The 54,288-nt window shown below is 45.8% G+C and carries 55 protein-coding genes and 7 tRNA genes; 18 read left to right on the top strand and 44 right to left on the bottom strand.

The window, feature by feature from the left end; all coding sequences use genetic code 11:
• Positions 1-108: 108 nt before the first annotated feature.
• The 6 genes from KO533_RS20535 to KO533_RS20510 all read right to left on the bottom strand — a co-directional run bounded on the left by KO533_RS20535 (position 109) and on the right by KO533_RS20510 (position 3,084).
• Entirely contained in the window at positions 109-384 is a 276-nt protein-coding gene (locus KO533_RS20535; protein ID WP_028760233.1) for a hypothetical protein, read from the bottom strand.
• Positions 385-502: 118 nt separating this feature from the next.
• On the bottom strand, positions 503-1,012 hold the full coding sequence (locus KO533_RS20530; RefSeq protein WP_028760234.1) for a hypothetical protein: 510 nt from the start codon (positions 1,010-1,012) through the stop codon (positions 503-505).
• Positions 1,013-1,104: 92 nt separating this feature from the next.
• Entirely contained in the window at positions 1,105-1,377 is a 273-nt protein-coding gene (locus tag KO533_RS20525; protein ID WP_219255924.1) for a hypothetical protein, read from the bottom strand.
• Positions 1,378-1,469: 92 nt separating this feature from the next.
• Positions 1,470-2,027 carry a hypothetical protein gene (locus KO533_RS20520; RefSeq protein ID WP_028760236.1) on the bottom strand — a complete coding sequence of 186 codons (558 nt, stop codon included), beginning with the start codon at positions 2,025-2,027 and terminating at the stop codon, positions 1,470-1,472.
• 203 nt (positions 2,028-2,230) lie between these two features.
• Positions 2,231-2,554, bottom strand: a complete 324-nt coding sequence (locus tag KO533_RS20515; RefSeq protein ID WP_049821718.1) for a hypothetical protein — start codon at positions 2,552-2,554, stop codon at positions 2,231-2,233.
• 98 nt (positions 2,555-2,652) lie between these two features.
• Positions 2,653-3,084, bottom strand: coding sequence for a DUF6678 family protein (locus KO533_RS20510; RefSeq protein ID WP_028760237.1), 432 nt, complete (start codon positions 3,082-3,084; stop codon positions 2,653-2,655).
• Positions 3,085-3,389: 305 nt separating this feature from the next.
• On the opposite strand from KO533_RS20510, the gene KO533_RS20505 reads away from it, so the two are divergent.
• Positions 3,390-4,349 (top strand): integron integrase, encoded by a 960-nt coding sequence (locus tag KO533_RS20505; protein ID WP_028760238.1) that lies wholly within the window; start codon positions 3,390-3,392, stop codon positions 4,347-4,349.
• Between the two features lie 368 nt (positions 4,350-4,717).
• Here KO533_RS20505 and KO533_RS20500 read toward each other — a convergent pair whose 3' ends face one another.
• From KO533_RS20500 to KO533_RS20455, 10 genes are all read right to left on the bottom strand, one after another.
• Entirely contained in the window at positions 4,718-5,077 is a 360-nt protein-coding gene (locus tag KO533_RS20500; RefSeq protein WP_012089980.1) for a hypothetical protein, read from the bottom strand.
• Positions 5,067-5,282, bottom strand: a complete 216-nt coding sequence (locus KO533_RS20495; protein WP_006082023.1) for a helix-turn-helix transcriptional regulator — start codon at positions 5,280-5,282, stop codon at positions 5,067-5,069. Before KO533_RS20495 ends, KO533_RS20500 begins: the two co-directional genes overlap by 11 nt.
• A gap of 54 nt (positions 5,283-5,336) precedes the next feature.
• Positions 5,337-6,605 carry a tyrosine-type recombinase/integrase gene (locus KO533_RS20490; protein WP_219255922.1) on the bottom strand — a complete coding sequence of 423 codons (1,269 nt, stop codon included), beginning with the start codon at positions 6,603-6,605 and terminating at the stop codon, positions 5,337-5,339.
• The gene (locus KO533_RS20485) at positions 6,606-6,830 is read right to left on the bottom strand and encodes a hypothetical protein (protein ID WP_106650792.1); all 225 of its coding nucleotides are present in this window, start codon (positions 6,828-6,830) and stop codon (positions 6,606-6,608) included. It lies immediately after the preceding gene.
• Positions 6,820-7,503: a replication protein P gene (locus KO533_RS20480; protein WP_219255920.1), complete on the bottom strand. Its 684-nt coding sequence runs from the start codon at positions 7,501-7,503 to the stop codon at positions 6,820-6,822. The genes KO533_RS20485 and KO533_RS20480 overlap by 11 nt, the downstream gene beginning before the upstream one ends.
• Positions 7,500-8,336 carry a helix-turn-helix domain-containing protein gene (locus KO533_RS20475; RefSeq protein ID WP_219255918.1) on the bottom strand — a complete coding sequence of 279 codons (837 nt, stop codon included), beginning with the start codon at positions 8,334-8,336 and terminating at the stop codon, positions 7,500-7,502. The genes KO533_RS20480 and KO533_RS20475 overlap by 4 nt, the downstream gene beginning before the upstream one ends.
• Positions 8,337-8,479: 143 nt before the next feature.
• Positions 8,480-9,217 (bottom strand): hypothetical protein, encoded by a 738-nt coding sequence (locus KO533_RS20470; protein WP_219255916.1) that lies wholly within the window; start codon positions 9,215-9,217, stop codon positions 8,480-8,482.
• A gap of 163 nt (positions 9,218-9,380) precedes the next feature.
• On the bottom strand, positions 9,381-9,707 hold the full coding sequence (locus tag KO533_RS20465) for a hypothetical protein (protein ID WP_219255914.1): 327 nt from the start codon (positions 9,705-9,707) through the stop codon (positions 9,381-9,383).
• Positions 9,708-9,712: 5 nt separating this feature from the next.
• Positions 9,713-10,336 (bottom strand): hypothetical protein, encoded by a 624-nt coding sequence (locus KO533_RS20460; protein WP_219255912.1) that lies wholly within the window; start codon positions 10,334-10,336, stop codon positions 9,713-9,715.
• A gap of 43 nt (positions 10,337-10,379) precedes the next feature.
• On the bottom strand, positions 10,380-10,574 hold the full coding sequence (locus tag KO533_RS20455; protein ID WP_219255910.1) for a Cro/CI family transcriptional regulator: 195 nt from the start codon (positions 10,572-10,574) through the stop codon (positions 10,380-10,382).
• Positions 10,575-10,679: 105 nt separating this feature from the next.
• On the opposite strand from KO533_RS20455, the gene KO533_RS20450 reads away from it, so the two are divergent.
• Positions 10,680-11,390, top strand: coding sequence for a helix-turn-helix transcriptional regulator (locus tag KO533_RS20450; protein WP_219255908.1), 711 nt, complete (start codon positions 10,680-10,682; stop codon positions 11,388-11,390).
• Between the two features lie 208 nt (positions 11,391-11,598).
• Here KO533_RS20450 and KO533_RS20445 read toward each other — a convergent pair whose 3' ends face one another.
• From KO533_RS20445 to KO533_RS20430, 4 genes are all read right to left on the bottom strand, one after another.
• On the bottom strand, positions 11,599-11,991 hold the full coding sequence (locus KO533_RS20445) for a VOC family protein (RefSeq protein WP_219255906.1): 393 nt from the start codon (positions 11,989-11,991) through the stop codon (positions 11,599-11,601).
• 84 nt (positions 11,992-12,075) lie between these two features.
• Positions 12,076-13,233 (bottom strand): hypothetical protein, encoded by a 1,158-nt coding sequence (locus KO533_RS20440; RefSeq protein ID WP_219255905.1) that lies wholly within the window; start codon positions 13,231-13,233, stop codon positions 12,076-12,078.
• A gap of 109 nt (positions 13,234-13,342) precedes the next feature.
• On the bottom strand, positions 13,343-14,173 hold the full coding sequence (locus KO533_RS20435; RefSeq protein ID WP_219255904.1) for a hypothetical protein: 831 nt from the start codon (positions 14,171-14,173) through the stop codon (positions 13,343-13,345).
• Between the two features lie 434 nt (positions 14,174-14,607).
• Positions 14,608-15,327 (bottom strand): hypothetical protein, encoded by a 720-nt coding sequence (locus KO533_RS20430; RefSeq protein WP_219255902.1) that lies wholly within the window; start codon positions 15,325-15,327, stop codon positions 14,608-14,610.
• Between the two features lie 881 nt (positions 15,328-16,208).
• Here KO533_RS20430 and KO533_RS20425 point away from each other — a divergent pair.
• From KO533_RS20425 to KO533_RS20380, 10 genes are all read left to right on the top strand, one after another.
• Positions 16,209-16,571 carry a hypothetical protein gene (locus tag KO533_RS20425; protein WP_219255900.1) on the top strand — a complete coding sequence of 121 codons (363 nt, stop codon included), beginning with the start codon at positions 16,209-16,211 and terminating at the stop codon, positions 16,569-16,571.
• A gap of 125 nt (positions 16,572-16,696) precedes the next feature.
• Positions 16,697-17,044: a hypothetical protein gene (locus KO533_RS20420; RefSeq protein ID WP_219255898.1), complete on the top strand. Its 348-nt coding sequence runs from the start codon at positions 16,697-16,699 to the stop codon at positions 17,042-17,044.
• A gap of 30 nt (positions 17,045-17,074) precedes the next feature.
• Positions 17,075-17,704, top strand: coding sequence for a hypothetical protein (locus KO533_RS20415; RefSeq protein ID WP_219255896.1), 630 nt, complete (start codon positions 17,075-17,077; stop codon positions 17,702-17,704).
• Entirely contained in the window at positions 17,701-18,765 is a 1,065-nt protein-coding gene (locus tag KO533_RS20410) for a DGQHR domain-containing protein (protein WP_219255894.1), read from the top strand. Before KO533_RS20415 ends, KO533_RS20410 begins: the two co-directional genes overlap by 4 nt.
• Positions 18,762-19,070 carry a hypothetical protein gene (locus tag KO533_RS20405; protein WP_219255892.1) on the top strand — a complete coding sequence of 103 codons (309 nt, stop codon included), beginning with the start codon at positions 18,762-18,764 and terminating at the stop codon, positions 19,068-19,070. Before KO533_RS20410 ends, KO533_RS20405 begins: the two co-directional genes overlap by 4 nt.
• Positions 19,071-19,349, top strand: a complete 279-nt coding sequence (locus KO533_RS20400; protein WP_168825293.1) for a hypothetical protein — start codon at positions 19,071-19,073, stop codon at positions 19,347-19,349.
• A complete protein-coding gene (locus KO533_RS20395; RefSeq protein ID WP_011847800.1) occupies positions 19,346-19,576 on the top strand; it encodes a hypothetical protein in 231 nt (76 codons plus the stop codon). The genes KO533_RS20400 and KO533_RS20395 overlap by 4 nt, the downstream gene beginning before the upstream one ends.
• On the top strand, positions 19,573-19,905 hold the full coding sequence (locus KO533_RS20390; RefSeq protein ID WP_219255890.1) for a hypothetical protein: 333 nt from the start codon (positions 19,573-19,575) through the stop codon (positions 19,903-19,905). The genes KO533_RS20395 and KO533_RS20390 overlap by 4 nt, the downstream gene beginning before the upstream one ends.
• A gap of 134 nt (positions 19,906-20,039) precedes the next feature.
• Positions 20,040-20,261, top strand: coding sequence for a hypothetical protein (locus KO533_RS20385; protein ID WP_012089465.1), 222 nt, complete (start codon positions 20,040-20,042; stop codon positions 20,259-20,261).
• A 5-nt stretch (positions 20,262-20,266) separates the two neighbouring features.
• Positions 20,267-21,451: a recombinase gene (locus tag KO533_RS20380; protein ID WP_012089466.1), complete on the top strand. Its 1,185-nt coding sequence runs from the start codon at positions 20,267-20,269 to the stop codon at positions 21,449-21,451.
• A 163-nt stretch (positions 21,452-21,614) separates the two neighbouring features.
• Here KO533_RS20380 and KO533_RS20375 read toward each other — a convergent pair.
• Positions 21,615-21,691: transfer RNA gene (locus tag KO533_RS20375), tRNA-Pro, on the bottom strand.
• A gap of 311 nt (positions 21,692-22,002) precedes the next feature.
• Complete coding sequence (locus tag KO533_RS20370; protein ID WP_219255888.1) at positions 22,003-23,532, bottom strand: alpha/beta fold hydrolase; 1,530 nt, start codon at positions 23,530-23,532, stop codon at positions 22,003-22,005.
• A 235-nt stretch (positions 23,533-23,767) separates the two neighbouring features.
• On the opposite strand from KO533_RS20370, the gene KO533_RS20365 reads away from it, so the two are divergent.
• Complete coding sequence (locus KO533_RS20365) at positions 23,768-24,268, top strand: hypothetical protein (protein ID WP_219255886.1); 501 nt, start codon at positions 23,768-23,770, stop codon at positions 24,266-24,268.
• 117 nt (positions 24,269-24,385) lie between these two features.
• Here KO533_RS20365 and nadE read toward each other — a convergent pair whose 3' ends face one another.
• From nadE to dapA, 10 genes are all read right to left on the bottom strand, one after another.
• A complete protein-coding gene (gene nadE, locus KO533_RS20360) occupies positions 24,386-25,216 on the bottom strand; it encodes an ammonia-dependent NAD(+) synthetase (protein ID WP_219255884.1) in 831 nt (276 codons plus the stop codon).
• A gap of 201 nt (positions 25,217-25,417) precedes the next feature.
• Positions 25,418-26,722, bottom strand: a complete 1,305-nt coding sequence (locus KO533_RS20355; protein WP_028759658.1) for an inosine/guanosine kinase — start codon at positions 26,720-26,722, stop codon at positions 25,418-25,420.
• 411 nt (positions 26,723-27,133) lie between these two features.
• Entirely contained in the window at positions 27,134-28,153 is a 1,020-nt protein-coding gene (gene hemH, locus KO533_RS20350) for a ferrochelatase (RefSeq protein ID WP_219255882.1), read from the bottom strand.
• Between the two features lie 112 nt (positions 28,154-28,265).
• A complete protein-coding gene (gene adk, locus KO533_RS20345; protein ID WP_028759655.1) occupies positions 28,266-28,910 on the bottom strand; it encodes an adenylate kinase in 645 nt (214 codons plus the stop codon).
• Between the two features lie 140 nt (positions 28,911-29,050).
• Positions 29,051-29,914 (bottom strand): tetratricopeptide repeat protein, encoded by an 864-nt coding sequence (locus tag KO533_RS20340; RefSeq protein ID WP_219255880.1) that lies wholly within the window; start codon positions 29,912-29,914, stop codon positions 29,051-29,053.
• Between the two features lie 211 nt (positions 29,915-30,125).
• Positions 30,126-32,039, bottom strand: a complete 1,914-nt coding sequence (gene htpG, locus KO533_RS20335; RefSeq protein ID WP_212600168.1) for a molecular chaperone HtpG — start codon at positions 32,037-32,039, stop codon at positions 30,126-30,128.
• Between the two features lie 193 nt (positions 32,040-32,232).
• Entirely contained in the window at positions 32,233-35,328 is a 3,096-nt protein-coding gene (locus KO533_RS20330; protein WP_131523289.1) for an efflux RND transporter permease subunit, read from the bottom strand.
• A complete protein-coding gene (locus tag KO533_RS20325; protein WP_219255878.1) occupies positions 35,325-36,407 on the bottom strand; it encodes an efflux RND transporter periplasmic adaptor subunit in 1,083 nt (360 codons plus the stop codon). Before KO533_RS20325 ends, KO533_RS20330 begins: the two co-directional genes overlap by 4 nt.
• Positions 36,408-36,775: 368 nt before the next feature.
• A complete protein-coding gene (bamC, locus tag KO533_RS20320; RefSeq protein WP_219255876.1) occupies positions 36,776-37,873 on the bottom strand; it encodes an outer membrane protein assembly factor BamC in 1,098 nt (365 codons plus the stop codon).
• 3 nt (positions 37,874-37,876) lie between these two features.
• Positions 37,877-38,761, bottom strand: coding sequence for a 4-hydroxy-tetrahydrodipicolinate synthase (gene dapA / locus KO533_RS20315; protein WP_131523286.1), 885 nt, complete (start codon positions 38,759-38,761; stop codon positions 37,877-37,879).
• Between the two features lie 172 nt (positions 38,762-38,933).
• Here dapA and KO533_RS20310 point away from each other — a divergent pair, with 172 nt between their 5' ends.
• Together KO533_RS20310 and bcp are read left to right on the top strand one after the other, a co-directional pair.
• Complete coding sequence (locus KO533_RS20310) at positions 38,934-39,485, top strand: ACT domain-containing protein (protein WP_028759648.1); 552 nt, start codon at positions 38,934-38,936, stop codon at positions 39,483-39,485.
• A gap of 3 nt (positions 39,486-39,488) precedes the next feature.
• Positions 39,489-39,956 carry a thioredoxin-dependent thiol peroxidase gene (gene bcp / locus KO533_RS20305; protein ID WP_219255874.1) on the top strand — a complete coding sequence of 156 codons (468 nt, stop codon included), beginning with the start codon at positions 39,489-39,491 and terminating at the stop codon, positions 39,954-39,956.
• Positions 39,957-40,201: 245 nt separating this feature from the next.
• Here bcp and KO533_RS20300 read toward each other — a convergent pair whose 3' ends face one another.
• A complete protein-coding gene (locus KO533_RS20300; protein WP_028759646.1) occupies positions 40,202-40,819 on the bottom strand; it encodes a LysE/ArgO family amino acid transporter in 618 nt (205 codons plus the stop codon).
• Positions 40,820-40,944: 125 nt separating this feature from the next.
• Here KO533_RS20300 and KO533_RS20295 point away from each other — a divergent pair, with 125 nt between their 5' ends.
• Positions 40,945-41,898: a LysR family transcriptional regulator ArgP gene (locus KO533_RS20295; RefSeq protein ID WP_219255872.1), complete on the top strand. Its 954-nt coding sequence runs from the start codon at positions 40,945-40,947 to the stop codon at positions 41,896-41,898.
• Between the two features lie 109 nt (positions 41,899-42,007).
• Here the strand turns inward: KO533_RS20295 and htpX are convergent, their stop codons facing one another.
• Positions 42,008-42,871: a protease HtpX gene (htpX, locus tag KO533_RS20290; RefSeq protein ID WP_006082065.1), complete on the bottom strand. Its 864-nt coding sequence runs from the start codon at positions 42,869-42,871 to the stop codon at positions 42,008-42,010.
• A gap of 435 nt (positions 42,872-43,306) precedes the next feature.
• Here htpX and pepE point away from each other — a divergent pair, with 435 nt between their 5' ends.
• Both pepE and KO533_RS20280 read left to right on the top strand, forming a co-directional pair.
• A complete protein-coding gene (gene pepE / locus KO533_RS20285) occupies positions 43,307-44,020 on the top strand; it encodes a dipeptidase PepE (protein ID WP_219235326.1) in 714 nt (237 codons plus the stop codon).
• Positions 44,021-44,472: 452 nt separating this feature from the next.
• Positions 44,473-46,056, top strand: coding sequence for a glucan biosynthesis protein G (locus tag KO533_RS20280; RefSeq protein ID WP_251073506.1), 1,584 nt, complete (start codon positions 44,473-44,475; stop codon positions 46,054-46,056).
• 465 nt (positions 46,057-46,521) lie between these two features.
• Here KO533_RS20280 and KO533_RS20275 read toward each other — a convergent pair.
• The 10 genes from KO533_RS20275 to KO533_RS20230 form a co-directional block, all read right to left on the bottom strand.
• Positions 46,522-46,608: transfer RNA gene (locus tag KO533_RS20275), tRNA-Leu, on the bottom strand.
• 137 nt (positions 46,609-46,745) lie between these two features.
• A tRNA-Leu gene (locus KO533_RS20270) sits at positions 46,746-46,832 on the bottom strand.
• A 49-nt stretch (positions 46,833-46,881) separates the two neighbouring features.
• Positions 46,882-46,955, bottom strand: a tRNA-Cys gene (locus KO533_RS20265).
• Between the two features lie 43 nt (positions 46,956-46,998).
• Positions 46,999-47,074, bottom strand: a tRNA-Gly gene (locus tag KO533_RS20260).
• Positions 47,075-47,288: 214 nt separating this feature from the next.
• Positions 47,289-47,837 (bottom strand): CDP-diacylglycerol--glycerol-3-phosphate 3-phosphatidyltransferase, encoded by a 549-nt coding sequence (gene pgsA, locus KO533_RS20255; RefSeq protein WP_028759642.1) that lies wholly within the window; start codon positions 47,835-47,837, stop codon positions 47,289-47,291.
• A 47-nt stretch (positions 47,838-47,884) separates the two neighbouring features.
• A complete protein-coding gene (gene uvrC, locus KO533_RS20250; RefSeq protein WP_219255868.1) occupies positions 47,885-49,714 on the bottom strand; it encodes an excinuclease ABC subunit UvrC in 1,830 nt (609 codons plus the stop codon).
• Positions 49,715-49,817: 103 nt separating this feature from the next.
• Positions 49,818-50,462, bottom strand: a complete 645-nt coding sequence (gene uvrY / locus KO533_RS20245; RefSeq protein WP_006082070.1) for a UvrY/SirA/GacA family response regulator transcription factor — start codon at positions 50,460-50,462, stop codon at positions 49,818-49,820.
• 479 nt (positions 50,463-50,941) lie between these two features.
• Positions 50,942-51,032, bottom strand: a tRNA-Ser gene (locus tag KO533_RS20240).
• A gap of 285 nt (positions 51,033-51,317) precedes the next feature.
• Positions 51,318-51,408, bottom strand: a tRNA-Ser gene (locus tag KO533_RS20235).
• A gap of 178 nt (positions 51,409-51,586) precedes the next feature.
• Complete coding sequence (locus tag KO533_RS20230; RefSeq protein WP_219255866.1) at positions 51,587-53,584, bottom strand: methyl-accepting chemotaxis protein; 1,998 nt, start codon at positions 53,582-53,584, stop codon at positions 51,587-51,589.
• Positions 53,585-54,288: the final 704 nt, after the last annotated feature.

The following is a 54,288-nucleotide window of genomic DNA, read 5'->3' as shown; positions in this document are numbered from 1 at the left end:
CCTTCAAATTCTCAATCCGCTATTTGCATAATAAAGTGTCAACAACCAGCATCGGGCTTGTTCAACACTGAGATAAGGTCGCGGCTACGCGCGGCCTATCCTTATTTGTTATATGCCACTTTTACCCCAGTCATCTAGCACTTCTTGAAAGCTTTCAGCTACATCATTGGCATTAATATCAAAACAAGAATATCCGTATCCCAAAGCTACAATATCTTCTCTTACGTCTTTAATAGTATTCGCATTTTTAACGATTAGCATGCCTTTACGTGCACCATAACCTTCAATTAAGGCATCAATGACATATTTTTCGCCATTAACGCTTAAATGAAACGGCGCAAGGATAGTAAGTTGGTAACGTTCAGTTAGAAGTTTAATCGACAAGCCTAATCTCCCTGTGGCATATAACGCCCCGCTAAACGGAGAGCGTCAGCGAGTCCGGTGGAGGCCACGCTTTTTGTGGCCGGAACGAATTTAAGCGGTTTGTTAGGCGATTCTGAGGTTACTGGCATAGTTGCTCAATTATTTTTTCGAAATCAGGGTATTCGGATTTTGCCCTTCCAATAATTTCAGAAGCTGTGCTTTCGTGTTGTGGAGCAAACTTCTTAGCAAATGCCAGAAACTCTTCGTTCTTTGGCCTGTCTAGGCCGGGATAAGCTACGGCCTCATATGGGCCAATGCCATTAGCGAATAACCAAACATAGTCTCTAAAGTTTCGGGCGATTACTCCAACTTCACCCTCAGAGCCAAAAAATACGATTGGCTGCTGAAGCAAATCGCTATCATTTCTCACAAGCCAAATTGCAACATAACCCCCAGTTCCATCTTGGCCAAATATCAAATATTCACTACCATCAAGCGAACTGTTTCCAGTCCATGCCTTAATCCAATCAGAAGCATCCTCTTCAGAATAGAACTCATCAAATGGCTCGAAGTCTATTCCATCTCCATCAGCATAATCTATTTCAATTGCATGCAATTTTTTTAAGACATCTGGAAATTCTCTTTCCATGTTAAATCTCCGATTCTGATTTGACCGCCTAACGCCGCCAGCAGGGGCAGACAAAGCGCGTCGCGGTTTGGCAGTCCCTCTGGCTGGCCTTGTTAACTGTGGGATTGAATAAGCTCATCGACCCACGCTTTAAGTTTTGGGATTACCTCATTGATTTCAGACTCAAAGCCCTCTTTGTCGAAGTATTCCTCAGTTTCAATTTTGTACTGCCAATCCCTACCTTGCTGATGAACTGAATAGGGTATCCCCTCCAGGGCTTCGATTGACTCATAAACTATTTGTGCAAAAGCATCACGATCATTACGATTTTTATCGTATTTCTCTATTTCGTTTAAAAGTCTTTCTAATACGGTTTTATTCGACATTACCAACTCGATACTTTCGTACAGTTAACGTTTGGTTAAGGGGCGGGCTTTAGCCCGTCCCAGTGAGCGAAGCGAGCGATTTGAACCTATTGTTATGTTCTTGTTGGCTCAAAAAATAAACCTTTCAATTTTTCGCGTTGAATCAGCGCGATGAAGCGCTCGCTTGCAATTAAAAGCGGTGATTTAGAGTTGCCTGAGCCAAAGGCCACATCCGTGCGAGATAAATCATGGCGTGGAGGCTCCTTTAAGAATGCTGGTATTGCCCCAACAACTGACTCGTAGTTACCGCATGCCGAGCAGTATTTGTCTGCTTTCGATTTTCGCTTCTCAGTGTCAAAAGGCACTATGTTAGTTACAAGCATAACAAAATATAGTGGCTCTCTATTAATTGCCAAAAAATGTATGCCTGTTAAGCCTTCTCTAGAAATGGCTTCTTTGAATTTCAGCGAGGCTATATAGTAACCGTCATAGGTGGCTGATAAATCGTATGTTTTTCTTTTTATTCTAAAATTATCACTAATAAAATCAAAATTAGTTCTGATATTGCATTCTGGGCAGACCTTTACACCAATCACATTCTCAAAGACTCTATCTGTGCACGCGCACATATATGAGTCATTGTCATTCACGCTGACTGAGTAATTTTGCACGGTCTCTCCGTTTCTGCGAGAACATAACGTATGGTTAAGGGGCGGGCTTTAGCCCGTCCCAGTGAGCGAAGCGAACGATTTGAACCAATTGTTAGACGCTCGAATGTACGCTTTTTTAAAGATACTGCGATTCTGCTTTTAACGTGATGCGCGCTGAGCCTGCAAACGATGTGCGGATTTCCCGGTGCAGCCGCTTGATTAGTTTACTCCTCGGTTTGCTCAGGAGTTCGAGCAATAGTCCATGTATCTCCGATTTTGTTTCGCCAAGCATGGTAGCCTGGTTCAATTTTAGCGACCTCGAAAACTGTCGGATCTATTTTAGTAATTTCTTCTAGTCCAATCAATTTAGCATCTTTCATTGTGTATTCAATGTTCCCCACAAACTGCCAGCCATGATCTTCTAAGTCGTGATAGACAACTTGAATTTGGCACTCGCCCTCAATGACTTGTCGAATAGTAAATACCGCGCAATTTTTCGGCTGATCGAATGGCCATTCAACTTCTTTTTTCTTGAATATTCCGAACATTGCACGATCCTAATTGTGGAGTCTAACGCCGCCCACAGCGGTGAGCGTAGCGAGTCCGGCAGCCACAGGCTGCGGAATGCTGGGCCTTGTTAGGTATTTTACCCGTTAAACTTTTGATAACACTTTGGTGCATAACCCCAGACCCTAACAAAATCAGATGCGACTTCAAACTCTACACCAATATCACTAAGACAATTTAGAATCTCATCTTTCAAGTTTGTTTCTTCCTCAAACCTGCCGCCATCTCTGATGATAAAAATTGTTTTTACGAATTTAATGTCAAACCACTCAACACCGACAAATGGAAATGGGAGGTGATAAAACCAATCATTTTCCCAGTCCGATATAAAACCGTTTATCCATTTAGAACGATTACATACAGTCCATTCATTCGCTCTAAACGCAGTTAATAGCTCATCCCATTTCGTGTTGTTGCAAAGTCCAGCCAAGTTCTTTGATTTTATTTCTTTTTTTAACTTATCCAAATCCACAGTGGTAGGACAAGATTCTGACATTGGTAGAACGCTCATGGATACCTAACATTTTATTAGTGCGCATGCGCGTTTACCTCATTAGACCAGTAAAAACGCGCACTGTTAATTACTTGTAATAAAAGGAACTTATCAGCTTTTTTTCAAATACACCATCTGGAAAAACGCGCATGCGCGTTTCCCAAACCTATTAACTCGAACCGTCAAAGGATAAGCTATTGATAATTAATAAAATGCATGGGGATTCATAAGTGTAAACGCGCAAAAAATTTTACAATCTTCCTTGATTTCAGCGATTATCAAATAATACTGTACATATAAACAGTGTCGCAAGGATTGCTATCATGAGTATAAAAAGCCCTTTTTTAAGCGGTGTTCAAGAAGAAATGCGCATGCGTGGTTACAGTATCAGAACAGAAAAATCCTACCTGTATTGGATCAAGGCGTTCATTAACTTTCACCACAAGCGTCATCCTGAAACGATGGGAACAGAGGAGGTCGCACAATTCTTAACCTTCCTTGCCAATCAACGGAATGTGGCTATCAACACTCAAAAAATTGCACTAAACGCGTTAGCCTATTTGTACCAGAAACATTTGCATCATGAGCTTGGAAATTTAGGTTTTTGCTATGCCACTAAACAACGTTATTTACCTACAGTGTTATCCCCATCAGAAATCTCACTAATACTAAATGAGCTTGATGGCCGCGATAGGCTAATAATAGAACTACTCTATGGTAGTGGACTGAGAGTTTCAGAATGCCTCAGGTTACGTATCCAAGATATTGATATTGAAAAAGCTTCGTTGACTGTGAGGGATGGTAAAGGTCATAAAGATAGACAAACAATCCTCAGCCATAAATGTGCCATTAAACTCACAGCATATATTAATAAGGCAATGGAGATTCAACACCGTGACAACCAACAAGGGATCGGCCCTTCCCTACCCAATGCGTTAGAGCGTAAGTATCCAAATGCCTTTAAGCAACACGGATGGATGTTCATTTTCCCTTCAACCACAACCTGCATTAATCCTTATACAGGAACGCTTTGCAGGCATCATCTTCATCAGAGTGTTATTCGTAAAGCGCTCGGCAATGCGGTGCGTAACATCAAAATAACTAAGCGTGTTACCTGTCATACATTTAGACATAGCTTTGCAACCCATCTACTTCAATCGGGCAGTGATATCAGAAGTGTTCAGGAGCTACTTGGCCATAATGACGTTAGTACAACACAAATCTACACCCATGTGCTTGGCCAACATTACGCAGGGACAACGAGTCCATTAGATAAGTTATAAATTCTAAGTAATAAAGCAATCTCGATTGCCTCTAGTCGTATTACTAATTCAGGTAAACTAACACTTAACTTACAGAGTGTTTGGGTTGCCCCGTAAAACACTTGGAGGTAACTGGCGTTAGCCCAAACAAATGCATAAAGGCGTATTGTGGCAAGAGCACCAGAACGATAAATCCACAAAACAATCATTTGTAAAAGCCTAGTTTCATTGTGATCAATCTAGAGATCACACCTAAGCTCAGTGCATCATTTAATAGCGAATGAGTTTGCATAGGTATCTGTCCGAACCTTTGATAAAATCCAGTCAACGGGTTAGCAGTCTTGGTGGACAACCTCTAACCCGCCAGCCCTCGTAAGAGGGCGTTCCTTCTAATTCATTCTATCTAGCAGTGCCATTTCGGCTTTTCTTAGCCAGAAGATATAAGACTTTTTGCTGTCAAATCCCATTAAGGCCCACTGCTCTTTGCAGAGGTAATGGGCGCGAATGGCACGTTTACAGTTAAGGGATAACTGCTCAACGAGCTGGTCAAAATGGGCGACATGGGCAGGCACGTTAAGTTCGTGCTTTAAGTTGCCGCCGCCCAGTGCTTCACCTAAACGGTCGCAGGCGCTGCGGTTCGAAAACCCCTTGCCCAACTCTTGGTACACCCAATAACGGCCCCAGCGATACAGCCCTAACCGCAACGCCTTAATGTTCATCCTCTGCTCGGGTTCATCGCTAAAGCCCATTGGCCACCTCATTTATCTTCTCAATCGAAAGCTTAAACACATCAAGGCATATCGATGTCACATCGTCATAGGGCGCAGTAGTACGGCCATTTTCCCAACGTTGGTAAGTGTTGCGGCTAATGCCGTAAATCTCAGCCACTTCGTCTTGGGTCATGCCCCGTAAACGGCGCCCTACTTTCAATACATCCGCGGCGCGATTAGCCATAAATCCTCCTGCGTGAAGTCCATAACCCAGTTGTGCTATTTGTTATTGTCATCGTCATAACCACCCCACTAACATTGGCTCGTCTGGCTCGCTCGTCTCAGTGGTCGATTGGCGCATAATCTCGGGCGCCACATCATCAAACCCCAGTGTGATTAAGTGCGCATGGTAGGCATCCAACGCCATCAACATGCCCTTACCTAAGGTGCTGTTGACGTAAGTGCGCAGTAATAATGGCAAGGTGTGATTCAATATCCGCTCCCCCACCATAGTATCTACGCCCATGTCGGCAATAATGGTGCGGCATAGTTTGCGCAGCGCATGGGAGGTAAACGCCTTAAACCGAATCGTCTCACTCCAATATTGCCCGGTCCGAATGCTCACCGGCCCTACTTCACCAGGGAACAAAAACGCCCGCTTGCCCACATGCGTGTATTGCCACTGGGCGTAATGGGTTATCAGCTTCTTAGCTGTCGGCGTCATAGGTAAGCGATGCTCTTGGCGGTTCTTGGCATTCTCTGCGGGAATAAACCAGTAATCGCCGGCGAAGTGGTCCCATCTGGCTAAGCGGGTTTCACCTATGCGGGTACCGAACATCAGCATCAGCACAAACAGCATCGCCACCGGTCTTGCTGCATTTCGCAATGCGCTGAATAACGGCCCCACGTCCGACTCGCTTAACTGCGTGCCCACCAATGGCGGCATCTTCAAACTCATTTGCACCCGATACCCCGCCAAGCTATTGGTGTCTAACACCCGTAAATCGGCCGCAACCGATAGCGCCCGCTTTAACACTTTCACCGCGGCCTTGATGTAATTGGCCGAGTAGCCCTGCGCCAACATGGGTTTGATTAAATAACTGTCCACTGCGATAAAGTTCAGCTCATTGAGCGGTAACTCGGCAAAGCAGCCGCTGAGATGTTTACTCACTAACGATTTACAGTTACTGCGCCAGCTGTTGCTTAAGGTGCGGTTGCACTCCACATGGGTGACAAACCACGCCAGCAATTGCGCTACCGTGACAAACTCGTTGCTGATGACCGTTTGGCCCATGCTGCGTTTGGCTAACAGGCTGGGTAATTCCGCTAGAAAAGTCTTCAAGCACATCACTGGCCACACGCCCTGCTTTTGCCACACGGTTTTGCCTGCCTCGTTCATCACTAAATACACTGAGGCTTGGCGTCTATCGGTCGAGGCCCGTAACCGCACCGCCGGAAACTGCGTGTCCCGAAAGTCCCGTGTTATTCCTGCCCGCAACCAACGGCGCAATACCGCATCGTTTAACTTGCCTTGCTCTACGCCTGTTGCTGTCATCACCTGCGCCATCTAGCCCTCCAACCGATATTCAAAGGTGTGATGGGTACCCGAGCGAATGCGTTTTACCCGCTGGTTAATCGGCATATCCCGAAACCGTGCACTTAAGGCCGTCTCGCTGTCGTGAACTCCAAAGCGGTTAAAGCTTTCTTGCTGGATTTCAAACAGGGTCCAAAATCGTTTCCCTGTGATGATGCGCATTAAGCGTTCGCGCTGTGTCAGTGGTTTAGTTGCCATCGTTTGCCCCCTTAAGCCCAAGGTTGGTTCGTAAATTGGCAATAATTGATTTGGCCTTTGCCGCCTCTGTGGGCCGTGTCACCGTTTCGGGCAATGCCTTTGGCAATTCAACATCGGTCAACTCGCCACGGCTAAAGCGTCTGCATAACACTGTGTAATTGCGCTCAAAGGTCATTAATACGTCTTTTTCAAGCCCGGTCGCAAACATCCAACTACCCGTCTCGCGCACCGCCAAGCGCACCACATCATGGCTCCACGTATGCTTATCAGGGTGATGGTAATGGCGCGTTGCCTCCTTAAACGCCGCCTGTGATTTGGGCAGCCCTAAATCACAGGCCGTAGGTTGGCACCACAAAGCAAACTGGCGTGGTGTCGGCCAAAACTGCCTATCGCCCTGCTCGCGTCTGGCGCGATTCAGCCCCGCTTGCACTTGCTCGCGGCTGGCAATCCCCTGCGCCGCCAAGGTTTTAAGCCACTCGGCTTTGTGGATCGCTTCGTCCTCAGGCCGCGGCGCACTCACCGGGAACAACACCCGCAACTTGCTAAACACGCTGTCCACAATCGCCATGTCCATTGCCGTGGGCTCAGGTTGACTCACACGCCCCTGCCCAACCAACGGCTGGCGGATTAAGGTCTGCAGTGATTTCATGCTCGCATTTTGATTAGCCGTCATATCAAGGGGTCCTCTGGGTCATACACCGCGTAGCTCCAATCCACTTGCCCAACTGCAGCGGCCATCGGTCTTGGCAACGGCGTTAACCAGTGGCGTTCACGGATAAACTTGGTAATACCGAGCACAAACTGGCCGTTAGCACTAAAACCCCAACTCGCATCCAGCGCCGCAGCGTCCTTCAACCAGCTCACCGCCAACACGCAATCGGCATCGGTCAACTTTTCGGCCTTCCACGCTTTCCACGCAGCCGAATCCGAGCCGCCTTTGCGATGGGCTGGATACGCTTTAAAAAACGCATTGAAAACCGACTTAGCACTCGTTGCTGGACAAGAGTCTTTTAAAGATTCATTGATAGATTCAAGATTGATAGATTCTGGGTGAACCAGATTCACTAGGGGGGGTGAACCACGTTCACTAGCTGGTGAACCATATTCACTAGGGGGTGAATTTGCTTCACTAGGGGGTAGTGAACCAGATTCACTAGGGGGCAAATCTGCGTCATTGGGGGATAGTGAATTTGGTTCACCCCCTAATACAGCGGCGTCTCCCTTACATTTTAGCGCCATCGGCTCAAAACGAATGTGGAAAATATTGGTGGAATTCCCCTTCTCACCCTTGCGATATTCGCGCCGTAAAAAGCCGTCGTCCTCCAACGTTTTTACGTGGTTCATCACACTGCGGCGAGTGATCTCACACTGCTCTGCAATGTTCTGGTAACTCGGCCAGCATTCGCCTTGGTCATTGGCGTTATCGGCAAGCTTGATCAACACCAGCTTACGCAGTGGATTACCCACCTTGGCCTTCATCGCTTTTACCATCAATTCCATACTCATAAGTCACCCCCAAACGGAGCAACCCACAAACTCGAATTGACGCAAACCCCATGCTTCAGTAACATGCTATTGCCTCACTTAGGTATTAAGCCCGCATTCGTCGCCAAAACTTTAGCGGGCTTTCTTATGTCTACAGCAACGGGTCAACTGCAATGCGCCCCGTTGCCCTCCGCTCGCTCGCCTTCACTGCTAAGCAAGTAAACCTTGTGCGCCAAGTTACTGCGCAACTGGCTAAAAAAATCACGCCGTTTAATGTGCGCGTTGCGGCTTGTCACGATGGCATTCACATTAGCTGCACTCATATCAGCCCCGCCCACATCACACGCGCCTACATCCGCCGCCAATAGCGCAATAGAACGTTCCGCGCGTTGTTCTTCCATCAACAGATAATTCATAATCCAATCGATGCTCACCGTCGGCAGCAACAACTGCTTGCTACTACCCAGCAACGCCTTATCCACGATGTCGGTCGCGATAACCGCCCAACGCTCGGGGCGACTATGCTGCAATTCATCGCAGCTCCTTAACACCTCAACCATTCGGCCCACCTGCGTTCGCCTAAACAACTCCGCCGTGGTATGCCCATGAAAACAGGCAATGTCTTTGCCCATGTTCACGCCACTTAACGCTGCCCGTTCAGTGGTCCCCGCGCTAAGCTCAGCCACATTAGGCTCAGTGCTATTAGGCATGTTCGACTTAGATTTAAGCGCCATCGCCTTAAGCATTAACTGCCTTGCTTGCATCACGAGTAACGTCACTTGCGCGGTTTCCATCTCGGTTAGCGCGACCACGGCGGGTCCATCAGCACTGCTAACTTGCCCATGCACCGAACACGCGGCGCCGCCCTCCAAACAACAAATTAAACATTCAGGATCAAACATCGTTTATCCTCCTCACTGCCACTTAGGTATCAAGCCCGCATTCGTCGCCAAACTGTGGCGGGCATCGGGATAACGGCGTTTTTTACGCGCCCAGTTATCACTTAACTGATTTGTGAACATGTCATTCACTCCTTCTTTCATTCCAACAAGTCGTTTCAACAACTCATTTCAACAACTGCCACTTATGACCATTGGCACACACAGCGCGTTTCGAGCCCGACTTGGTTTGCTTTAAAGCCAAACCGCACTGGCCACACGGCACATCAGCCACCCGCTTAAGCATCACCGCATTAATCTGTGCGCTGTGATCCGCCCGTTTAGGCCGATAACCTAACGCCCGCGCCACTTTCACATACTCTTTCGCAATCCATTTGCCATCGGGTTCTAAATGCAAACCGTCGCCGATCATGTCGCCCAAGCGGATCAACTGCTGATGCAGCTCAGGCTTAGCGCAGGCGATAACATTGATGTTAAGGTTCGATTGCTGCATAGCTATCACTTCTCGGCCGCGTATTGCGTGGCCTTGCCGCCGTGACTCGCTAAATACGGGTACGCCAGCTCTAACGCCGCCATACTCGCTTGCGTAGTCGCCGCCGACTCTTTTAACTCGCGGTGCGCCGCCACTAACTGCTCGCGCTTGGGCTCACGGCCCAAATGGATCACCGCCACTTGCGCCTCGGCGTTCTCTTTGGTGAGCGATGCCGCCATATCGGCCACATGCAACACATGGCCATCATTCATACGATCAGCAATGACCGTCACCCCAGTGCAACCAAACACATCGTTGAGATACTGCACCCGCAAATGCTCGGGCAGTGCCGCCACCAGTGCTTGCTCAACATGAAACAAGCGATCCGCCTGCGGGTGTTGGCCCTCGTACTGGCCGAGCCAACGGAACAGCTTTTGGGCATTTATCCGCGCATCGTTGTGCACGTCTTGCGTGCTCGCAAAGCTAATGCCCTCCGCCGCCAACACCTCACTTAGCCCAAGGCGCTCAACTGCCGCAACAAAATCTATCGCCAGCGCAAAGCGTGTCATCTTGGGTAACTCCAACACCCGATGAATCGTTTTCATCAACAAATTCAAACGGCTATCTTTTTTACGTGAATTGGTTTTCATGCTAATAAGCCTCTCTCTGTTAACGTGTTAGAACGGTTCATTATTAAGCGGCATGCTCAGGGCTCATTAACGGCAAATCTGTCGCCCTGAGTTCACCACCAGTTAACCGTTCGATTTGATAAGCGCGGAGTTCGGGAACGTCTACAGGCCACTTCGAAATGGCGGCTTGAGACACGCCAATAGCGGCCGCGAGCTTTGCTTGTGAACCAAAGTGATCTATGGCTGCGGCTTTTTTCATAATGACTCCAAAGTGAATGAAACACAGCAACAATATAACTATGGTTAATTCAAGTCAATAACTTTGGTTAGTTGTCATATATAACCTAGGTAATATACTTAACCAATGAAAACACTTGCCCAAAACATACGTGACAGAATGGAAGCCATCGGCATGACTCAAAAAGAGTTAGCCGAACGAGCGGACATTTCTCAAGTCATGGTACATAAACTAGTCTCCGGTAAAGTTAAAACGACTGGAAAGCTGCTAAACATAGCGGCTGCTTTGCGTTGCACCGCCGAAGAGCTTCAATATGGCGAAGAAGGCGCAAAAGCTAAGGCAGCCAACAGAATTGAATCCAATGCTGAATGGGCTGGCGGTTTTGAGATATGGGACAGTGATACCCCATTAGGGGAAGATGAAGTTGAAATACCGTTTTACATGGAAGTAGAGCTAGCCGCAGGGGATGGCATTCTCGATTGCCGCGAATTTAAAGGGCCAAAACTGCGCTTCACTAAGAGCACCCTTAAGCGTCAAGGTGTGAATAGCGACTATGCAGCCTGTGTCAAAGTGAACGGCAACAGCATGGAGCCCATATTACCCCACGGCTCGACAGTGGGCGTTGATACCTCAGCCACCGATGTGATCGACGGCAAAATGTACGCAGTAAACCACGATGGCATGCTACGTATCAAAGTGCTGTATAAATTACCCGGTGGTGGCTTACGCCTTCGCAGTTACAACACGGACGAATATCCAGACGAACGCCTTGATGCCGACCAAGTCAAACAGATCAAAGTGATCGGCAAAGTGTTTTGGTATTCAGTACTGTTGTAAAAACAATTTAATCCCCAAAATGGCACTTCTGCCGTATTTTGGGGCATAACCTTGTTAGACAATTTGCTCGCATTAGCCTGATTCGGCTTAACAATTCTATTAGCAACTAAAGTATGTAACGCCCATTTAAGGGGCTGAAAACAGTTTGCTAAAATGTGTAGCGAAGCGAAACCGAGCAAACTGTTAGCAGTCCCGCTTTAAATTCTTGTTAGAATTCACTGGCTCGAATTTGGAAAATATTGCCCTCTGGATCATGAGCATCACACACTCTATTGCCTTCAAATAGCCATTCACGTTCTGGCTCATTTAATTTGCCACCTAACTGCTCAGCTATTTTTCGGGTAGTTACAAGATTTTTAACGGGAAAACAAATTTTAATCGCTGTGTTTTCTCTGCGTTCTGGTGGTGATGAGATTGCAATTTTAGCTGCGATTGCGGGTGCTAGAGCTACCACCGTTAATTGAAAGCTTGGTGACTCAAGTAGCACATAGTCAGGTTCTTTATGAGTTACTGGTAGACCAGCAAGCTCAGAATAAAACTGGCTCACTCGCTGAATGTCTTTTGCGTAGATAACTGCTCCCGCGACGAATTGTCCTTTCATTCGATCCTCCTTGAAGCCGCTGGGGCAACTGTGTGAGCTCTAACGCCCAAAGCAGCGGTGCGAAGCATCCGCTGCCTTTGCTTGTTAACTCTGCTGTAGTTGATTGATTGAAAATAGCTTATATGCCGCCAACGCTTCTGATACCTTTACACAACGAACTAAATACTCTTGGTACGAAATTGAGCAGCTATTTCTATCGTTCTTTGTATAAGTAATCTTTGATTTTTTTGGATTAAATTTCATGTGATTATGAAACGAAGCATTCCTGAGATTGTTGTCATAGCAAGATGCAACAATATTAAGCTCATTACTGTTTTCTAAGCATCTGAGTTTATCACCATTTCCAGTAGCCAAATATGCACCTAATGATGTAAGTCTCTGAAATGAATTTGCATCGCCTCGCTCATTTAGATTATTTATCCCTGCAGGGATATAAAGTCTTTTTGCTAACGCCTCGTAAGCAGAGCTGTAGTATTTTTTTGTTTTATTGAAATCAGTGGATGATGATTTACGTTTTTTATCAATTTCAATGCCGCTATTTAAATACAGAAATACTTGTGAAAATTCGCTAAAGTGATCAAAGAACTCTTCAAAAATATCGAACTCATCATAATCTTGGGCCGCGTGAAAATCAGTCAAGGTAGATCCATCTGATACTTTTGACCATTCTTGTTCAAGTGCAGTGTAAATAGAAAGACCATATTCACCGAGAAAATGCTGAAGAAAGTCAACTATGTATAAATTTTCATTATCTCTTATTTCTGCTTTTACGGTTTCGGCATTTTCAACTGCATATGAACGAGCAATATCGTTTTTTTCATTTCTCAATAGAGACCAAATTTTCAAGTAGAAGCGCAGTTTTTCTGACCCGAAGTTTTGAAATTTTTCTCTGTGGACGACTACTTTTTCCGATGTACTCTGATTTCCCATCCTGGCCATTTCTTCGACGTTGAGTCTAACCGCAGTCGTAATATCACCTGCCTGAACTACTCTATTCCCAACAGCTAAATCAGGGTGAAGTAAAATCTGAATTGCTTCATCATAACCAAAATGAAGGTATTCGCAGTTTTTCAGATATTTATACTCCCCTTTATTCGGCAGCCCTTCTAACCCAAACTTAATCTCTTCATCACAATGAGTGCAAGGAAATGCATGGTGCTGATTTTTTTCACGCCCCAATGTAATCTTGAGAAGATGCTTAGTCTTACATGTTGAGCATATGATGGTATGCGTAATTACCATTTAAAGTATCCTGAGTATGATCGAAGCAATTAGAAGTTAGCGCATAAATCAGTTGCGCCGTAGGCGTCACCTGGATTTACTTGTTAGCATCTCGTTAACTACTGACTATTTATTTAAAGTGTGTATTTGCATCCATTACTTTTTCAAGCCTATCATAGAGCTTATTTAGAAGCACCTTGCTTGAAAGTTCATTGCTATTTATATCAAGCAACTTTCTTTTTGTCTCATCTGAGAGTGAACTGTCAGCCTTTAATATTTCAACCAACGACTCGAATTTTGATGTAAGATCTATGAGCATATTTGCTGCATTACGCTGGATCACTCCAGAACCTAAATCCATCCCATTAGAATCCAGTGTTGTATCAAAAAGCCTAAAGATATGTTTAAAATATGTGGTTTCATTCTCATCATGCACAGACCAAAACATTTGGCTACCAAACCTCATTTCAAAAGGTTTCTCGTCAACTCCAACTCTGCGAACTTCTAAACATTTCACAGGTAACAGTTCTCTGAATTTCTCAAACTGATCTTTTGTCAGCTTTACAACACCTTGTCTAGATACAGTATTCGATGTGATACTTTCCTCATAGGATAAGATGCTAAAACAAACACCATTAAATTCAATTTCTTCAAAATATGGTATTTGATCAATCTCTTTCACAGTAAGCTCATAGGATTTCACTTCGCGTCCTACAGTAAAGCTATTCGATTTCTGAGTTATTGTGCCTTTATATTTTCGTGCAGAAAAAGGGTCGTAGATATCGATCTCTTTTTCTTTTAAGAGGTTTTCAATTCTTTCTTGATTATATTTGTCAATGTTTTCAAGTTTAAGGTTAATACCAGAGAGAGCTTTATTTGAGAATACACCTTCAAAGGTAAACCCTTCTCCAGCTCGGCTATGAATTTCAATTTCACCAATTTGGATTTTTCTATTTCCCACGATTTCACTCCTTTGTTTAGGTAGATGTGCTAACGTCTTAGTATTTATGCGCTGCGCGGTTTGCAGGGCATAAATCGCTTGTTGGACTTGGCCGATGCCTTATCCAAATTAATTGGTATGCTTCATGCTATAGGAATTTGCTTTTTTGAGGCAAGGTCGGAGCTGCAGAGCTGTTTTGAGCAAATAATATTGCGTGGTTTCTGCGTATTTCATTGAAAATCCTTTGTCATTGTTGTGTTCCATCGCATCATATTTTAAGCCTAGCTGATTCGAGCAGGCTTAATCATTCCACTAAATCGCAATTAAGTTCCGCGCAGCAGCTTAGTTCAACGCCTACAACAACGGGTTGGGTTAGATGGCAGCATTTTTGCGAATCTTTGCAAAAAAGGTGATAGCTCGCCCAAGTCCGATTGCGCTTGTTAAGCGAATTTGCACTAGAGTTTCGCAAGTTCATCAACCAACTGAGGATTACGTGACATGAAAGAAACGTATGAGCTACCCAATGTGGTGAGTTTATACCCATCATCTTCATCACTTAACAGTCCATTACTAACTGGATACGATACGTATTTAATCCAGTCCCAATCAAGGAATGCCTCGCCAGCTAAATTTTTGATGGTTAAGAAATGATGCTGAATATCATCTTTGGATACGTAGTCCGAATTATTGCTCATAGTAGAAAATAGATTGAATTGTGAGCGGAATAATACTTTATTTATATCAAAGTAACGTATCGCACTTTGTAATAGAGATGCCTCTCTAGCCAATATTTCAACTTCTTCATCAGGTGACAAATTTATAGCTGATAAATGCATTTTTATTGCTTTGTAGAGTACCTCGCTAAAATCTGTCCTATTTTGCTCATGCCTTTTTTTAATTGCTTCAGCACTCATGTTTTCGGGCAAACTTACTGCACTAGTGCCCGCAGACTCTTTGGCTTCGGAAGACTGTTTGGCAGCTACAAACTTGGCTGATAAACCAGAGGCTGTGGCGGAAACCTCAGAAACAGTATTTCTTGAGAAGAAATTTCGAATGGACTCATATATCCCTGAGCGAAATTTTAACCCGAAAAGTAATAGAGTAAGCGGCCAAACAAGTGCTTTAACCAGCTCTACTATCAGTTGTGGTGTCCAATTACAGATAAGTTCTTCCATTTAATCTCCTATCGCCTAACGTCTTAGTATTTATGCGCTGCGCTGTTTGCAGGGCATAAATCGCTTGTTGGACTTGGCCGATGCCTTATCCAGATTAATTGGTATGCTTCATGCTATAGGAATTTGCTTTTTTTGAGGCAAGGTCTGAGCTGCAGAGCTGTTTTGAGCAAATAATATTGCGTGGTTTCTGCGTATTTCATTGAAAATCCTTTGTCATGGTTGTGTTCCATCGCATCTCTTTAAGTCTAGCTGATTCGAGCAGGCTTAATCATTCCACTAAATCGCAGTTAAGCTCCGCGCAGCGGCTTAGTTCAACATTTTATTAGTGCGCATTCGCGTTTACCTCATTTAGACCAGTGAATACGCGCACTGTTAATTACTTGTAATAAAAGGAACTTATCAGCTTTTGTCCAAATACACCATGCGGAAAAATGCGCATGCAAGTTCCCCTAACTCTATTACCTACCCCCATCTTGTATAAGATATTAATTTTAAGAGATTTTATCCATTTAAAACTGGGATAACGCGCACACAAATTAACTTAAAAGAGCTTAAAAATAGATAAGTATTTATACAACTATACCTATCCAGTTTTAGTCACTTGTTATGAAAGTTTGAAGAACAACTCGTTCGTATGATTACGATTAATTGGCCACGTACTAGCAAGTTTTCGGGCATAACAGCTCAATCAACCTCCCCCTTGTAAAGTTGACCTGACCTAGCACCAGCATAACCCTCATTATATCAATCTCTTAATTCAGTATTACAGGTCGCACATGAAATCATATAACTAAAATCAACCAAATTAATTAACCATAGTTATTGACCAATTAATTAACCAAGGTTATATTTTGCTTGTACCCACTACCGAGGACAAGGAAATGATTCTAGCGAAAGTTCACACCACACCTAAGCAACGCGATGAGTTTCGTCTACTGGTTGCAATACGTTTTGCCTGCTTGATGGCGCTGGCCAAGGGCCACACCGATCCGATGGATTGCCCACGGGTGCAAGCCCGCTGCGCCGAACTGGTCAAGCATTTTGCTTATCACCACCCTAGCCCTGCGTTTTACCGCCAGTTCATTCGCCACACGGGCGAACTCGGGCTCAATTTCTGCCTGCGCTTCACTGAGCCCCTACAAGGTTTGTACGGCAAGGTGATGGTGTGGCGTAACGATTCGCAAGCCGTCACTAATGTGCATCCGCTGCACACGATGACGACAACCACGCCCGTCGGCCCCTAAGCAGTAGAGCCGCTAAGCCGCCGCGAACATTCACGAGCTAGGCTATCTAGGCAAAGCAGCCAAGGGGTGATGGTCCATATCCCGATAACGATTACGGCGACAGTTTCATCTTGTTGGAGGCAATTATGTTTTTTGTTTACGGCGTGTCCATGACCTTAGCGAAAAATCAAGCGGCCAAAAAGTGCAGCACCTCTGTAGGCGGGCACCCTAACCGCCGTCAACTAAGCCCCGACGAGTACCAAGCAAAGTTGGATGATATGGCGCAGCACTTGTTTGAAACCATGAAGCCACAACGCCTGTCGCATTCGTTATCGACGCCCGCGCTGTGCCAGCAATATATCGTGTTAGCTATGACCCAAGAAGCCCACCGCGATGTGCATATTCGCTATCACAAGCTGTCGGACAAGGTGAACCCAAAAACCAAGAAACCCATCATCAATCTGGTGGTGTTTAACGGCGAAGCAGCAGCTTAGAACTGCTGATTCAAAAGGAAGGAATAGCGTATGAACCACCCAACGAGAACATCATTTTTAAACGATGTGGCCGAACATCAACTCACCATTCTTAAAGATGATGGGGTGTTCCGTCACATGGTACTCAGCCAAGGCAGCTTTGAGCATCGCTTTGAGATCACCACATGGCCGCAGCATCTGTGCATCAGTGGCGATATGGGCTGTTACGTATTTTCTCGGGTTCAGGACATGTTTAGCTTCTTTCGCCAAAGCGGTGATGACTGGGGCGTGAATGCGAGTTACTGGGAAGAAAAGGTACTGGCTGAGTGTAAAACCGATAGCACTCGCGAGTTTGATGCCAAAGAAGCCGATCAACGCCTTGAGCAGTTTTTGCAATGGTTTGTCGAAGGGCTGGATCCAACGAATGAAGAAGAGGCTGAGGCGATTAGCAGCGCGACTAATGCCGTTAAGGAGTTTACCCAAAACCGCGAAAACTCCGAGTGGGATGTGGTTTATCGCCTCAATAATTGGGATGAAGAAGATGCAGGCGGCATGACGTTAGATGATTTTTGGGATGGCTGGAAAGACCCCTTCACCTATCGCTTTATCTGGTGCTGTTACGCGATTGTGTTTGCCATCCGCCAATACGACGAAGCCACCCAAAGCAAGGAGGCAGCATGATGGAAATGTGTTACTCAATGCCCGCGGTGATGGGCGTACAAGGCGGTAAAGTGTTTTACACCGTGATCATGTCGATGCGTGTGCTGGTTCGTATGTTACGCATTGACGATGCCGGCAGTGTGCTCGACCGTAGCCAACGCAAAGTTAACCCTGCCCGTGCTAAATCCATTGGCAATTACATGGTGGCGAATCCAACGGGGTATTTTCTGCCAGGCATTATCGGCGTGGTTGAAGTGCCCACTGGTGGCGACGCGCCAAAGTTCGAAGCGTCCGAAATCAGCGGCGTGGTTGGTGTATTAAAAATCGGCCTTGATTCGATTATCAAGTTGTTCGATGGCCAGCACCGCGCCACCGGTATCGCAAAAGCACTGGAAAAATCACCAGAGATTGCACAAGACTCAATCTCTATCACCCTATACATGAATTTATCGCTGCAAGAACGCCAGCAAGCGTTTACCGATATCAACCAAAATGCCAGCAAGCCGCCTCAAGGTTTATCAGATACCTACAACCACAGGGATGAGCTATCAAAGCTCACCATGGATTTAGTGAACCAAATCGACTGGATGCAAGGCCGTGTTGATTTTGCGACAAACAAACCGACTGCACAGAGCGAATTTTATTGGTCCTTTAAACAAATTAAAGACGCTACGGCCATCATGCTCGGCACCAAGAAAAATTTTGAGCCCTATCACGCCACCCTTGCCTATGACTTTTGGAACACCATGGGCGCAGCAATGGAGCTCCAATCCCTTGGCAGTAAAGAGCGCGAAACCAGCTTATTTACCACCACGGTAATGCTTAAAGCGCTGGCGAGCGCCGCAAGCGAGGCTGAGTCCATCGGCCAACGCCACTGGCGCCACGCTTACCAAAACCTCGTTTGGAGTCGCAACAGCCAAGACTTTACAGGCCGCTGCATTTGCCCCAAAACAGGCAAGTTACTCGCGAACGCCGATGCCGTGACACTGACATCAAACCTCATTCTTAAAACGATGCAGCAAAAGCTCGACCCCGTTCGCGCCAGCGTTGAAAGAACGTTTTTCTCTGAGGTGGCGGCATGAACCACTTACTCCCAGGCTTTGAATCACAAGAGCGCGTTGCGTTATTGCTTTCGCTTACCCGCATTAGTTCGCCCGAGGTGATCGCCGCGTTAACGCTGCATTACACCAGTGCCCTGCCCGCCGAACGCGCGGCGGCTCGCCACGGGATTGAACTGTCTAACTTTATGCGCGGGCAAAAGAAGCTAGAGCAAATCGCCGCCACGGTCGAGGCCATTAAAGCCATCGACTGGGCCAAGCTGCAATTAACTCATTTGCAATCAAGCGATTTGCTAACAACTCCTTTGCAACCGAAGCAGGTGGCCTAAATGACTCAATCAGCGGCGTTTCGCCATCTGTTAAATCATTACCGCAGCCATAAGTTGAGCCTGTTACTCAAGGCCACAACGGGCGACAGCATCAAAATCGCGCTGGCACTGGGCGCGCTAGATTGCCTGTACTGGCAAGCATTGGGCAACGGCTTAACCAACTTAGCCAAGGGCATTAGCCGCACCATAGTGTATTCGTACCGATATCACCCAATGCGCCTGCCCTGCCATCCGCCAGTCAGCCAAACAAGCGACAACCAAAACAAGGAGGCGGCATGAATACGTTTAGCACTAAAGCGGGCGTGGTCACGTTATCTAAGCCCTACTTCACTTTGATGTGCGATCAGCAACAAATCGAAGTGAAATACACCCCCAACAATTACCACGGCTGGGGCATTTGTAAGTCGTTTAATGCCATCGAGTGCAGCGACTTCGGCCAAGCCGACGCCGAAGTATTCGCACTCAACGCAGAATCAAAACTCAGGATAAAAGGAGAAGCAGCATGAACCCGATACAAGCAGCAACTGTAGAACGTGAAGAAGGTTATTGGACCCATCCCGATATGCCCGAGTGGGATGAAGGTGTGACCCGTGTGGAGTGTGAAGCATGGGCGGCACGCCAAGGCGGCGAGTTTGTGGCGATTTGGTTTGAACTCGATGCCCCTGAAAACCTGATCGAGCGCTACTTTGACGAGGGCGATAACGATATCAGCGATTGGAACCCCGTTTGCGACAAGGCCGGCTCATTCTTGCTGAGTATTCACGACACCGAAGATGGCCCCGTCGCGCTGTTTTTCGCACCTAAGGACAAGGAATTGGCAACGGTAGGTAAATGACCTGACAGCAAAGAGAGGAGTTAGAAGGTAATTGCACCACAAAAATCAACGCTGAAGGCATTTATGTTCCTGCGATGGAATCGGCCTAAGGCCAAGTAAACATACAAACGTCATAGCAAATAAGAGAGGCTATTATGAAAAACACAGCAAAGTTAATGAAGGCACGCGAATGGGCTAGCCGCGAGTTCACTAAAGGGTCAATGCCGCAAAATAGAACGATTTCTACGTGGATATTGAAAGGTAAAATTCGTGGTGCCGTCATTAGTGGCACTGTCTATGTGTATGAGGATCAGTATTTTGGCGTTCCGCAGGTTGTCAGTAATGCGGTTATGCATCTGGTCGCGGAATCGGTGTAAGTATCATGGTGCGCCCAAAAATGCCGGTAAATAAGAATCTTCCTTCATATCTAAGATATGAGATCGACTCTGGCGTTTACCGCTTTACCCTGATTAACGGTATTAGGAAATCACTGGGTAAAGATAAAATCCAAGCAATACAGATAGCAAATGAATATAACCGGATCATGCGCCCAAGTTCTGGGTTGATTGTAGATGACCTGATAAAGGCTTCGGGCGGTATTGAATCTGAGCAGCAACTTCCTTTTGCTGATCATGTTGACCGTTTGATGGAGATCATTTTCAAAGAGGAGTCACCCAGTAAGCAATTCGCTAGCACTATGCTAAACGATGCGTCGAGAGTGAAGGAGTACTTCAAGGCTATACCAAGCCAGGATATTGGCCTTGAGCATATTAATGGATTTCTTAACCAGTACCATCCTAACGCGAGTGCGAATGTGCATAATCGCAAACTGGGTTTCATTGAAAAGTTGATTAATTACGCCATTGATCAATCGCTGATGGTTGATAACCCTGCCGCCAAAAAGATGAAAAAGCGTAAAACCAAAGGCAAAGAACGCCAACGCTTAAGTTTAGATGCTTTCAAACTTATCCACGCTGCGGCGCCACTTTGGTTACAAACAGCAATGGAGTTAGCGCTTCAAGCATCACAGGCAAGGTTAGAAATTTCTCGAATTAAGTACAGCATTAAAAAACCTAAGGATGGGCAATGCGGCTGTATTTGGTTTGAGGCTCCGGTTGATGGGATTTATGGAACGCTGTTTATCCATAGGCAAAAAGTTGAGGAAAAGGAAGCTAGCCATGTCGCTATCCCTATTGGTCAGGAGATTAAAGGGATTATAGATAGAAGCCGTGATGGGATTTTATGCCCGTATGTTGTTCATCGGGTTCCTGAGCGAAATACTAGGCAAAGCGCTGAAACAAACCATCGTTATCAGCTTGATCCAAACTACCTTAGCAGAGCATTTTCTGCGGTAAGGGATGACATTGGATTATTTAGTCACCTTGAAGTTAATCAGCGGCCGACTTTTCATGAAATCCGCGCCCTATCTGCAAGACTGTTTTCGGATATGGGGATTGATCCTCAAGGCCGCATGGCGCATACCGATTCGAAGTCTACCAAGGTCTATGTTCGTGATCATTTGGAATGGACTGAGGTACCACATGCAGAGATTAACATGGCAAATTAGCCTAGAAAAACTAAGGCAAACGGGCCTGAATGGCCTCGGTTATTGAAAGCCTGTTTGACCTGAGTTCGACCATAGTTTGACCGCTTAAAAATGAATATTAAAATCGGATTAAAATAAAAAAGCCTGCAAACTATTAAGTTTACAGGCTTTTTTATTTTGAATTTGGTCGGTATGAGAGGATTCGAACCTCCGACCCCTGACACCCCATGACAGTGCGCTACCGGGCTGCGCTACATACCGAATTTTTAAGTATATTGCATACCTGTGCTGACTTAGCTAAATATAGTTTAGCGATAATCTTTACGGCTTTTGCTTAATTACTTATCACCTAAGATACTGTTTATGGGGTTTATCTTAAGCGAGCCAGAACTGTAGCAATTGCCTCGCAACTGCGCAAGGGCTTCATTACATCTCTTTGATCAACTGCTTAGTTTATGTTCTGAATGACACTATTTTCGTCGATAATGATTGCTCGATACTGATTACGACCATACTCAAACAGGATTTAGCTGCAGAACAGACATAATGACACCTGTTTACTCAATCATCATTCAATGCGAGTGCATATGGGCGAGTAGATACTCATCCATGCGCTCGAGTAGATACGGGAAAAAGGGATTCCATTTCTGTCGTAACATTTCAGATGCTGACACGCTATACAAGCCGCGCTCTCCCCGCGAAGCTGAGGCTCCGATTTGGATCCTATGTAAATCAGGCTGGATCACGGCGCCATAAAGCCCATCATCTATGCCAAAAGGTAGCGCAACATGGGATAAAGAATACACGCCTGCAGGCCAATATAAATCTAATATCCGCACGTTTTCACTGACCTGAGTGAGCACTTTACCCTGTGTGTCTATATCCTGTGTATCTAAATTCTGTTCATCTAAACCCAGTTCATCTAAACCAAAGTATCGCGCCTGAACCTGCGTGGTTTCATTACTGATATTTTCCACCACAGTGCCGCGATAATGTAACTCAGGGTTATTAATGTTCGCCAACAAGCCCGCAAGCGGATCATTGGACACCATCTTGGCATTTACATCGAGTCGGTTCATATCAAACAGCACTAGCTCATGGCCTTTTTCAGGCAACGTTTGATACAGATTATTCACCACCGCCGCGGTTGAAACCGTTGCGTCCACCACTGACTGAAAGGTGAGTATCGACGGAACTTGCGCCCGTTGCTGCGGCGTTAATCCTGCCAATAAACCTTGGTTACGCAGGGCTAATTGATAAACTACATCGCCCGCATTAACCGCAAAAGAGGTGTATTTAAAGGGATCGTATTCCACTTGAATACTGTTCCATTGCAGTTTATCCAGCTCCAACAATCGTCCTATCCAACTCTGCCAGCGTGCGGCCGCCGCAGATGGCGCTAGCCCTATCGCGGGAGAGATAAAAATCATTCCATCATAATCTGGGGTTTTATTATGGCTGATACGTTCTAACTCATGGTTCAGCGCGACGGCGGCACCCGTCGAAAAAGCCACCACAAATAATGGTTTATCTTTCAGAGTTTGCCGCATATGCGCTGTGGCTAAATTCACCGCTGCGGCCAGATCTTGCCAATAAAGCTCAGTCAATCCACTTGGAATCGTGCCATGCCCTGGCAATCTTAAACCGAGTACATGGGCTTTACCTTTAAAGTGCGCCGCCACATTGGATAGAGCATAGGGCGAATCCGACATACCGTGGAGCAGTAATACTCCAAATTCGGCATTAGCCACAGGCCATTCATAACTGCGATTCCAATTTTGTGGCCAATGGGCAGGATCAGATAAGCTATTTTTGACATAGCGGTTCACTGGAGAAAATTCATTGGCGGGAATCTTTTTGACAACTTTGCGCTCAACTTCGGCGAATAGGCGCTCTTCTAGCGCTAAGTATTCATTAAAATTAGCGAGTTTAGTATTATAATGGAACTCATTTTCTAGCTCGACCGTATGCCAAAGTGACAGCTCAGGGCGCGCATTAAGAAAATAGATCCCTGTCGCGAGTAACGCCACCACTATGCCAGTACTCGCATACACTGCAGCTAAAAATAGGTGTTTTGTCGAACCTATGATGATGGCCTTCATCGCTGTTCCTACATGTAGATAAAATGTGCAACTAGATTATACGGGTAGATAAAAACATCCTTCAAACGTTTTACCGCGATAAAAACCACTTAAGCAGTACAATTTAATCACTCCAATTTAGTCACTTCAATTTAGTCACCCCAATTTACTCATCTCGCAATTTTATTAGCCGCATAGGCCTTAATCGGGTTAGGATCGAAAATAGTCTTATTCCAACGAAACTTATACACTCTCGATGATAATCGGTAATCCACACGCTAGGTTCGCCTACTATCTTCCTACCGCGCCGCTGATACCTGAGAGCTGGCATTACACTCAGCCAGACGCTGTCGGGGCTCTCATCGCTCTAAATGGCAATCATTGGCGTAAGATCTTCACTATTATGGCAAAAATCAGCGCGGTTGGAGAAGATTGGCGCAGCTATCGTGACCAAGTGTTACTCAAGCAAAATGAAATGATCTGCATAGGCGCTATAGAGCTGATGGCAAACGCTAAGATTCATCTCATTGCGGGGCAAGTGGCCGCAAATGCTTTAGGGCTCACCATGTCCGTGAACGATTCCAGTGCGCAGCATTTAACTGCCCAAAATAAATCCATAACCGTACTTAAGCTGCCATCTTCGCTAGGACAGCATTGTTTACTCACGCCCTATTTGGATTATCGCCAATACCCAAACCAACTGATCGCCCTGACACGCCAACACTTAGCAACGCCAGAGCCCCACCACAGTGAATAATCCCATTATGATTGTGGTAACGGCTGTCACCACAGCATTAGTCACCAAATAACAAAGGCATAAAAAAGCACTCGTGAACAGAGTTCAAACGAGTGCATATTCAAGGACGATTCAGGGTTAGTCGTAAATAGTTGGAATAGGCTGACGTTTATGCTGCGTCGCCTTATAAATACCAATTAACTTGTCTTCAACCGCCTTGCCAACGTCTTTACCCTCAAGGAAATCATCGATTTGCGCATAGGTTAGGCCAAGCGCGACTTCATCTTCGAGTAACGGTTTATTGTCTTCTAAATCCGCGGTCGGCGCTTTATAGACTAACGATTCTGGCGCGCCAAGATACGCGGCGAGTTGGCGAACTTGGCGTTTGTTAAGACCAAATAATGGCGCTAAATCGCAGGCACCATCGCCCCATTTAGTGTAAAAACCTGTGATATTTTCGGCGCTGTGATCTGTCCCCACCACAAGCCCGCCTACGAGTCCGGCGAGTTCATACTGGGCGATCATCCGCATACGGGCTTTAACGTTACCCTTCACAAAATCCACTTTCGCCACATCGGGCAAAGGCAATCCGGCTTCGGCTAACGCGGCAACGGTAGCGCTGTGCACGCCATCAACACCTTGATGCACATTCACAGTGACCAACTTAGAGGGCTGAATAAACTGACAGGCTAATTGCGCCTCATGCTCATCTTTTTGGATCTGATAGGGTAAGCGCACGGCGATAAACTGGTAACCACCTTGGCTATTTTCGTGGTTTAAACTGTCCACCGCCAACTGACACAAACGCCCAGCAGTAGAAGAATCCACCCCACCGCTGATCCCTAATACCAATGCCTTGCTACGCGCTTCTTTTAGTTTGGTTTTAATAAACGCGACACGACGTTGCACTTCGAACTCAGGCTCTATGGCCGTGAGTACCTTCATTTCTCTTAAGATTTGCGCTTTCACCGAAAATTCCACCTTAAATCATCGCTGTATTTGGACTACCTGAACCCGACTAACGTTAACATTTATTCGCAACTGCCTGTAGTTAAAATTAATGCTTAGTTAATTGATTATTGATAAACGCCATAAAAATAAGGGCAACAACGGTTTGCCGTTATTGCCCTAGCGTAAATCAGTCAGCTTAATCCCAATACAGCTACCGACTTATCTTTCCCAGTAGGATTCTTCTAAGCTGTCTTCGCGCTCAGGTAAACCGCGGGATAAACGCGGGCTATGCTGAGCTAAGACTTCATAGGCGACGCGGTTAGCGTACTTACACACTTGAGAGAACGAAGAATAACACAGGCCATCGCGCTTATGTTTACTTGAGCCTGGCACGTTAGTCTTGTGGAAAGTATTGGCCGCCAGATCGTGCAATAACGCCGATAATGCGCCATCGCCAGCGCCATTAGTGTTACCGATTTTTTCAGGGCCGCCCATGTAAGGTGAAATGTGGGCAAAGACTTTGATTGGTGTTTCACAGTCACTTTTAAGCTTTGGACGAGAAAATTCATAACGATTAAATTCAGGGATAGCACCCGGCAACAGCGTGTGAGTCGTTTCGCGTTTTTCTGAGTCCTCGGTATAACCCGCAGTATAAAGCCCGATTGGACCCGCTGTAGTTAATACCATGTCGCACCATTCCAAGGCTTTTTCACTGGCAAGCAGAGGATCCCGTGAACCCGTTAAAGCTTCACCTTCGTCTTCATTCATCGCCAAAATGGTGACATGTTCTTTGATAAAGTTTTGCCACCATTGTGGATCTTCTTCAATCAAGAAACGCGTGCCTAAGGTTAATACCACGGGAACTTCGGCGGCTTTTGCATATTCGATAGCGCACATGGCCGCATCGGTAATACGGTCGCCATCACTAGCGCGCATCAAATACGCGGTCAACACTAAGGCTGAACTGCCCTGCACCACGTCTTTATCGATAAATTCAGGTGTGAGTTTATCCATAGCGCCTTTGCTGATCGCAAATGTTCGCTCGCCGCACTCAGAAATCAGGGTAAAACAGCGACCGATAGGACCATCTACAGGTTGTAGAAAGTTAAGGTCGACTTTAGAAGAGGTATTACATAAATAGCGGTAGGCGTAACTGCCCACTTCGATATTTTGACTCATTACTCCAAACAGCACTGAACGGTCATCGGCCAGAATAGAATAGTTGTGCACTGTGTTACCAATAGTGCCACCAGCAAATTCATCGCTAATCAAACCATGAATTTTTAACTCAGTGTAGAGTCTGTGGGCCTGTTCATCATTGATCAAGGTAGAATTGCCTTTGGGCAAGCCATAACGGCTCAGCAATTCGTCTTCCACTTTCGCTTCGATATCCACTAAGGTTTGATCAATACCGCTGATATAGGTCGCAAACGGCTGAGGCTGTTGAGTCAGCTGTTCAAGCAGCGGATCTCGGGTTTTAACCGGAAAATAATGTTTAGATTTACGCTGACCGGGAAACTTCATAGTGGCTCTCTTTTCCTGGCATCCATGCTAATTGGCGTCTGCCGAGGCGGTCAAGCCAAGCAGCATCCTAAAAATATTGAGTCTAGGCTAGCGAGACAAAAAAACCACCCCTTAGCCGGAAGGGCGCAGATTCTATCACAAAATCAGTTCGAAGCCAGTGCTCCTATACCCAAACAACCTGAAGATGCAGGATTCAGCGGGAATTTAACGCACTTTAGGCAAGGCGGCTATTTGCAGACCTAGTGGGCTAAGTTAAAAATAGTCAACACAGTATAAAGTGCGTTAAAAAACGCCGGGACGGAGCGCCTAGGGCACTTCACTTCCGTGTTGCATCAATTCAAAAGGTGGCCGACATTCTGTCATTGATGCGCCTTGAATTGAATCACCCTAGGCGCTCTGAAACTCGTATCTTCAGGTGGCTTGGGTATGGGCCCAAGATACCGCTTGTTCTTGGATTAATTGCCGTAATAATTCAATGTGTAACTCATCGTCGTTCAAACAAGGGATAAACCGATAGTCGCTGCCACCCGCATGCAAAAAGGTTTCCTTAGCACCAATGGAGATCTCTTCTAAGGTTTCGAGGCAATCGGTCGCAAACGCAGGGCAAATCACATCGACACTTTTGATCCCTTGCGCAGGTAACTCGGCCAGTAATTTATCGGCGTAGGGCGTTAACCATTCTTCGCGGCCAAAGCGCGATTGGAAGCACACTTGCCATTGCGACTCACTCAGCTCAAGTTTTTGCGCCAACAGTTTAGCCGTGACAAAACACTGCTCGCGGTATGGATCGCCCTCTTTCACATAACGCAGTGGAATACCATGAAATGACAAGAGCAACTTGTCGGCCTGCCCATGGGTTTTCCAGTGGCGCGTCACACTGTGTGCCAGCGCAGCAATATAAGCGCTATGGTCAAAATAGTCTTTATTAAAGCGAACCTGCGGTATGTCACGCACGGTTTTAAGATAACGGGCAACGGCATCGAACACACTTGCCACCGTCGAGCAGGAATATTGGGGATACAAAGGCAGCACAATAATACGCTCTGCTCCTTGATCTTTCAGGCGTTCAAATCCCGCATCGATGGAGGGATTACCGTAACTCATGCCCAGTTCAACCGGAATGGTCTGGTTAAAGGTTACGCTTAAGTCCACCGCCAACTTTTGTGCTTGGCGTGCACTTATCACCATCAAGGGCGAGCCTTCCGGCGTCCACACGCTTTGATAGAGTTTGGCGACTTTCGTCGGACGGGTGTTGAGGATAATGCCGTTCAACAGCGGTTGCCAAATCCACGGCGATAAATCGACGACACGCGGATCACTTAAAAACTGCCTTAAAAAGCGTTTAACGGCCTTAGGACTAGGTTGATCAGGCGTGCCGAGGTTAACCAATAACACACCAAAAGCAGGGGAAGGATTCAACGTTAGGCTCATGGTTAATGAAGTTCACTTGGAGGCTAACATTGCGATACCCATAAAAAAAGCCTGCATCGGCAGGCTTTTTCTTAATATGAGAACTTGTTCTCGTAAATTAACCTTTATTCGGTTATTTCAACACCCTAGCTAACTGCTCACTCACGGCCGCAACCGATTGAGTACCGTCAAACTTGTTGTATTGAGTTTGGCCAGCGGCAGCCACTTTACCGTAGTATTCAACCAGCGGCTTAGTTTGCTCGTGATAAATCGCGAGGCGTTTACGCACTGTGCTTTCTTCATCATCTGGACGAATAGCTAAATCTTCGCCCGTCACGTCGTCTTTACCTTCCACTTTAGGTGGATTGAAAACCACATGGTAAACACGGCCAGAACCTGGGTGAACACGGCGACCGCTCATGCGCTTAACGATTTCTTCGTCTGGCACGTCGATTTCAATCACGTGATCAATGCTAATACCGTTTGCCGCCATCGCATCCGCCTGTGGGATGGTACGTGGGAAACCGTCTAACAAGAAACCTTTAACACAGTCTTCCTGTGCGATACGCTCTTTAACCAGACCGATGATCAGATCATCAGAAACCAGTTGACCAGCATCCATCACTTTTTTCGCTTCCAAACCCAGTGGAGTACCCGCTTTTACCGCGGCACGTAACATATCACCAGTGGAAATTTGTGGGATACCATACTGTTCCATAATGAACTGGGCCTGGGTACCTTTACCGGCACCTGGGGCGCCCAATAGGATAATGCGCATCTCAAGAGTCCTCTTTTCGCATTGATATTCTTCTTAGGGCGGCGATCTTCGCACATCTGGCCGCCATTGAGAAGGGTTTTAGCTTCGACTTTAGCCTCAGAAACCGCAAATAAACTGCGGTTACTAAGCGATTTTTTTCATTAATAGAGCAAAGTATAGAGCTTACGGCGGTATTGATTGGCTATGGGATTACCTTGGCCAAGTGCCGTTAATACTTCCATAAACACTTGTTTTACTGTGCCATTTTCAGCACCTAAATCTTTACTGAGCACACCGAATAACAGTTCTAATGCTTCATCATCGCGGTGAGCAGCATGCAATGCCTTACTCAGCTCGAGTAATAACACTAAATCTGTTGGATTTTGCTCAAACTTTTGCTGCAAATCGCGAATTTCAGGGGTATCCGCCGCATCTAAGGCAAGTGCGAGCTTAGCTTTTAAACTCTGGTAGTAACCATCTTGGTCAGCAAGCCCTACCTTCTCAAGCATGGCTTGTGCTAACACTAATTCGCCCTGCATAAGATACACATCGGCAAGCACTAGACTCACCTCACCCGCTTGATTTGACCCCGCATGCGCGTCTTTAAGCAACACGGCGGCAGTGGCAAGATCCTCTGCGCTAACTTGACTCAGGGCGAGTAATGCTTTGGCCTGTGCTAACTGTAACTGCCACATAGGTGGTAAATATTTATCCAGCATAGCCGTGACTTGCGCCGCATCTTGCAGGCCAGCAAAACCATCTACAGGCTGACCTTTATCCAATACTAACGTAGTCGGTAGACTTTGAATGCGAAAGTAATTGGCGATTTCTAATTCGGCTTCACAGTCAACTTTTGCGAGCACAAATCGACCCGCATTTTGCGCGGCAATTTTCTCTAAGGTGTGCAGCATAGCCACACTTTGTTCCTGTGGCTGTGCCCAAAATGCTAACACCACGATCTGTTGCATCGAGGCGTCAACCACTTGCTGAATATTGTCTTTAGTCAGGCTGAGGATATTATCCATAGTATTCCCTTAACGTTTAAGGCCTCAATCATGGGAGGCCTTATTCTTTTAAAACTAAGCGTTAGCACTCAGTTTCAACGCGCTATTTTAAAATCGTTGTCTTAACAGCTTGTATTATCGCTAATGAATTGAGTGACAGGCTAGGCGCAAACCACTCTTCCTGCACTAGAAACAATATCGGGGCCGTTCAAAGAAGGGCCCCGATAGTCATTTACTTCATGTTAGCCAGTAACATTTGGTTCATCAGCTTGATAAAGGCCGATGGGTCCGCAAGGCTACCTTTTTCAGATAATTGCGCCTGTTGCAGCAGCAGATTTGACCAATCCGCGAAGACGGCTTCATCTTGAAGATCATTTAAGCGCGATACTAATGGGTGCGCTGGGTTGATCTCAAATGTCGGCTTCACTTCTGGCACAGGTTGACCCGCAGCTTGCATCAGCTTGATCATCTGAGTCGACATTTCGCCTTCACCCGCCACCACACAGGCAGGAGTGTCGGTTAAGCGTGACGTGACTTTCACATCCGCAACGGTTGAGCCTAATGCCGTTTTAATGCGTTCAACTAAAGCTACCGATTCTTGCTCAAGCTTTTCTTGCGCTTCTTTTTCAGATGCATCTTCCAGCTCGCCAAGTTCTAAATCACCACGGGTCACTGAGTGCAATTGTTTCTCTTTGTACTCAGTTAAGTGGTTGATTAGCCACTCGTCGATACGCTCTGACATCAGTAAGACTTCAATGCCTTTCTTACGTAGCAACTCTAAATGTGGGCTGTTAGCGGCGGCTTCATGGCTGTCGGCAACAATGTAATAAATCTTAGTTTGGCCTTCTTTCATGCGGCTGATGTAGTCATCAAGTGACACAGTCGGCGCAGCACTGCCCGTGTGGGTCGAGGCAAAACGTAATAAGCCCGCGATACGCTCACGGTTGGCGAAATCTTCCGCAGGCCCTTCTTTCAGCACTTGACCAAATTCAGCCCAGAACTGTTGATATTTTTCCGCATCGTCTTTCGCCAGTTTTTCCAGCATGCCAAGCACACGTTTGGTGATACCAGTACGCATCGCTTTGGTCACGTGGTTATCCTGCAGAATTTCGCGGGATACGTTCAGCGGCAGATCGTTTGAGTCAATTAAGCCCTGCACGAAGCGCAGATAAGATGGCATAAATTGCTCAGCGTCATCCATGATGAACACACGTTGCACAAACAGTTTTAGGCCGTGTTTACGGTCGCGATTCCACATATCCCAAGGCGCTTTTGCAGGAATATACAATAGGTTAGTGTATTCTTGCTTACCTTCTACCCGATTATGACTCCACAGTAGTGCATCGGTATAATCGTGGGAAATGTGTTTGTAAAACTCTTGATACTCTTCGTCACTGATGTCAGCTTTATTGCGCATCCACAAAGCCGTGGCTTTGTTCATGACTTTCCATTGACCTTCGGTCGCAGGAATTTTTTCGCCATCAGGACCATCACGCTCTGGCGAGCCTTCTTGCCACATTTCGACTGGCACAGAGATATGATCTGAGTATTTAGTGATGATCGAACGCAGGCGCCAATCATCGGCAAATTCTTTTTCTTCGTCACGCAGGTGCAGCGTAATTTCAGTACCACGGCTCGCCTTAGTGATGGTATCAACGGTGAAGTTACCCTCGCCTTCTGATTCCCACAATACGGCTTCATCGGCCTTATGACCGGCAGCACGGGTGCGAACGGTGACTTTTTTCGCCACGATAAAAGCCGAATAGAAACCGACACCGAACTGACCGATTAGCTGGGAATCCTTTGAGGATTCGCCCGATAGATTCTTAAAGAAATCAGCGGTGCCTGATTTTGCGATTGTGCCTAAATGCTCAATCACGCCGTCGCGGGTCATACCCACGCCGTTATCTTCGATGGTCACAGTGCCTTTTTCTTTATCGGCACTGATACGGACTCGCAGTTCACCGTCGCCTTCATAGAGTGCGTCATTGGTCAACGCCAGGTAACGCAGCTTGTCCGCCGCATCCGCAGCGTTGGAGACCAGTTCACGCAAGAAAATTTCTTTGTTGGAATACAAAGAATGGATCATCAAATGCAACAGCTGTTTGACTTCTGTTTGAAAACCATGAGTTTCTTGTTGTGACATGAAATTTTCCTTTATTTGTTACGCAATTTGGTAAAAGTAACGCTTAGTGTTTACTAAATGGGGCTCCAAATTTGCTTTTCAAGGGCAAGGGCTAAAACGAGGTTCGAATGGCGAAAAATAAGGCGCTTGATGAATACCAAGCGCCTATATATGTGGACTTTCGTGTGCTTTCAACATCAGCCGGTGTTAGGCGCTAGTCTTGGGCTAATTCTTTTTCTAACTGTTGGGCGATGGCTTCGGGCGATCCGCTGTTGCGGGCAAAGAGTCCATAAGCGGCTGGGATCACGAAAATAGTGAATAGGGTTGCCAGTAAAATCCCCGACAACACCACTACACCAATCACAAAACGAGTTTCAGCACCCGCGCCTACCGCCAACACCAATGGCACGGCGCCAGCGGCAGTGGTGATCCCTGTCATTAAGATAGGTCGTAACCGCTGCGCTGACGCTTGAATAATGGCCTTATCAAAATCAACGCCTTTATCCCGCAATTGATTAGCAAACTCGACAATCAAGATGCCATTTTTCGCGGCTAACCCGACCAGCATAATAATGCCTATCTGACTGTAAATATTGAGACTCTGCCCCGTGAGCCACAAACCAATTAAGGCACCGACGGTGGCGAGCGGCACAGTAAGCATGATCACCACAGGGTGGATATAACTCTCAAACTGCGCCGCGAGCACGAGGAATACAATCCCCAGTGCGAGGATGAATACGAAGTACATAGAGCTACCCGACTCTTGATAATCGAGGGATTGGCCCTTGTAGCTAATCACCGCTTCCGCTGGCAAATAGGTACGCGCCAATTGATTCATATAATCAAGGGCTTCACCTAGACTATAACCATCTTCCAAACTGGCTTCTATGGTGATCGCGCGCATACGATTGTAACGGTTCAGCGAACTGGCGTCGGCAAACTCCTCCACAGTCACTAAGTTAGACAGCGGAATAAGCTCCTGACTGCGCTCGGAACGAACATAGATATTTTGCAGATCCGCCGCCGTATTTTGATTATCGCGCTCGCCTTCAACGATCACATCGTATTCTTCACCGTCACGCATAAACGTCGTCACTAAGCGTGAGCCCAGCATGGATTCCAACGTACGGCCAATGTTTGAAATCGACACTCCAAGGCTCGCGGCTCTGTCTCTGTCGATGACGACTCGAAGTTGAGGCTTAGTCTCTTTATAATCGTGATCTAATCCCAATAATTTGGGATTCTGTGCCGCCTTTTGCATCATGATATCGCGCCAGCGGGCAAGCTCTTCGTAGCTAGGTCCACCAATCACAAATTGCACAGGTTTACCTACACCGCGACCAAAGGCTTGGCGCATCACAGGGAACGCTTGCACCCCTGCGAGATTAGCAAGACGTTTATTAATGTCGACGATAACTTCCTTTACTGGACGACGTTTGCCCCAGTCTTCCAGTACTATGATTGCCATACCGTTAGAGAAATCCGCCGCGCGGCCAAAACCACGGGGGGCACGAATGAGCAGACGTTTGATATCACCCGTTTCGACCAATGGCATCAAGCGGTTTTCCACTTCATTCATATAGGATTCTATGTATTCATAACTCGCGCCCTGTGGCCCGTTGACCATCAAGAATAACGAACCACGGTCTTCCTGTGGCGCAAATTCTTGCGGTACTTTTTGGACTAAATAGACACTAGAACCTAATGCGACTAACACCAGAATCGACACCAATATCGGGTGAGCCATGGCGGATTTTAAGGACAATTGATACCGGTTTGACACTTTTGTCATTATGCCGTCGACCTTACGTACCAACCAAGAATCCTGCGAGCTCGGCTTAAGCAACTTAGAGCACATCATGGGCGTGAGTGTGAGCGCCACTAGGCTAGAGAACAGCACGGCCGCACTCATGGTCACGGCAAACTCTTTAAAGAGTTTACCTAAGTCACCCTCAAGGAAAGTGATTGGCATAAATACCGCGACCAATACGAGTGTGGTCGCGATAACAGCAAAAGCCACTTCACGCGCACCGAGAAAAGCAGCTTTGAGTGGTGAATCTCCTTCTTCGATACGTCTATGGATGTTTTCCAGCATCACAATCGCATCATCCACCACCATACCAATGGCGAGGATCATTGCCAATAAGGTCAAGAGGTTAATGGTATAACCTAGTGCATACAGCACAATAAAGGTGCCGAGCAGAGACACTGGCACAGTGATCGCGGGGATCAACATAGCACGCACACTGCCAAGGAACAGATAAATCACGATAATCACTAAAATCATCGCTGTGAACAGGGTTTGATACACTTCTTTAATCGAGGCTTCGATAAACACTGAGCTATCGTAGCTGCGTTTAATCGACATCCCCGCTGGCAAGGTCGGGTTGATTTTGTCAACCAGCGCGTTCACTGCGCGCGCCACTTCCAACGTATTGGCGGTTGATTGTTTAGACACGCCTAAACCTATCATTGCCTCTTTGTTGCCACGGAACATAATCCGCTCTTCATCAGAGCCAATTTCCACCCGTGCGACATCGCTCAGTTTGACTAAATAACCGTCTTCCCCTTGGGTGATCACTAAGTTTGCGAAATCTTCGGCAGTGCGATAACCCCGCTCCAGTCGCACAGTAAAGTGCCGCTCCTTCGACTCTATCGAACCTGCAGGTAACTCGACGTTCTCAGCTCTGAGCGCGGCCTCAACATCGGCAACCGTTAAACTACGAGAGGCCAAGGCTTGTCTGTCAAGCCAAACGCGCATGGCGTAAACCTTACCACCACCAATACGCATCCGCGCCACACCATCGACCACCGAAAAGCGGTCCGACAAATAACGGTTGGTGTAATCGGTCAATTCTAGGGTCGTCATTTGATCCGACACGAGATTGAGCCACATGATCACTTCATCACTGCCATTGGCCTTTTGTACTTCTGGGGGATCAGCTTCATCGGGTAAATTGTCGAGTAAACCTGAGATCCTGTCGCGCACATCGTTAGCTGCATCTTCAATATTACGACTAATATCAAACTCTAAGGTAACCGATGAGCGGCCATCACTGCTCGATGAACTCACGTGACGAATGCCTTCGACGCCACTGATCCTGTCTTCAATCAATTGGGTAATGCGGCTTTCCACCACGGCAGCACTGGCACCGCGGTAATTCGTGTCGATAGATACCACTGGCGGATCTATATTCGGGTATTCGCGCAGGGGCAATTTATCAAAGGAGACAAGCCCGAAAGCGACCAGCAACAAGCTGATCACTGAGGCAAATACGGGACGTTTGACCGAGAGATCAGTAAGGATCATACACTTGGCTCCGCGTTCGTATCGGCAAGATAACTAAACTTTTCCGCGAACTCAGTTTGCACTTTATCCCCAGGATGAACTTTCAGTAAGCCGCGGATCACCACGTTTTCGCCTAAGGCTAAACCGTCTAAGATCTCCACCCAGCCACGAGTGCGAATACCAATAGTGACTTGTTTACGTTCAATCACCTTGTCAGCATTGACGCTGTAAACATAATGGCTGTTTTGGATCGGGATAATGGCAGATTCAGGCAACATCAAGGCCTCGCGGCTACGCTTGATGAGTTTGACCTTCATCAACATGCCCGGTAATAAACGCAGCTCAGGATTGGGGATTTCGGCGCGAACGATCACTGTGCGCGTGGTTGGATTCACGCGGCTATCAATCGATGTCACCACACCTTTGAAAGTCACATCAGGGAAAGCGACCGCTTTGGCTTCCACCTTTTTACCTGGCTCTAAATCTTGAATAAAGCGCTCTGGCACTGAAAAATCGAGCTTAATGGTAGAAATATCATCCAATGTCGTAATCACAGTGCCGGGCGACACTAAGCTGCCCACACTGATTTGACGTAAGCCTAAACGGCCATTAAAAGGCGCCAGAATACTGCGATCATTGAGTGATGATTGCGCCTGTTCGAGCTCGGCACGGGTGGTATCAATAAGGGTTTGTAATCTGTCGCGTTCTAACTCGGCCACAGTGCGGCTAGTCACCAACGAACTGATCCGAGCTAATTCACGTTGATTATCACTGACTTTGACTTGCGCGGCTTTAACCTTAGCGATCTGCTCAGCATTTTGCAGTTGGACTAATAACTCGCCCTTTTTAACGATATCGCCGTCGTCAAATTTAAGCGCTATCACCATGTCGGTGACTTTAGGCGTTATCGTTACAGATTCTGCGGCTTTATTGCTACCAATAGCTTCAACTTCATCGCGAATGGGCGCAATAGCGGCAGTGGCAATCACTACATTAGGTATGAGTTTAATCTGGGCTGCAGTAATCTCTTGCGGTTGCATGGCTTGGTATCCAAACCATGCCGCGGCCAATATGGCGATTATTAGAATAATTTTTTTCATCGGGCTTCCAAGGAATGACTCGCATTAATGACGGCTAGTTTACTCACTCACATCATCGCATCAATATGTTTTACTTTTTCTTACAAATTACGCTGATAGCGCAAAATATGTATGATTAAGTGTCCTTGGCGATATCAATGGCAGAGTTGCCAGAATGCAGTACGATAACAAGGTTGTTAAGTGATTAATTTTACTTATTGCCACTAAATCAACATTTATCACTAAAACCATTTGAAAAAGATTGGTATATAGATAATTAAATCCTGAAACACAGATCGCCTAGATAATCGACAACTCCCTGCTTAAAACTCAAATCGCAGCCAATAAAAAAGGGCGATAATTCGCCCTTTTCTAGTCAACTGCTGAAATTAACGTATTCGACGTTCTTCTTTCATCAGGTTTGACAGTGACTGGTACACATTGCTAACCACTTCATCGCTTAATGGCTGATCTTCGTTATCGCGAAGGAAGATTTTCGTTTCTTCTGGAGTATCACCATCTTCAAGCAGTAAACGGTAGCTACCTTCTTTCAGTGCTAACTTATCTTCGCCCCACAATGAACTCCAGAAACCAGAGTTATCGTCAAACTTGATAAAGTACAATCCTTTAGCACTATCCATATCGGCAATTTCAAAGCCCATTTCTGGTAGCACTATGCGTAGACGATCCCACACTTGCTTATAAGAGGCTTTAGCAGACCAGTAAGCTTTACCTTCTTCAGGCGTCACGAGATCAACATTAATACCTAAGGTTTGCTTCAAACGATTCGATTGGATCGCTTGATCGCGCTTAACGCTGATATACGCAATGGCGCTGTTCAGCATATCAATAGTGTATCTTTGCTTATCTTCACCGCTTAATAAAACTTGTTGCGCTTTATCGTCGTAGAACTCTTCGTGTTCAACTAAGTGAATAACGATATTGGCAGTACGACCATGTGGACGCGTTTCCACGTCAAAACGATAGCGTTGGCGCAACAGATAAACTTTATCCGCACCCCACATGCTCGATTCAATCACTTCACGACTTTCAATCCAATCGGTTTCTACGTTGCCTTTATCAAAATCTCGGCTACGAACAGCAATACCTTTTTGAGCAAAGAAACCATCTAAGTTTGTGAAGATTTCTTGTTTCAAATCCACAGCATTGTCTATGGATTCAACCACGATTTTAATGTTGTCACTGCCCTCTTCCACATGAGTACCTTCCGCCATTGGCAGTACTTGCAGTGGCGGACGGATATCTAAGTTTTTGCCATACAGCGAAGCATTCACTTTAGAACCCAGTGCTGGTACATCGAATTCTTTATTGTAGGGTGGCGTTTTTAATCCCGCGGGGATCTTAAGCAAAGGCGCTTGCTCGGCCTGAACATAGTCGTCGTTACCGTTCGCTTGGCGGCGATCAAGTGGCGAACTACAGGCTGCAACAGCAGCAACTAAGATCAGTGGAGTGACTTTCTTTAACATTAATTATTTAACCTCTATCTGGGCACGAGTCATTGCTTCTATCAACAGACCATGACATTGCTCAGAAAGTTCAGTCAAAGGTAAACGAATATGGCCACATTCAATCAAACCCATACGATGGGCAGCCCATTTTACTGGGATAGGGTTGGCTTCACAAAACAGTGTGCTATACAAACCGCGCAGCGGGGTATCTATGCTCTGAGCCAGCTCGGCATGGCCCGCGAGCGCCGCATCACACATAGCTTTAAAAGCCTTTGGTACTATGTTGTTAGCAACAGAAATTACGCCATTTCCACCTAAGAGTAAAAACTCTCTGGCAGTGGCATCATCACCGCTATACAAGAGGAAATCATCGCCGCACAGTTCGCGCAGACGTTTTACACGTGATAAGTCACCGGTCGCCTCTTTTACACCAATAATGTTGCTTACGCTAACAAGCTCGGCAACAGTTTCTGGCAGCATATCAACGGCAGTACGGCCAGGGACATTATAAAGAATTTGTGGAATATCTGTGCTAGCGGCCACGGCTTTATAATGCGCAATCAATCCCTTAGGCGTTGGCTTATTATAATATGGCGTTACGCCAAGCATAGCGGCAACACCCACCTTAGATAAGGACTTGGTGAGCTCAACGGCTTCAGATGTGGCATTGGCGCCATTGCCACCAATGACAGGAACACGTCCCGCAGCAAATTTAACGGTTTGTGAAACGACCGCTACATGCTCAGGCATAGGCAGAGTCGCTGACTCGCCAGTAGTACCAACGGCAACAATGGCATCTGTGCCTTGGTCAATATGGAATTCGACTAACCTTTCAAGACTTGCAAAATCTACTGAGCCATCACTGTTCATTGGCGTGATTAAGGCTACGATGCTTCCGTTTATCATCTGACTTTCCCCAAGATTTCAGGATTCGCTATGGTACTGATGCCAACCACTAATGACAAGCATTAACGGGGCTCTCAAATTGAATTAGTTATGGTAGCATTACATCCCGCACAAAAACTCAGCTTTAACCCTGAGTTTTCGCTCTATGATATCGAAAAAGTGAGGAAAATTCATGACCAATTTCCTGGTCGTAACAGCGATGGGTCTCGACCGTCCTGGACTTGTAAGTAAACTAGCTCGACTTGCCAGTGACTGTGACTGCGATATCGTCGACAGCCGTATGGCATTATTTGGTAACGAATTTACCCTAATTATGATGTTGTCTGGCTCGTGGGCATCAATAACGAAAATTGAAAGTATGTTCCCCAGTCTGAGCGTTGAGTTAGAACTGTTGACGGTGATGAAACGCACCTCTAAACACACACCACAAAACTACCTTTCTCGCCTCGAAGTACGCTTCACGGGTAAGGACCAACGCGGCACCATTAAACGCATTACCCAGTTCCTTGCTGACAGGTCATTAGATCTTGCCGCAGTACGTTCATTTTCTGAGGAACTCCCCGGTGGTGAACAAACGCAAAATGTGTCGCTAACCATTAATATTCCTGAAAAAGTTGAACTAGAAAAGCTCGAACAGAGTATCTATCAGCTCGCCCAAGATATGACCTTAGATTGTACTATTCGTCGTATGGAAGGCACTGCCATCTTAGAGGACAGAGGATAATAGATGAATACCTTAACGGCTGGGGCAAAAGCGCCTCACTTTACACTGCAAGATCAACATGGCAACTCAGTATCGCTGGCTGACAGCCTTAAGCAAGGCCCTGTTTTAGTGTATTTTTACCCGAAAGCATCAACGCCGGGTTGCACAGTTCAAGCCTGCGGCCTACGTGACAGTAAAGCCGAGCTCGATAGTCATAATGTCACTGTATTTGGCATTAGCCCAGATCCTGTGGCTAAACTGGCTAAATTTGCAGAGAAACAAGCACTCAACTTCACTTTGCTGAGCGATGAAGACCACAGTGTCGCCGACGCTTTTGGGGTCTGGGGTGAAAAGAAATTCATGGGAAAAACCTATGATGGCATCCACAGATTAAGCTTCCTTATCAATACCGACGGCACCATCGCCTACGTATTCGATAAGTTTAAAACCAAAGATCACCATGAAGTCGTACTCGCGCAAATCGCGGGTTAATGACTAATATGACGACGAATACAAGGCTTCAAGCTGCTGCTTTAATCGGCACAAAAGTGTAAACGTTGTCAGTTGATCTTGGTAGACTGAATAAATAATCGGCAATCGATAACGAAAAGGTCCTGAAATCAGGACCTTTTTCATGAAAAATTTTCACTTTCATATCACAAGATGCGGTCTAACCAAGCAAAAAAACCGCAAAAGCATTCAGCTATGCCCGTATTCTATGGCATCACAACGTCGGTTTATCCTGCCACATAGGGCCAAATAATCGCAGCGGCAATGCTCCACATGGTTAACCAAATAAAACGGTCAAGGTAACGCCATGCCGCTGGGCGAGTAAAAATGGGCGCTAACAAACGCGCACCAAAACTTAAGCCAAAAAACCAAATAAATGATGCCAGTACGGCACCCGCGCCAAACCAAGGCCGATCGAAATCATCAAATTGAGTGCTAATGCTGCCGAGCAACACCACAGTATCAAGATACAAATGCGGATTAAGTAAACTGATCCCAAGCGTCGTCAGTACGGCTTTCTTAAATGTGTCCGCATTATCGGCTTGATCCATCTCAATGCCCTTAGCCACAAACGACGCCTTTAGCGCATTCGCACCATACCAAAGTAGAAACGCAGCACCACCGAAACTCGCCACATGCTTAATAGTGGGAAACGACTCAATAATATGTCCTAGCCCCGCGACACCCGCAGTGATCATCAGCGCATCAATGATAGAGCAGAGCAAGGCAATCGGTAACGGGTATGAGCGCTTGATGCCTTGCTTGAGCACAAAGGCATTTTGCGCGCCCACAGCAATAATCAAACTCCCACCAATCCCCATACCTTGTATAAATGCCGCTTGCATAACCACCTCTCATGTTCGAAGAAGGCGCTAGCATAGTCAAAACAACAAAATTAATATAACTAATGTTTTTTATGTATCATAAGTAAAATTAATAACCATCAAACACAGATCGATTAAGGATGACTATGCTGGAATACGCCAATCTCAAAGCGCTCGCCGTTGTGGTCTCGGAAGGCGGCTTCGACCGCGCCGCCAAAGTGCTGCACATCACCCAGTCGGCGGTATCACAGCGCATTCGACAACTTGAAGAAAAAGTTGGTCAGTCACTGCTTATTCGCTCCAATCCTGTGGTCGCAACGCCCACAGGTAAGCGCCTGCTGCGTCACTATTCACAGGTACAATTACTCGAAAGTGAATTAAGAGCTGAGATGGACGCCGACGATCCCAACCATCCAACCACAGTGCGCATCGCTGTGAATGCCGACAGTTTAGCCACTTGGTTTTTACCTGCACTGGCAGGCATGTTCAGTCGCCATGCTTGGTTATTAGAATTGATCGTCGATGACGAGTCTTACACCCATCATCTATTGAAAAATGGTGAAGCGGTCGGATGTGTCACCACAACCGAAGTACCAATGGCGGGTTGCAGCAGTGAATTTTTAGGCACCATGGAATATTTGTGTGTAGCCACGCCCGAATTTGCCGCACGCTATTTTAGCGATCTGAGCGATACTCAGTCATTTAGCGGAACCTTACCATTTAGTAACACCTCGTCATTCAACGCCATCAACCAAGCTCAGTTAGCAAAGGCGCCAGCAGTAGTATTCTCCACCAAAGATAAGTTGCATGAGAAGTTTCTCGCCCAGTATTTCAATATGACCCCAGGGCAATGGTGGCAACATACTATCCCCTCTTCCGAGAGCTTTTTAGAAGCGATTAACTTGAGTTTAGGTTATGGACTCGTTGGGCATTTACAAGCTAAACCATTAATCGATAAAGGGATACTGATTGAGATCACCCCAGAACGGCGCATGCGGGTGCCGCTGTTTTGGCAGCATTGGAATATCAAAGCAAAACAAACGACACTGGTTTACCGTGCCCTTGCAGCAACAGCGCAGCATAATTTGCTGCAGGCATAAAAAATCGGGCTCAAACCAAAGTTTGAGCCCGATGTTAAAAGCCTTCAATCTAATATCAAGTGAGTCTTAAGCACTCAGATTTGACATTTAAGAGTTAACTCACTCTTTATTAGCTCGCTCTTAACGCAGCAATACGTTTCTCTAATGGAGGATGACTCATCATCATTTCCGCCATTGAACGCTTGCCGTTAATACCGAAGGCTGACATTTGTGCAGGCATTGCCGTACTTTCAGGGCCTTGGCGTAAACGCTCAAGCGCAGCAATCATCTTGCCTTTACCCGCTAAACGGGCCGCGCCTTCATCGGCTTTGTACTCACGAATACGTGAGAAGTAAGCGACGATGATTGAAGCCAAGATACCGAATAACATATCCAATACGAAAACAACGGCCATGTAAGCAAACATGCCTAAACCTTCGCCTTCTTCATCATTGCTCGACACGAAGTTGTTGATAATGCCAGCAACTACGCGGGCCGCGAAGATCACAAAGGTATTTACCACACCTTGGATCAGTGTCAAGGTCACCATATCACCGTTAGCAACGTGGCTAACTTCGTGGGCTAATACGCCTTCAATTTCATCTTGGCTCATGCCATATAACAGACCCGTACTCACAGCCACTAATGAATTGTCTTTACTTGGACCAGTAGCGAACGCATTCATGTCAGGCGATTGATAAATCGCCACTTCTGGCATTTTAATCCCCGCTTGCTTAGCTTGACGGGCAACCGTCTCTACTAACCAACGTTCGGTACTGTCACGTGGGGTGGTGATGACTTCACAACCCATGGTCTTTTTCGCCATCCATTTTGAAATGGCTAAGCTGATAAAGGCCCCACCGAATCCAAAAATGGCAGCGAACACCAGCAGTCCACCCATAGTAGACGTGTTCACGCCTAGAATAGACATTACAATTGAGGCTACTAGCAACACAGCTAGGTTAGTCGCAATCAATAGAAATATACGCTTCATTTCAGCTCCTTTAGGGCAAGAATAGGCCATTTAACTTTGTTCAAAGACATAATATGTCCAAATCATCGAAATTCAAGTGGTAAAAGAAAAGAGTTTTTAAAATAGGTTATCTTTCTCGTATATAGACACTGCCTTTCATGGCCGAGAGTCTAGGGACAGTATATTAATCGAAACTTAAACTTATGCCCAAGCAACCTCAAGATACGAGTTTCATCGCGTTCTAAGAGCTTTAATTCAAGGCGCATCAATCACTGACTTTTGCATTGATGCAATACAGAAGTAGAATGCCCCGAACGCTCTATCTTGGTGGGGATAACTATCTTGAAAAACACCGCCGCTAGCCGTGCTAGAGCGCAATTCTGCTTTAACTCTGTATGTTTATCGGAATTAATCTTTGTTAACATACCAATACACTCCGAGATTTCAGGATACAAAATGACAATCAACGCCCTACTACTGAGCAGCTCTCGTGTCGGTGATACGCCTTATCTTGCCCACGCGATCCCTTTTATTAAACCGCTCACCGCCAACGCACAAAAATGGATTTTTATCCCCTATGCAGGGGTTAGCATGAGTTATGACACTTATTTAGCGTCTGTCGTGACTGGGTTAGCTGAGCTTGAACTCGATATCAGTGGTATTCATCAGCATCCAGACCCTAAACAAGCAATAAAAGATGCCGATGGAATTTTAATCGGTGGGGGTAACACCTTTCACCTGTTACACCAACTATATCATTATGATCTGGTCGCGCTTATTCGTGAGCAAGTCGCCCTTGGTAAACCTTATATCGGCTGGAGTGCGGGTTCAAACGTATCGGGACTGAGTATTCGCACCACTAATGATATGCCGATCATCGAACCGCCTTCGTTCAACGCATTAAACTTAGTGCCGTTCCAGCTCAATCCACACTATTCCAATTACCAAGCACCGGGCCACAATGGTGAAACCCGTGCCCAGCGATTATTAGAATTCACTAAAGTCGACCCATTAACCCCAGTGATCGGCATAGTTGAAGGCTCAGCTTTGTGGCGACAAGGAGACACACTATCACTCTTAGGTGACAAACCTGCGTATTTATTCTGTGGTGAGCAGCAAGAGATCCTAATTCCTGTAGGCAGTGACCTATCGCACTTACTCAAGTCCTAATATCCACGTTAGCATATCTAAATGGGCTCACAGTTAACACCGTGAGCCTGAATCACTCATTAGCAATAATTAAGATTAACTATTTGATATTGTAAGTTTTTAATTAACACTCTCGATTCAACTGCGCCAATTTTGTGTAAAAATGCCACTGAATTCAATGAGAACAGTGTTAGCTCAGCCAAGACAGTTTTTACTGTAGTACCAATTGCGATTATTTATCGTAAAATCACACCGCAAAGTATTGAGAACTACACCTAAAATAGCGCCAAGCATAATTTATGTTACAAATCTCTAGCTACGCAGGTAAAATTATCCCTCACCTCAGCTACTCGAATCCCACGACTGAGGATTTTATAGCAGACAAGTTATTAATATTTAGGGATTAGATAGACTGAAGCATATATTGTGCCTATGAATCAGCGTCATTTTAGTAAGGAGTTTCCATTTTGCGAATGAATCTTATGATAAATTACCCTACCGGTTATCCGGCATTACTCAAAAAACTACCTTTTGTCATCTTGACCGCCATCGTCTATGTCGTCGGCATAAACAACGTCAATGCCGCAGCGGCAGAGACAACACCAACGCCTGCACCAGAGAAGAAATCTAAAAAATTCTCCCAAGACACAGTTATTGAACTCGCTCAACAACTGTCGCAAAAGCCATTTAAAGAAGCGAAAAAAGCACCTAAAGAGCTGGTTGATCTCGATTTCGCGACCTATGGCAAAATCAATTACCAAGAAAATGCCGCGATTTGGGGCGGAACACCGACCAAATTTTCGGTACAACTTTTTGCTCCAGGCTTTCTCTATAAAAACCTTGTCGATATCGACGTGGTCGAAAACAGCAAAGCTATTCCAATTGAGCTAACAGAAGCTTCATTCGATGTCCCTAACGACACCATTGAAAAACTCATCACCCAAGTGGGCCAATACGCGGGTGTGCGTTTACATTACCCTATCAATGATGATGAAATAAAAGATGAATTCATCATGTTTCAAGGTGCGAGCTATTTTCGCGTGCTCTCTAAAGGGCAAACCTATGGCTTGTCTAATCGTGGTTTAGCGATTGATGTCGCTCAGCCAAAAGGTGAAGAATATCCCCTGTTTAAGCGTTTCTGGGTCGAGCGCCCATCTAAATATCAGACGGCAATTGTGGTTCATGCTCTGCTAGATAGCCAAAGTGTCACTGGCGCCTATCGTTTTGGTATTTATCCCGGTGCACCATCACGTGTCGAAGTGGATGTAACCTTATTCCCACGCAAAGATATCCAGCATGTGGGTCTTGCACCGCTGACCTCTATGTTCCTCTTCGGCGGACTCGATAACTCAGATAAACCCGATTACCGCCCACAAGTACATAACTCCGACGGCCTACAAATTGATCGCGGTAATGGCGAACGCCTATGGCGCCCATTAAATAATCCTAACAAACTGCAGATCAGTGCTTTTGGCGATGAAGATATAAAGGGATTTGGTCTTATACAACGCCATCGTAAATTTGAAGACTATCAAGATCTGAGTGCAAACTATCAACTTCGACCTTCTGCATGGATTGAACCCCTCAATGATTGGGGCAAAGGCCAACTGGTGTTGCTTGAAATTCCCTCTAATGCTGAAACCAACGACAACATAGTTGCCTATTGGGAGCCGCAAGGCGGACTGAAAAAGGATCAGCCCTATAAATACTCCTATCGCATAACAGCCTCAAACGACAGCCCTTCTACGGCGTCAAAAGCACGTGTTGTCCGCAGTACTAAGGGGCAAGTGTTAGCAAAAGGCAAAGAATTACTTATCGATTTCAGTAACATCAAGCCGCAAGATATTGATAAAATTATCATCGATGCCAGCATCAGCAAAGGTAAAATCCTGTCGTCTCGGATTGTCGCCCACCCAGACATCAATGGCGCTCGAGTATTTATCAGCTTCGAACCAGAAAGTACCAATGTAGCCGAACTGAGAATACAGCTTAAGAAAGACGATAAACCACTTGCAGCGACTTGGCTGTACCGCTGGAATAGCGATGATTGGCAATAAGCTGATATTCACGAGTATCACTGTCTAACAAGCATAAACTGACCGAGTAAATGAATAAAAGCGCCAGTTTTTACTGGCGCTTTTTTATACCTAGGATTTTATTTATAGGCTTACTATTTATAGGTTTTATCTCTAGCATAAATAGAACAAGCCAAGGCTAAAAACTCACGACCTGCTTTTCAGCAAACATAATCCCATACCTTATCGCCCGACTTCTCTGCCAACATAACTACAGGCTTAATTCAAATGACACTATCAGCTTAAAACGTAGCACTATTGTGTGATTTTAGGGTTATTAGCCTCTCCTGATGTGCGTCGCCGCAAGGACCTCTGCGAACTAAAGTAAGCAGTACGTTAAGTGTGTCAGTCAAGTTTGACCTTAAACCCCTCACGAAGAATGCCGACTAAAAGTAGAAATCTAAATGCAAAAAAGCCTCGATATAAATATCGAGGCTTTTTCTTTTTTGGTACCCGAGGCCAGACTTGAACTGGCACGCTGTTACCAGCGAGGGATTTTAAATCCCTTGTGTCTACCGATTCCACCACTCGGGCAAACGCTGAATATTAATGACGGGAATCATGTCAAAAATATTATTAACTCTAAATAATTAACGCTTTACACTAATAAATCTATTTAATAAAGCCTATTGAAGATTCTGACTTTATTTTTACCATCACTATCAAAATAATGGTACCCGAGGCCAGACTTGAACTGGCACGCTGTTACCAGCGAGGGATTTTAAATCCCTTGTGTCTACCGATTCCACCACTCGGGCAAACTCTTGATATTAACGACGGGAATCGTGTCATTAATACTTTAATCTATGGAGGCGCGACCCGGAGTCGAACCGAGATCGACGGATTTGCAATCCGCAGCATAGCCATTCTGCCATCGCGCCATAGTTGCTAACTCATGTCGATAGAATTAGACTTTAAAAATATTGGAGCGACATATCGGGTTCGAACCGATGACCTATACCTTGGCAAGGTATCGCTCTACCAACTGAGCTAATGTCGCATCTTGTTTTACTATTCACTCAGATAAACAAAGCATTTCACTTTATTACCTAGCTAATATCAAACATCAATATTGGGTATCGTTAAGACTTTGTTTACACATTGCCTCTTGTCTACGGGGTGGCATTCTACCGATTTACCACCCAGTGTCAACCGCTGTTTTATCGATAACTTACTGCTTGCACACTAAATAATCTCTTTGATTTTTTATTGCACTATTCAGCGGTAAGATCTTTCCAAGCGGCTAAAATGTAACTCATCATTGACCAAAACGTTAATACAGCGGCGATATATAACAGTACAAATGCGGCATTCGTCATTAAAGGATTGTATTGCCAAATCAGCCCAATAATTGCCACCATTTGCGCAGCCGTCTTATATTTACCAATCCAAGACACGGCGACAGTACCACGTTTACCAATTTCAGCCATCCATTCCCTCAACGCTGAAATGACAATCTCGCGACCTATCATAAACAGGGCGGGCAATGTCAGCCAGATATTCGCGTATTGATCGACCAACAAAACTAAAGCTGTAATCACCATCAACTTATCAGCGACTGGGTCAAGAAAAGCGCCAAAACGAGTTAATTGTTTCAATTTACGGGCAGCATAACCATCTAATGCATCCGTTAACGCCGCAAGCCAAAAGGTAAATGCGGCAACAAAAGGGGTCCAGTCATAGGGTAAATAAAACAGCACCACAAAAATGGGCAGTAAAAAAAGCCTGAAAAGAGTTAATGCTATAGGTAAGTTAAACGGCATGATCAAACCAGTTAGTCAAAAGCAGCGCCAATCTTGCCTTAATTTTATCACCCTCGCAATGCATCATGAATGGTTTGTGCCATTTCTATGCTGATCCCTGGTACTTTGACTAATTCCGCCACACTTGCCCCTTTCACTTCCTGTAAGCCTCCTAAATGCTGTAACAAAGCTTTACGACGTTTAGGACCAATACCAGGGATAGATTCCAGTGTTGAAGTATTACGGGTTTTCTGGCGACGGTTACGGTGGCCAGTGATTGCAAATCGATGGGATTCATCACGAATATGTTGGATAAGGTGCAGTGCTGGCGAATCCCCTTCGAGGGAAAAGCTAGTTTCGGTATCCCCTAAGATCAAGGTTTCAAGCCCAGGTTTACGGCCCTCACCTTTCGCCACCCCAATAAGCTGCGGCGCTTTATCCAAATGAACAAACTTTTCATCTACTATCTTTTGGGCAATACGCAACTGCCCTAGTCCACCATCAATAAACAGAATGTCAGGGATTTTGCCGCCCGCTTCAAATTTATCGAAACGTCGGCTCACCGCTTGCTTCATCGCCGCATAATCATCACCCGGCGTAATACCGTCAATATTATAACGACGATACTCGCCTTTATGCGGTCCTTCTCGATTAAACACCACACAGGAGGCAACGGTGCTCTCCCCCATGGTATGACTGATATCGAAACATTCCATCCGCTGGATAGGCCCACTCAACTCTAAGATTTCTTCGAGTAACACAAAACGCTGTTCGACGGTGTTCTTATGGGACAGGCGCGTAACCACTGCATTCGTCGCATTAGTCACGGCTAAACGTAAGAAGCTCGCCCTGTCGGCGCGAACATTGGTCTTAATCGAAAACTTTTTATCTAGCGCCTCTGAAATCGCCGCTTCAAGTTCATGTAATTCTTCAAAATTATGGCTAATCACCACTTCTTTTGGAATAGTGCGTTGAATATCTGCATTTAAATAAAACTGTAGGATAAAGGAGCGTAGCACCTCATCCATATCAGTTTGGGCTGGCACTGAAGGATAATAACTACGACTGCCAAAAATTTTACCTTCGCGGATAAATAGCAGGTGGAAACAGGCGATGCCTGACGCATAATGCACCCCAATAACATCCATATCGCCTTTATTATTAGAGACTTCCTGTTGCTCGGCAACTTTACGCAGCGCCATGATCTGATCGCGAAATCGTGCAGCCTGTTCATAGGCTTGCTGCTCGGCCGCAAGTTCCATTTTATCAACCAAGGCGCTGATCACTTGCTGATCTTTCCCCTTTAAAAACAGGCTGGCTAATTTCACTTGCTCATCGTAATCAGCGTTACTGACTTTGCCCACGCAGGGCGCGCTACAGCGAGACAGTTGATATTGCAAACAAGGGCGTGAGCGCGATTTGTAGTAAAGATCGTCACATTGACGAATAGGAAACAGCTTCTGCATCAAATGCAGGCTTTCACGCACAGCACCGCCATTGGGATAAGGACCAAAATAGTGGCCTTTTTCCCGCTGCGGACCGCGATGATAGGCAAGCCTTGGGTGCTCATGCTGGCTTAATAAGATGTAAGGGTAAGATTTGTCATCACGCAACAACACATTGTATTTTGGCATGTATTGCTTGATGTAATCATTCTCAAGCAACAGAGCATCTGTTTCACTGTGGGTCAGCGTCACATCAATATGGTGAATATGTGAAACTAAGGCTTGGGTCTTAACATTACCGAGGTTTTTACGAAAATACGAGGTGAGCCGTTTTTTAAGATCTTTGGCTTTACCCACATAAATGACGTCATTCTTGACGTCATACATGCGATAAACCCCAGCGGAGGATGAAACAGTACGTAAGAAACTTTGGGCGTTAAATTCATTAGACATCATTCACACCCACAGTTTTGGAGACTTAACACAAACAACATAGGAACATATAACCCAAGAACTCGCTAGATTAAAGTCATCGACCAACGCAATCCACTTTCCATTAAAAATGGCCAGCATCCAACATCTTATAGCGAATAGCTAACCGCGTTAGTTCGACATCACCACTGATCCCCAGCTTAGCAAATAAACGATAACGGTAACTGTTAACGGTTTTAGGACTTAAGTTCAGTTGCTCAGAAATATCGTTAACCTTCTCGCCATTGGTGATCATCAACATGATCTGTAACTCGCGCTCGGACAAAGACTTAAACGGGTTTTCATCGGCGGGATTAAATTGACTCAGCGCCATCTGTTGGGCAATTTCTGGGGACAAATAACGTTGTCCGCGAGAGACCTGACGTATCGCTTGCAATACTTCCGGCGGCGTCGCTCCTTTTGTTAAATAGCCCGAAGCACCAGCCTGCATCACCTTACTTGGGAACGGATCTTCCGTGTGTACAGTTAATACAATAATTTTTGCATGGGGTTGATATCGTAAAATTTTTCGAGTGGCTTCCAATCCGCCCATCCCAGGCATATTCATATCCATTAAGATCACATCCGCTTCATTCTGGCGAGCCCACTGCACCGCAGTCTCACCATCAGGGGCTTCGCCCACGACTTTGATCCCACGTTCATCTTCCAAGATGCGGCGGATCCCAGTTCTCACAAGCTCATGATCGTCAACCAAATATATCGAAATCAACTTAACCCACCTTTTACAATTTACAGCTCGATCCGTGTGTTAAACAAAGCAACATGGCAAACGGATAACGAGTTCATAGGGCTAATTTAGCCCAACAACCCCATTTCGCAAAGCATAAATTCAACATTGTTAACTAGATGATATTTAAAGGAAGGATTCCAGAATAGCATACCAATAAAAAGCGTTTAAAAACGAAGCAATAACCCCAGAATGACCAGCCTAAAATCCCTGTTAAATCGATATAAAAGTATCCAGCAAATATAGGCAATTTTTCAGTTCAAGAAAAACAAAAAGGCCATCATTACTGTTAGCCTTTCACGTGAATATAGCAGAAGAGATACGCTTAGAATCAGGAACCTAAGGTTTTTAAATAGCTTAAATGCAAAAAGGCGTAAGAACTGCGCTTAGAATTGAGAACCCTAGTTCAAATTTCACACACAAAAAAGGCCATGAATAAACATGGCCTTTTTTGTAAAATATGGCGGAGGAGCAGGGATTTGAACCCTGGGTGGGCTATAAACCCACGCCGGTTTTCAAGACCGGTGCATTAAACCACTCTGCCACCCCTCCGAACGAGCGAGATAATAGCTATCTCTGTCGCCACTGTAAACTTAAATTTATGGTTAATAGTGTTGATTGACTATTTCATATTCACTTAAATCGAAAGCCGTGAATAACAAAGGGATTAGAATGAGAAAACTGAAATGAAAATTGCACAAACAAGAAAGGCCATCATTGCAGATGGCCTTTCCCGTGAATATGGCACAGAAGCTGCGCTTCAAATCAGGAACCCAAGGGTTCAAACGATATGAATGCAAAATGCCGCTAATTGCTTAGCGGCATTTTGACTAAATATGGCGGAGGAGCAGGGATTTGAACCCTGGGTGGGCTATAAACCCACGCCGGTTTTCAAGACCGGTGCATTAAACCACTCTGCCACCCCTCCGAACGAGCGAGATAATAGCTATCTACTACTCTGCTGTAAACCCTTAATTTAAAGAAGCAATCTACATGGTCAATCTACATCCAATCCGCTTAAAAATATCGCGTTATTCAACTTATCTTTGACACCCTTGTCAGTTGAAGCGCCATTTTAAGGTGGCACACTTCACACTATATTAAGACTAAGCTCGATTGATATTGATTAAACGGTCAGATAGTTTCTGCATCTCAAGGCTTAACACATCAAGCGCCGTTGCATCGAGAGAGTTATCTTCACTGATGCTATTTATTCGCACCGCCAACTCATTAATTTCTTGAGTGACTTGGCTTTGCTGCTGAGCAGCTAACGCGATTTGTTGGGCACGCTGTGAAATATCATCGAAACTTTGTACGGTACTCGATAGAGAATTGGCAGCGCCCTCAGCCTCCGCAACCGCATGGACAGTGCGGGACTCCCCAGCTTGCATTGCTTGCACAGCGAGCCGCGAAGCCGATTGCAAAGCGTTAATCATGGTACTAATTTCATTGGCCGAATCTTGAGTTCGCCCCGCAAGGGTTCGAACTTCATCAGCAACGACTGCAAAACCACGACCCTGATCGCCCGCTCTAGCCGCCTCAATTGCCGCATTGAGAGCGAGCAAATTAGTCTGCTCAGAAATCGCCTTAATCACATCTAATACAGCGCCCACCTTTTGACTGTCTTGGGCCAATTGGGATATCACCTTAGTTGCGTTGGCAATTTCTCCTGATAATGCCTCGATGGAAGTATTGCTGGCTGCAACACGAGTTTGCCCTTCTCGCACTACAATCAAAGACGATTGCGCAGTTGCAGCACAATCATTGGTATTATTCGCGACTTCCATAGCGCTTGAAGACATTTGCGTTATCGCAGCGGCTAATTGTGCACTCTCCAGCCGCTGTTGCTCTGCGCGCTGAGCTAACTTACGGCTAAGTCCGCTTAATTGCGTTGCCTCAAATTGAATTTTCTTCGCTTCTTGAGTGATCAGATCTAACATTGCCCTTAACGTCCCTGCATAGGTGTTTACGGCTCGGCGCAAAGCACCAATCTCATCATCCCGCTGAATTTGCAGTTCAACATTCGCCCCCAAACTACCGCTCCCAAGGGAAGCAATTTGATCTGTGGTTTCCTCAAGTTGCGCCAACAGTTTTTTACCCGATAACCAAGCCAGAGAAAGTAAAATGGCGAGTAATGGTAATAAAAACAATAAAATATCAAATGTTAGCTCACGGGCAAGCCCTGTGACTCGCGTTTTAGGCGTCACAAGGCCAATCACCCATCCGGTATCAGGCATCACAAAAAGACTCACCTCACTCGCCTGATTAAGTCTTCCATCCTTATTTAAGCTTACAGACACCACTTTGTTGATTGAGGTTTGCTTAAGTGCAGTTTCAACGGGGGCAAGCCAAGGTAACTGCCCGACGAGATCCGTAAAACGTAACAAAGTGTCGGACTTATTCGTTTCAGGAAAATGTAAGATATTACCTGCTTGGTCTAAAGCAAAAGCATAACCGTCAGTCACATTGCCATGTTCTGTTAAAAATTTAGCTAAATCATCAAGTTTTAAATCTATCGTTGCGACCCCTGCAAATATCCCCGAGAGACGATATGGCACACTACATGTCACCATAGCCACCTTTGTGACTGGATCTTGATAAGCCTCTGACCATAAACATTGAGATACTGAGCTAGTCCGCGCGCCCGTATACCAAGGATCATTATGATACCCAGGGCCAGATGGCGCATTATAGTCATCCGAATAAACCAGTAGATTATCGCTACCACGGGCCCAGAAAAAACTGTGGCGGACACTCCCAGCGACGAATTTATCTGGCTCAGGCCAGATCCCGCCCCCAGCAATAGTGAGATCGCCATTGTTATCAATCAAATTAGGTAAGGAGTTAAGATAAAGAGCTTGCTCATGGGGTAGCACTTCTGCGAGGTGTGCAAGGCTTAAAGTAATCCCCTCAATGCTTGCCAACTTAAGTGCGAGTTGCCTTACGATACTGCTCCCCGTTTGCTCAATTAACTCTTGACTCGCCGCCACCACTCGAGGCTGCCCTCGAAGTGACATCACACCAAAAACCGCGAGCCCGGTGAGTAGAAGCAGCACTACACTGCCCATTGTGAGCCGCTGCGAAATACGTGTAGGTAACAACATAGCTTTCTCTACTTAAAATAAGTCACCCAGATGGGAGAATTGTTCGGCCGTATGGTCCAAGACTGTCGAGAATCATACGTCGCACCATCCTAGTGCAAATTTTAAAGACCATAAAAACCATTAACTTGGCCACAAACTTAGTGTAGACCATAAACGAGAAGCGCGGATAAAAAAGCCCATTAATCAGTAGCAGTCACTGATATCAGAATGAAGAATCTAGGGTTAACACAATGAACAATCATGACAGATAGTCTTTCCCTAAAGCATGGCACTGACGCCACGTTTAGGGTCAAAACCTAAGAGCTGAAATAGCACAAACAAAAAAGCCATCATTACTGATGGCCTTTCTCTTGAATAAGCGCAGTAGCTGCGCTTCAAATCAGGAACCCAAGGGTTCAAACGATATGAATGCAAAAAGCCGCTAATTGCTTAGCGGCTTTTTGACTAAATATGGCGGAGAAGCTGAACTTAGAATGAGGAACCTTGGTTCAAATTGCACAAACAAAAAAGGCCATCATTACTGATGGCCTTTCTCGTGAATATGGCACAGGAGCTGCGCTTCAAATCAGGAACCCAAGGGTTCAAACTGTATAAATGCAAAAAGCCGCTAATTGCTTAGCGGCGTTTTGACTAAATATGGCGGAGGAGCTGAACTTAGAATGAGGAACCTTGGTTCAAATTGCACAAACAAAAAAGGCCATCAT

The sequence above is a fragment of the Shewanella sp. NKUCC05_KAH genome, assembly GCF_019345585.1.
GTDB classification, from domain to species: domain Bacteria; phylum Pseudomonadota; class Gammaproteobacteria; order Enterobacterales; family Shewanellaceae; genus Shewanella; species Shewanella oncorhynchi.
This window is presented reverse-complemented; position numbering and strand designations above follow the sequence as displayed.

Bases quoted from the DNA above. Each gene is read 5' to 3' on its own strand.
- KO533_RS20530 (WP_028760234.1), bottom strand. From the start codon at position 1,012: ATGGAAAGAGAATTTCCAGATGTCTTAAAAAAATTGCATGCAATTGAA.
- KO533_RS20525 (WP_219255924.1), bottom strand. From the start codon at position 1,377: ATGTCGAATAAAACCGTATTAGAAAGACTTTTAAACGAAATAGAGAAA.
- KO533_RS20515 (WP_049821718.1), bottom strand. From the start codon at position 2,554: ATGTTCGGAATATTCAAGAAAAAAGAAGTTGAATGGCCATTCGATCAG.
- KO533_RS20510 (WP_028760237.1), bottom strand. From the start codon at position 3,084: ATGAGCGTTCTACCAATGTCAGAATCTTGTCCTACCACTGTGGATTTG.
- KO533_RS20505 (WP_028760238.1), top strand. From the start codon at position 3,390: ATGAGTATAAAAAGCCCTTTTTTAAGCGGTGTTCAAGAAGAAATGCGC.
- KO533_RS20500 (WP_012089980.1), bottom strand. From the start codon at position 5,077: ATGGGCTTTAGCGATGAACCCGAGCAGAGGATGAACATTAAGGCGTTG.
- KO533_RS20495 (WP_006082023.1), bottom strand. From the start codon at position 5,282: ATGGCTAATCGCGCCGCGGATGTATTGAAAGTAGGGCGCCGTTTACGG.
- KO533_RS20490 (WP_219255922.1), bottom strand. From the start codon at position 6,605: ATGGCGCAGGTGATGACAGCAACAGGCGTAGAGCAAGGCAAGTTAAAC.
- KO533_RS20485 (WP_106650792.1), bottom strand. From the start codon at position 6,830: ATGGCAACTAAACCACTGACACAGCGCGAACGCTTAATGCGCATCATC.
- KO533_RS20480 (WP_219255920.1), bottom strand. From the start codon at position 7,503: ATGACGGCTAATCAAAATGCGAGCATGAAATCACTGCAGACCTTAATC.
- KO533_RS20475 (WP_219255918.1), bottom strand. From the start codon at position 8,336: ATGAGTATGGAATTGATGGTAAAAGCGATGAAGGCCAAGGTGGGTAAT.
- KO533_RS20470 (WP_219255916.1), bottom strand. From the start codon at position 9,217: ATGTTTGATCCTGAATGTTTAATTTGTTGTTTGGAGGGCGGCGCCGCG.
- KO533_RS20465 (WP_219255914.1), bottom strand. From the start codon at position 9,707: ATGCAGCAATCGAACCTTAACATCAATGTTATCGCCTGCGCTAAGCCT.
- KO533_RS20460 (WP_219255912.1), bottom strand. From the start codon at position 10,336: ATGAAAACCAATTCACGTAAAAAAGATAGCCGTTTGAATTTGTTGATG.
- KO533_RS20455 (WP_219255910.1), bottom strand. From the start codon at position 10,574: ATGAAAAAAGCCGCAGCCATAGATCACTTTGGTTCACAAGCAAAGCTC.
- KO533_RS20450 (WP_219255908.1), top strand. From the start codon at position 10,680: ATGAAAACACTTGCCCAAAACATACGTGACAGAATGGAAGCCATCGGC.
- KO533_RS20445 (WP_219255906.1), bottom strand. From the start codon at position 11,991: ATGAAAGGACAATTCGTCGCGGGAGCAGTTATCTACGCAAAAGACATT.
- KO533_RS20440 (WP_219255905.1), bottom strand. From the start codon at position 13,233: ATGGTAATTACGCATACCATCATATGCTCAACATGTAAGACTAAGCAT.
- KO533_RS20430 (WP_219255902.1), bottom strand. From the start codon at position 15,327: ATGGAAGAACTTATCTGTAATTGGACACCACAACTGATAGTAGAGCTG.
- KO533_RS20425 (WP_219255900.1), top strand. From the start codon at position 16,209: ATGATTCTAGCGAAAGTTCACACCACACCTAAGCAACGCGATGAGTTT.
- KO533_RS20420 (WP_219255898.1), top strand. From the start codon at position 16,697: ATGTTTTTTGTTTACGGCGTGTCCATGACCTTAGCGAAAAATCAAGCG.
- KO533_RS20415 (WP_219255896.1), top strand. From the start codon at position 17,075: ATGAACCACCCAACGAGAACATCATTTTTAAACGATGTGGCCGAACAT.
- KO533_RS20410 (WP_219255894.1), top strand. From the start codon at position 17,701: ATGATGGAAATGTGTTACTCAATGCCCGCGGTGATGGGCGTACAAGGC.
- KO533_RS20405 (WP_219255892.1), top strand. From the start codon at position 18,762: ATGAACCACTTACTCCCAGGCTTTGAATCACAAGAGCGCGTTGCGTTA.
- KO533_RS20400 (WP_168825293.1), top strand. From the start codon at position 19,071: ATGACTCAATCAGCGGCGTTTCGCCATCTGTTAAATCATTACCGCAGC.
- KO533_RS20395 (WP_011847800.1), top strand. From the start codon at position 19,346: ATGAATACGTTTAGCACTAAAGCGGGCGTGGTCACGTTATCTAAGCCC.
- KO533_RS20390 (WP_219255890.1), top strand. From the start codon at position 19,573: ATGAACCCGATACAAGCAGCAACTGTAGAACGTGAAGAAGGTTATTGG.
- KO533_RS20385 (WP_012089465.1), top strand. From the start codon at position 20,040: ATGAAAAACACAGCAAAGTTAATGAAGGCACGCGAATGGGCTAGCCGC.
- KO533_RS20380 (WP_012089466.1), top strand. From the start codon at position 20,267: ATGGTGCGCCCAAAAATGCCGGTAAATAAGAATCTTCCTTCATATCTA.
- KO533_RS20370 (WP_219255888.1), bottom strand. From the start codon at position 23,532: ATGAAGGCCATCATCATAGGTTCGACAAAACACCTATTTTTAGCTGCA.
- KO533_RS20365 (WP_219255886.1), top strand. From the start codon at position 23,768: ATGATAATCGGTAATCCACACGCTAGGTTCGCCTACTATCTTCCTACC.
- KO533_RS20355 (WP_028759658.1), bottom strand. From the start codon at position 26,722: ATGAAGTTTCCCGGTCAGCGTAAATCTAAACATTATTTTCCGGTTAAA.
- hemH (WP_219255882.1), bottom strand. From the start codon at position 28,153: ATGAGCCTAACGTTGAATCCTTCCCCTGCTTTTGGTGTGTTATTGGTT.
- adk (WP_028759655.1), bottom strand. From the start codon at position 28,910: ATGCGCATTATCCTATTGGGCGCCCCAGGTGCCGGTAAAGGTACCCAG.
- KO533_RS20340 (WP_219255880.1), bottom strand. From the start codon at position 29,914: ATGGATAATATCCTCAGCCTGACTAAAGACAATATTCAGCAAGTGGTT.
- htpG (WP_212600168.1), bottom strand. From the start codon at position 32,039: ATGTCACAACAAGAAACTCATGGTTTTCAAACAGAAGTCAAACAGCTG.
- KO533_RS20330 (WP_131523289.1), bottom strand. From the start codon at position 35,328: ATGATCCTTACTGATCTCTCGGTCAAACGTCCCGTATTTGCCTCAGTG.
- KO533_RS20325 (WP_219255878.1), bottom strand. From the start codon at position 36,407: ATGAAAAAAATTATTCTAATAATCGCCATATTGGCCGCGGCATGGTTT.
- bamC (WP_219255876.1), bottom strand. From the start codon at position 37,873: ATGTTAAAGAAAGTCACTCCACTGATCTTAGTTGCTGCTGTTGCAGCC.
- dapA (WP_131523286.1), bottom strand. From the start codon at position 38,761: ATGATAAACGGAAGCATCGTAGCCTTAATCACGCCAATGAACAGTGAT.
- KO533_RS20310 (WP_028759648.1), top strand. From the start codon at position 38,934: ATGACCAATTTCCTGGTCGTAACAGCGATGGGTCTCGACCGTCCTGGA.
- bcp (WP_219255874.1), top strand. From the start codon at position 39,489: ATGAATACCTTAACGGCTGGGGCAAAAGCGCCTCACTTTACACTGCAA.
- KO533_RS20300 (WP_028759646.1), bottom strand. From the start codon at position 40,819: ATGCAAGCGGCATTTATACAAGGTATGGGGATTGGTGGGAGTTTGATT.
- KO533_RS20295 (WP_219255872.1), top strand. From the start codon at position 40,945: ATGCTGGAATACGCCAATCTCAAAGCGCTCGCCGTTGTGGTCTCGGAA.
- htpX (WP_006082065.1), bottom strand. From the start codon at position 42,871: ATGAAGCGTATATTTCTATTGATTGCGACTAACCTAGCTGTGTTGCTA.
- pepE (WP_219235326.1), top strand. From the start codon at position 43,307: ATGACAATCAACGCCCTACTACTGAGCAGCTCTCGTGTCGGTGATACG.
- KO533_RS20280 (WP_251073506.1), top strand. From the start codon at position 44,473: ATGAATCTTATGATAAATTACCCTACCGGTTATCCGGCATTACTCAAA.
- pgsA (WP_028759642.1), bottom strand. From the start codon at position 47,837: ATGCCGTTTAACTTACCTATAGCATTAACTCTTTTCAGGCTTTTTTTA.
- uvrC (WP_219255868.1), bottom strand. From the start codon at position 49,714: ATGTCTAATGAATTTAACGCCCAAAGTTTCTTACGTACTGTTTCATCC.
- KO533_RS20230 (WP_219255866.1), bottom strand. From the start codon at position 53,584: ATGTTGTTACCTACACGTATTTCGCAGCGGCTCACAATGGGCAGTGTA.